Source organism: Eisenbergiella sp. OF01-20 (assembly GCF_003478085.1).
In the GTDB taxonomy this organism is placed as follows: domain Bacteria; phylum Bacillota; class Clostridia; order Lachnospirales; family Lachnospiraceae; genus Eisenbergiella.
In genome coordinates this window covers 115,343-173,013 of record NZ_QUES01000002.1, presented here as the reverse complement: position 1 = coordinate 173,013, position 57,671 = coordinate 115,343, and the positions used below count along the sequence as shown (strand labels likewise).

At 42.5% G+C, this 57,671-nt stretch carries 45 protein-coding genes (2 of these 45 running past the window's edge); 43 read left to right on the top strand and 2 right to left on the bottom strand.

The genetic code is table 11. The features are described 5' to 3' along the window. The 11 genes from DXA36_RS33965 to DXA36_RS04315 all read left to right on the top strand — a co-directional run. Nucleotides 1-612: the 3' end of a WecB/TagA/CpsF family glycosyltransferase gene (locus DXA36_RS33965; RefSeq protein ID WP_330424976.1), read on the top strand. It extends 1,284 nt beyond the left edge of the window; the window shows 612 of its 1,896 coding nt (coding positions 1,285-1,896); its start codon lies off the left edge, out of view; it ends in the stop codon at nt 610-612. A 29-nt stretch (nt 613-641) separates the two neighbouring features. Then, nucleotides 642-1,844 carry a glycosyltransferase gene (locus tag DXA36_RS04365; RefSeq protein WP_118677113.1) on the top strand — a complete coding sequence of 401 codons (1,203 nt, stop codon included), beginning with the start codon at nt 642-644 and terminating at the stop codon, nt 1,842-1,844. Beyond that, on the top strand, nt 1,837-4,128 hold the full coding sequence (locus tag DXA36_RS04360; protein ID WP_147366543.1) for a hypothetical protein: 2,292 nt from the start codon (nt 1,837-1,839) through the stop codon (nt 4,126-4,128). Before DXA36_RS04365 ends, DXA36_RS04360 begins: the two co-directional genes overlap by 8 nt. Then, complete coding sequence (locus DXA36_RS04355) at nt 4,112-5,605, top strand: hypothetical protein (protein WP_118676695.1); 1,494 nt, start codon at nt 4,112-4,114, stop codon at nt 5,603-5,605. Before DXA36_RS04360 ends, DXA36_RS04355 begins: the two co-directional genes overlap by 17 nt. A gap of 2 nt (nt 5,606-5,607) precedes the next feature. Next, the gene (locus DXA36_RS04350) at nt 5,608-7,236 is read left to right on the top strand and encodes a hypothetical protein (protein WP_118676693.1); all 1,629 of its coding nucleotides are present in this window, start codon (nt 5,608-5,610) and stop codon (nt 7,234-7,236) included. A 1,429-nt stretch (nt 7,237-8,665) separates the two neighbouring features. Beyond that, nucleotides 8,666-9,802: a transposase gene (locus DXA36_RS04345; protein ID WP_182478925.1), complete on the top strand. Its 1,137-nt coding sequence runs from the start codon at nt 8,666-8,668 to the stop codon at nt 9,800-9,802. 261 nt (nt 9,803-10,063) lie between these two features. Beyond that, on the top strand, nt 10,064-10,765 hold the full coding sequence (locus DXA36_RS04335; protein WP_118677109.1) for a glycosyltransferase family 2 protein: 702 nt from the start codon (nt 10,064-10,066) through the stop codon (nt 10,763-10,765). Nucleotides 10,766-10,767: 2 nt separating this feature from the next. Beyond that, entirely contained in the window at nt 10,768-11,154 is a 387-nt protein-coding gene (locus tag DXA36_RS04330; protein ID WP_182478924.1) for a DUF2304 domain-containing protein, read from the top strand. A 3-nt stretch (nt 11,155-11,157) separates the two neighbouring features. Next, on the top strand, nt 11,158-12,936 hold the full coding sequence (locus DXA36_RS04325; RefSeq protein WP_118676687.1) for a glycosyltransferase: 1,779 nt from the start codon (nt 11,158-11,160) through the stop codon (nt 12,934-12,936). A 60-nt stretch (nt 12,937-12,996) separates the two neighbouring features. After that, nucleotides 12,997-13,908, top strand: a complete 912-nt coding sequence (locus tag DXA36_RS04320; protein WP_147366542.1) for a glycosyltransferase — start codon at nt 12,997-12,999, stop codon at nt 13,906-13,908. A 23-nt stretch (nt 13,909-13,931) separates the two neighbouring features. After that, nucleotides 13,932-15,332: a hypothetical protein gene (locus DXA36_RS04315; RefSeq protein WP_118676683.1), complete on the top strand. Its 1,401-nt coding sequence runs from the start codon at nt 13,932-13,934 to the stop codon at nt 15,330-15,332. A 369-nt stretch (nt 15,333-15,701) separates the two neighbouring features. On the opposite strand, the gene DXA36_RS33460 is transcribed toward DXA36_RS04315, so the two are convergent. Next, entirely contained in the window at nt 15,702-15,935 is a 234-nt protein-coding gene (locus tag DXA36_RS33460) for a hypothetical protein (RefSeq protein WP_243114563.1), read from the bottom strand. A 137-nt stretch (nt 15,936-16,072) separates the two neighbouring features. Further along, on the bottom strand, nt 16,073-16,399 hold the full coding sequence (locus DXA36_RS32685) for a helix-turn-helix domain-containing protein (RefSeq protein WP_147366541.1): 327 nt from the start codon (nt 16,397-16,399) through the stop codon (nt 16,073-16,075). A 500-nt stretch (nt 16,400-16,899) separates the two neighbouring features. Here DXA36_RS32685 and DXA36_RS04300 point away from each other — a divergent pair, with 500 nt between their 5' ends. From DXA36_RS04300 to DXA36_RS04140, 32 genes are all read left to right on the top strand, one after another. Continuing rightward, nucleotides 16,900-18,423, top strand: a complete 1,524-nt coding sequence (locus DXA36_RS04300) for an IS66 family transposase (protein WP_118676679.1) — start codon at nt 16,900-16,902, stop codon at nt 18,421-18,423. 148 nt (nt 18,424-18,571) lie between these two features. Beyond that, a complete protein-coding gene (locus DXA36_RS04295; protein ID WP_118676677.1) occupies nt 18,572-19,645 on the top strand; it encodes a Gfo/Idh/MocA family protein in 1,074 nt (357 codons plus the stop codon). Nucleotides 19,646-19,800: 155 nt separating this feature from the next. Beyond that, a complete protein-coding gene (locus DXA36_RS04290; RefSeq protein ID WP_118676675.1) occupies nt 19,801-20,919 on the top strand; it encodes a transglutaminase-like domain-containing protein in 1,119 nt (372 codons plus the stop codon). 89 nt (nt 20,920-21,008) lie between these two features. Next, nucleotides 21,009-21,434, top strand: coding sequence for a hypothetical protein (locus DXA36_RS04285; protein WP_147366540.1), 426 nt, complete (start codon nt 21,009-21,011; stop codon nt 21,432-21,434). A gap of 959 nt (nt 21,435-22,393) precedes the next feature. Next, nucleotides 22,394-22,603, top strand: a complete 210-nt coding sequence (locus DXA36_RS04275) for a hypothetical protein (protein WP_118676669.1) — start codon at nt 22,394-22,396, stop codon at nt 22,601-22,603. Nucleotides 22,604-23,262: 659 nt separating this feature from the next. Next, nucleotides 23,263-23,670 carry a hypothetical protein gene (locus DXA36_RS04270; RefSeq protein WP_147366539.1) on the top strand — a complete coding sequence of 136 codons (408 nt, stop codon included), beginning with the start codon at nt 23,263-23,265 and terminating at the stop codon, nt 23,668-23,670. Between the two features lie 114 nt (nt 23,671-23,784). Continuing rightward, nucleotides 23,785-24,069, top strand: a complete 285-nt coding sequence (locus DXA36_RS04265; RefSeq protein WP_118676665.1) for a hypothetical protein — start codon at nt 23,785-23,787, stop codon at nt 24,067-24,069. After that, on the top strand, nt 24,042-24,521 hold the full coding sequence (locus DXA36_RS04260; protein ID WP_118676663.1) for a hypothetical protein: 480 nt from the start codon (nt 24,042-24,044) through the stop codon (nt 24,519-24,521). The genes DXA36_RS04265 and DXA36_RS04260 overlap by 28 nt, the downstream gene beginning before the upstream one ends. 613 nt (nt 24,522-25,134) lie before the next feature. Next, the gene (locus DXA36_RS04255) at nt 25,135-25,755 is read left to right on the top strand and encodes a hypothetical protein (protein WP_118676661.1); all 621 of its coding nucleotides are present in this window, start codon (nt 25,135-25,137) and stop codon (nt 25,753-25,755) included. A gap of 63 nt (nt 25,756-25,818) precedes the next feature. Then, nucleotides 25,819-26,061 carry an isochorismatase family protein gene (locus DXA36_RS34375; protein WP_118676659.1) on the top strand — a complete coding sequence of 81 codons (243 nt, stop codon included), beginning with the start codon at nt 25,819-25,821 and terminating at the stop codon, nt 26,059-26,061. Nucleotides 26,062-26,092: 31 nt separating this feature from the next. Then, entirely contained in the window at nt 26,093-29,173 is a 3,081-nt protein-coding gene (locus DXA36_RS04245; RefSeq protein ID WP_118676657.1) for a D-glucuronyl C5-epimerase family protein, read from the top strand. A gap of 103 nt (nt 29,174-29,276) precedes the next feature. Then, nucleotides 29,277-31,178, top strand: a complete 1,902-nt coding sequence (gene asnB, locus DXA36_RS04240; RefSeq protein WP_118676655.1) for an asparagine synthase (glutamine-hydrolyzing) — start codon at nt 29,277-29,279, stop codon at nt 31,176-31,178. 18 nt (nt 31,179-31,196) lie between these two features. Further along, nucleotides 31,197-31,994 carry an ABC transporter permease gene (locus DXA36_RS04235; RefSeq protein WP_118676653.1) on the top strand — a complete coding sequence of 266 codons (798 nt, stop codon included), beginning with the start codon at nt 31,197-31,199 and terminating at the stop codon, nt 31,992-31,994. After that, nucleotides 31,987-33,837: an ABC transporter ATP-binding protein gene (locus tag DXA36_RS04230; protein ID WP_118676651.1), complete on the top strand. Its 1,851-nt coding sequence runs from the start codon at nt 31,987-31,989 to the stop codon at nt 33,835-33,837. Before DXA36_RS04235 ends, DXA36_RS04230 begins: the two co-directional genes overlap by 8 nt. Next, nucleotides 33,819-36,131: a D-glucuronyl C5-epimerase family protein gene (locus DXA36_RS04225; RefSeq protein WP_182478923.1), complete on the top strand. Its 2,313-nt coding sequence runs from the start codon at nt 33,819-33,821 to the stop codon at nt 36,129-36,131. Before DXA36_RS04230 ends, DXA36_RS04225 begins: the two co-directional genes overlap by 19 nt. 33 nt (nt 36,132-36,164) lie before the next feature. Beyond that, entirely contained in the window at nt 36,165-38,438 is a 2,274-nt protein-coding gene (locus DXA36_RS04220; RefSeq protein ID WP_243114571.1) for a class I SAM-dependent methyltransferase, read from the top strand. Continuing rightward, nucleotides 38,438-40,162, top strand: a complete 1,725-nt coding sequence (locus DXA36_RS04215) for a glycosyltransferase (protein ID WP_118676645.1) — start codon at nt 38,438-38,440, stop codon at nt 40,160-40,162. Before DXA36_RS04220 ends, DXA36_RS04215 begins: the two co-directional genes overlap by 1 nt. Then, on the top strand, nt 40,159-41,262 hold the full coding sequence (gene wecB / locus DXA36_RS04210; RefSeq protein WP_118676643.1) for a non-hydrolyzing UDP-N-acetylglucosamine 2-epimerase: 1,104 nt from the start codon (nt 40,159-40,161) through the stop codon (nt 41,260-41,262). Before DXA36_RS04215 ends, wecB begins: the two co-directional genes overlap by 4 nt. A gap of 8 nt (nt 41,263-41,270) precedes the next feature. After that, nucleotides 41,271-42,008 carry a hypothetical protein gene (locus tag DXA36_RS04205; protein ID WP_118676641.1) on the top strand — a complete coding sequence of 246 codons (738 nt, stop codon included), beginning with the start codon at nt 41,271-41,273 and terminating at the stop codon, nt 42,006-42,008. Beyond that, nucleotides 42,009-42,425 carry a MaoC family dehydratase gene (locus DXA36_RS04200; protein WP_118676639.1) on the top strand — a complete coding sequence of 139 codons (417 nt, stop codon included), beginning with the start codon at nt 42,009-42,011 and terminating at the stop codon, nt 42,423-42,425. It abuts the gene before it with no gap. After that, the gene (locus tag DXA36_RS04195; protein WP_118676637.1) at nt 42,422-43,315 is read left to right on the top strand and encodes a DapH/DapD/GlmU-related protein; all 894 of its coding nucleotides are present in this window, start codon (nt 42,422-42,424) and stop codon (nt 43,313-43,315) included. The genes DXA36_RS04200 and DXA36_RS04195 overlap by 4 nt, the downstream gene beginning before the upstream one ends. A gap of 28 nt (nt 43,316-43,343) precedes the next feature. After that, nucleotides 43,344-44,471: a DegT/DnrJ/EryC1/StrS family aminotransferase gene (locus DXA36_RS04190; RefSeq protein ID WP_118676635.1), complete on the top strand. Its 1,128-nt coding sequence runs from the start codon at nt 43,344-43,346 to the stop codon at nt 44,469-44,471. A gap of 81 nt (nt 44,472-44,552) precedes the next feature. Beyond that, the gene (locus DXA36_RS04185; RefSeq protein ID WP_118676633.1) at nt 44,553-45,119 is read left to right on the top strand and encodes an acyltransferase; all 567 of its coding nucleotides are present in this window, start codon (nt 44,553-44,555) and stop codon (nt 45,117-45,119) included. Next, nucleotides 45,107-46,987, top strand: a complete 1,881-nt coding sequence (asnB, locus tag DXA36_RS04180) for an asparagine synthase (glutamine-hydrolyzing) (RefSeq protein ID WP_182478922.1) — start codon at nt 45,107-45,109, stop codon at nt 46,985-46,987. Before DXA36_RS04185 ends, asnB (DXA36_RS04180) begins: the two co-directional genes overlap by 13 nt. Before the next feature lie 21 nt (nt 46,988-47,008). Continuing rightward, nucleotides 47,009-48,325, top strand: coding sequence for a nucleotide sugar dehydrogenase (locus DXA36_RS04175; RefSeq protein WP_118676629.1), 1,317 nt, complete (start codon nt 47,009-47,011; stop codon nt 48,323-48,325). A gap of 1,190 nt (nt 48,326-49,515) precedes the next feature. Further along, nucleotides 49,516-50,313, top strand: a complete 798-nt coding sequence (locus tag DXA36_RS04170; protein ID WP_118676627.1) for a hypothetical protein — start codon at nt 49,516-49,518, stop codon at nt 50,311-50,313. Between the two features lie 231 nt (nt 50,314-50,544). Beyond that, a complete protein-coding gene (locus DXA36_RS04165; RefSeq protein WP_118676625.1) occupies nt 50,545-51,546 on the top strand; it encodes a radical SAM protein in 1,002 nt (333 codons plus the stop codon). 52 nt (nt 51,547-51,598) lie between these two features. Then, complete coding sequence (locus DXA36_RS04160; RefSeq protein WP_118676623.1) at nt 51,599-53,350, top strand: ABC transporter ATP-binding protein; 1,752 nt, start codon at nt 51,599-51,601, stop codon at nt 53,348-53,350. After that, nucleotides 53,334-54,500, top strand: coding sequence for a glycosyltransferase family 4 protein (locus tag DXA36_RS04155; RefSeq protein WP_182478921.1), 1,167 nt, complete (start codon nt 53,334-53,336; stop codon nt 54,498-54,500). The genes DXA36_RS04160 and DXA36_RS04155 overlap by 17 nt, the downstream gene beginning before the upstream one ends. Nucleotides 54,501-54,510: 10 nt before the next feature. Then, entirely contained in the window at nt 54,511-55,566 is a 1,056-nt protein-coding gene (locus tag DXA36_RS04150; protein WP_118676620.1) for a glycosyltransferase, read from the top strand. Next, a complete protein-coding gene (locus DXA36_RS04145; protein WP_118676618.1) occupies nt 55,563-56,450 on the top strand; it encodes a glycosyltransferase family 2 protein in 888 nt (295 codons plus the stop codon). Before DXA36_RS04150 ends, DXA36_RS04145 begins: the two co-directional genes overlap by 4 nt. A 35-nt stretch (nt 56,451-56,485) precedes the next feature. Then, a protein-coding gene (locus tag DXA36_RS04140) for a hypothetical protein (protein WP_118676616.1) crosses the window boundary here: on the top strand, nt 56,486-57,671 show its 5' portion. Its footprint extends 329 nt past the window's final position; 1,186 of the gene's 1,515 nt are visible here — the first part of the coding sequence; the start codon lies at nt 56,486-56,488; its stop codon lies off the right edge, out of view.

The following is a 57,671-nucleotide window of genomic DNA, read 5'->3' as shown; positions in this document are numbered from 1 at the left end:
CAACGTGAAACCGTATTTATTCCAAATGGTATAAACAGACCAGATATTATTATGGCAGATGAGATTGAACAGTTATATGGACTCCATAAGGATGATTATATTTTATTCGTGGCAAGAATTGTGCCGGAAAAAGGTCTCCATTATCTGATTGAAGCGTTTAAACAGCTTAGCACGGATAAACGTCTTGTAATTGCCGGGGGAAATAGCCATTCACAGGAATATATGAATGAAATAGAAGAACTGGTATCCACGGATTCCAGGATTTTAATGACAGGTTTTGTATCAGGAAAAGTCCTTGAAGAATTATATTCCAATGCATACATGTTTGTACTTCCGAGTGATGTAGAAGGAATGGCTGTCAGTCTGCTGGAGGCAATGAGCTATGGAAATTGTTGTGTAATTAGTGATATTGATGAGAATACAGAAGTAGTAGGGCAAAATGCAATAGCCTTTCAAAAGAGTAATGTGGAAGAATTGAAAAAGGTGATGCAGGATTTGGTTGATGATGTGGCTAAAAGAGATTATTATAAAAGCACAAGCCGTGATTATATTTGCAGTAAATATGATTGGGATAAAGTAGTAGAACAGACCCTGAAATTGTATGTGCGGTGAATCCATTAAGTATTATGTGGGGTAAGAGAATGAGGATATTGATAATAAATAAATTTTTACATCCTAATGGAGGATCCGAAACTTACGTTTTTAAAATCGGTGAACAATTAATAAAAATGGGACATGAAGTACAATATTTTGGTATGGATCATGTGGGACGAATTGTTGGAAATCGTATAGATAGTTATACATCAGATATGGATTTTCATACTCGAAAAGCAGACAAGCTTTTATACCCTTTAAAAATCATATATTCTTCTGAAGCAAGAAGAAAACTTCGGTCTGTCCTGGAGGATTTTTCGCCAGATGTGGTTCACCTGAATAATTTTAATTTCCAGTTAACGCCTTCGATTATCTATGAAGTACGTGATTATGAGAGAAAATATCACAAAAAAATAAAGATCGTTTATACAGCACATGACTATCAGTTGATCTGCCCTAATCATTTGTTGCTGCGTCCATTAGAAAATGAAGTTTGTGAAAGGTGTATTCAGAGGAATCCTTTTGAATGTACTAAAGGACGTTGTATACATGGTTCCAGGGTAAAGAGCTTTCTTGGAAGTATAGAAGGATGGATTTATCGAAAAAATCATGTATATAGAAAAATTGATAAGATAATTTGCCCAAGCAATTTTATGGAAAAAAAGCTTTCCGAATCTGCAGACTTGCGTGGAAAGCTTCTTACAATGCATAATTTTGTAGATAGACAAGAAACAAATAAATATGGAAAAGAAGAGTATGTTTTGTACTTTGGAAGATATAGTCGTGAAAAAGGAGTAGCGACATTGCTGGAGGTCTGCAGGGAGATTCCTGATATTCCATTTGTATTTGCAGGCGGAGGGCCTCTGGAAAAGGAAGTAAGTGGAATAGATAATATAGAAAACAGGGGATTCCAGACTGGAGAAAGTCTATATAAAACTATCTCCCAAGCGGCATTTACTATATTTCCTTCGGAATGGTATGAGAATTGTCCATTCAGTGTAATGGAGACACAGATGTATGGCACTCCCGTTCTGGCGGCGGATATGGGGGGGACGAAGGAACTGGTGCTGGATGGAACCAGTGGAGAAATGTTTCAAGCTGGTAATAAGGAGCAATTGAAAGAAAAGATTATAAAACTCTGGAATGATGAGGAGCTGCTAAAGAAGTATACGGAAGGATGTATGCGGGTGGAGTTTGATTCTGCAGAGGAGTATTGTGAAAAATTGATGGGGGTTTATGGGGATGATTAAGGGAATAAAGTTCCAGAAAAAATACTGGTTTATTATTTTTTTAGTAGAAATATTAATTTTACTTGTTGGTAGTTGGGGATATGGTAGAAAAGAACATATCAGCCTTAGCTTTACACAAGATGATCTTTCATATGATAATGGAGAAAGCGGCGCATATTTAGATACAACCAGTAGCAGGGCGTATATTGCCAGTGAAGAATTTGTTTTGCCCAAGGGCATGTATACCGTTTCTATCGATTATGAATATTCTGATCCGGTAATTTTTTCACTCTCTTATATTGATGGGAGATACGATAGTAATGCCAGCGCAGATATTCCCGCAAGAATTACTAATAACAGCACTTGTATTTTTAGGGTTAGTCACAGTAACCGGCCGATGCAGGTACGCGGCAGATTACGTGGGGATGCAAGTGAAGGATGTTATCTGCTTATAAAGAATATAAGAATAACAGATTCCCCTGTAGCAGTACGTAATTTTGTCATCCATTTATTTTTTGTTCTATGTATTATAAATATTATAGTATTCCTGGCATTATATAGAAATAAAATCAGGATAGATGAAGAGAACGGCAGGATATTTCGGGCGCTTATAGTTCTTACTTTTATTGTAAGTATTCCATTGATGGTGGATTACCTTCTTTCAGGGCATGATCTGCCATTTCATTTAATGCGTATAGAAGGGCTTAAGGCAGGGCTGCTTAGCAGAGTTTTTCCCGTTAGGATTCAGCCGGATTGGCTGAATGGACACGGATATGCTGCATCTGTTTTTTATGGGGATGTATTTTTGTATATCCCGGCTATACTAAGAATTTTTGGGATAACAGTCCAGAACGTTTATAAACTTTATGTTTTGTTGGTAAATATAGCAACTATATTTATTTCTTACTATTGTTTCTCAAAGATGAGTACGAAAAAATGTGGGCTAATCTGTGCGGCGTTATATTCATTAAATATTTATCGGCTTACCTGCCTTTATATAAGAGCGGCAGTAGGTGAATATACAGCTATGGTTTTTCTTCCGGTTGTATTATACGGACTATGGAAAGTGTATACACTTCCTGAAGATAATAAAGAGCATAAACAAAGTTGGGTTACAATTGCTGCAGGTTATACAGGTATTATATTATCACATATGATTTCCTGTGAATTGGTGGCTTTATTTACCGTGCTTACATGTTTGCTCCTATGGAAATCAACATTTTCGAAGAAAAACTTCTGGGTATTATTTAAAGCCGTTGTCGCTATTGTATTATTGAATTTGTGGTTTATTGTCCCTGTAATGGATTATTTAAGCAGTGCTGTTTATGTGATTAATGACCCTGATATGTATACTCCGTACAGACTGGATGAACGTGCAGCGTATCCATCACAGTTGTTTATGAATATATATGGGGTGACAGGGTCAATGCAGTATTCGGCCGGTACACAGAATGAAATGCCAATGACATTGGGAAGTTCATATTTGTTATTATTTGTTGCATGGTTTATTTGGGGAACGGAGAGAACGACAGAAAAAGATACCAACAAAAAAGAGGTTTGGTTATGTATCTTATTGGGGATTTTCAGTTTGGTATTTGCTACATACCTGTTTCCATATACAGCCCTGGCAAATATATTCCCAATATTAGAATTCCCGGAAAGAAGCCTGCAGTATCCATGGCGCTTCCTGAGTGTGGCGGCTTTGTTTTTTACGTGGCTTGCCTGCTTGTTTTTTAGAAATAAAAGGATTGAATTAAAAAAGAAATATGCTGTTGCAGTAATTGTTGTGTTAGTTGCAGTTTGGCAGGGAATTTCATTCATGAGCCAAATCTTAAATGAAAAAAGCCCATATCGCATATACCAGGAAGGAAACTTTACTACTTGTGAAGTCATGAATGGGGAATATTTGCCAATTGATAGTGATATAGAAGATTATGTAAATAAATTAACATATGATGTATCAAAAATCAAAGTTGATTTTTGGAACAGGTATTATAATAGTATAGAACTGAAATTGACCAATATGGCGCAGGAGATACAACAGATTGAAATACCTATCTTATACTATAAAGGGTATAAAGCCGAAATAAACGGCGGCGGGCAGCTTGGAATTAATGCAGGTACCTCAGGCAGAATTAGTATGAATATTCCAGCAGGATTTAATGATACTGTTTTAATAAGCTTTAAGGAACCATGGTATTGGAGGTGTTCAGAAATAGTTTCTTTTATGGCTTATATGTTCCTGATATGGACAATTATTTTTAAATGGAGAGAAAGCAGGGGTAATTATGATAGGAAAAATTAGAAAGGCTATTGATAATAAATTTATTTATTATCCAATAATAATGGTTATATATATTATCGTTTTTGTTTTTTGGGGGGATAATGCCGTTTTACTTTGGAAAGACAGTTCCGCATATCTCGCGTTTGATAATAGAGTGGGAATCATGCCAATATATCCCTTATTGCTTCACATAAATAAAATCATATTTGGCGAAGGGCTTTTTCTTTATTTTATAGTGGCAGAACAGACTGTTTTTACAATGGGATGCGTGTTTTGCTTTACGGAATACATTAGGAAAAGATTTACGTTGAGTTACTTTTGTACCTATCCGCTAATTATTATTTCCATTTCTATGCCTTTTACAGTTAATTATCCGCTTTCTATATCTAATCATGATATTATGACGGAGGCTTTAGCATATCCTTTCTTTTATATTTACATGGTTATTTTTTTAAAAGCTATTTTTGATAAAAGATACAAAGATTTTATATTCTTGATTTTAGCATCTACAGGGCTTGCATTACTTAGGACACAGCTTCAGCTTATTATTGTATTTAATGCTGCCGCATTTTTTTATGTCGCTTGGATGCATGGAAGAAAGTACAGCCTGAAAAAACAAATGCTTCGTGTTATTGGTATCATTGTAGGCTGTATCATTATTATAGGTATAGGAGAAGTAGGAATATTAGGTGCAAATTTCCTAGGACAGAAAGCAGTAGTTGCTTTGAATTCTGTGCCAAATATTGTTTCTGAGACTGATACAGAAAATAATGTAGCAGAAAAGAGCAATGTAGTAAGTCAGGAAACGGGCGTGGGCAATGTTACAAAACAATATGGCCACCTTATTATCGATAAGGCTATTTATGAAATTAATGAAGAAGACTATCTGCTGTTTGATGATAATGAAATGAAGAAATTATGTATTGCTATTTTTGAAGAAGCAGATGCTAGAAAAAGCAGATATGTATATGCGCAGGAGGGGCTATGGAAGTGGAAAGATATTATGGAGGGTATTGCCAGTGGAACTTCTATTGCAATTAGTGGCTGGACACAATATTATGATGACAATCCGAATACTTACCTAACATATGAATCTGTAAATGATATTGCGTTTGTATTGCTGAAGGAACATTTTGGCAGAGTGTTTTATCATACATTATGTATGATGCCGCAAGGGTTTATATGCACTGTATTTTTTCAAAAAGAACAAATTTATATGTTGTGTCACATAATTATGATATTTATATATTTGAGTGCCTTTGCACTGGTGATATGGGCTTATCGTGTAAGGGAAATCCCGAATATATATGCGGAATTTCTACTTGGATGTATTGTCATTAATATATTATTTGTAATAATTTTAAGCACACTATTCTTTTCGATGCAAAGATATTTAATATACTGTTTTGGCATTTTCTATGTCGCATATTATCTTATGTTACTGCGTGTTTATACTCATTATGCGGACAGAAAAAGCAGGATGGGAAAGGTTTTGTGAGTATGAAATCTGAAAAAAGAAAAATGTTATTTTCCCTTAGTACAGAAGAACTATTTTTTTATATTTGTGTGGCAATCATGATGGGAGCTAAAGGGTTAGGACTGACTGAAGGGCAAAAAAATTTTACGTTATGTATGATAGCAGCGGCAGTATCATGGTGTATTAAGATGTGTCTGACTAGCTATACACTAAAAGAGTGGTTAATACTTAGTTTGTCAATGATAATAGGTAGTATTATATATTTGCGTACAGGAGAAAAAGCCGCATTGGCCGCAGTAATGTTTGTAGTTGGGATGAAAAATATATCTCTGGGGCGTTTGATGAAGGTGTGTTTAGGAGTCTGGGGGATTACATTCCTGACTGCAATAGCGATGGGACTATTAGGTATACAGGAGGGGGTCATAGTTGTACATGAAAAGCTGGGGCTAGGCCCCATTATTCGTTATTCACTCGGCTTCACTCATCCTAATGTACTGCATGTTTCCTATTTTATTTTGGTTATGCTTATAATTTATGTAATGCGGCCGCAGGGAAAGAGACTTTATTGGTTAATATTTTTTTTATTATTAGGCAATCTGTATATTTTTCTGTATTCAATCAGTTATACTGGCATCATTATTGTAGGTATTTATTTATTTATGTGTTTATATTTTGATTTACGAAAAAAATGTGGTAATTTGGAAAAGATTATATTACATTGTGTTTTTCTATTCAGTGTTGCTTTTCCTATTATGGGACCTTTTGTGTTAAAAGGAAAAGCTTTTATTTTTTTTAATAAACTTTTGTCAACAAGATTTGAATTGGTCTATAATATTTTCCGTGAAAATCAATTGTCATTATTTGGAACCAGGATGCGCATAAGCATAAATCCGGGTACCCATCTGACCTTGGACAGTTCTTTTGCATACTTATTGATGAATTACGGAATTGTTGCATTTATCTTTTTTGTAACATTATATTTTCTGGTTGTACATTACTGTATATCACATAATCGCTTACAGGAAACGGCTATTCTTTTAAGTGTTGCGGTGGCCGGAATTACAGAACAGTTTTTGTTTAATTTATCGTTTAAAAATATTACATTATTTATTATGGGTAGTATTTTGTTTGAATATATCTTAAATTCGACAACAGAATATAAATGGAATAGAGGATACAAAATTATAAAAAAAGAAGATAGGATAATTAATATTCAGTTACTTGATTGCTTATATAGTTACTTTAACTCATGCAAAGAAATTGTGAGTGCTAAATGGAGATATTTACTTTCAGGAGGAGTTATTTTTGCAGTGGCGTTATTAGTCATCTATGGAATTTCCTATAAAACGATGGATTATATCATAGTAGAAAAATATAGTACTGATTATAGAGGAGAAGATGAATTTATAATAGGCAAAGATACAATTTTGCCTGACGATAACTACATTAGTGTAGGTGATGTTTCTATTGGGAATGGTGCATATAAATTTTATGGTAATATTCTTGTTATAGAAAACGTAAGGAATGTAATAAGTATTTTTGTTTGGGGAATTTCCAGTGGTATAGCTATGACTATTGTACTGATAAAGAACAGAACGCAAAAAAGGGGATGCATTATTACGGAACACCAGAGAAACTATACAAACAGATAGAAAACCGCCGTTTTTATCTGTTTCCTGGCAAATATGGAAAAGAAACAAGGACAGGTCTAGCGTTTTATCTGTTTTGAGAAATGTATTTACAACATCATTGCAGAGGAGGGGAACACAGAACAACAATTTTTACATCACACAGTCTGATTGACTTTGCATTGGCAGTACAGGCTATACGCGGTCATTGAGCAGTGTAAAATAACCTCCATGGGAACCTGAATTATTCTTTCTCAGAGGGTGGCACAGCCCGTCATGAAAAGGGATATTTGCTCCATCCGTCTGCATCTTTGGCAGAAATTAGAGGACTATTTGGCTTTGTTGTTAAACACACTTGATGATGAAGCCATTCAGATATGTTTGAAATCTACCGTGATCTACAAAAAATAAAGATTTTTACCAACTAATAAGCTTTCTTATTAGTTTTAAGACTTTTTTGAAGAAAACAGAGACCTTAATTGGTGGCGAACCAGCTTAACTATAGCTTTAATTCAAAATTGATGCATTTATTCAAAACGAAAATCGATCACTTTTTACGATCTCGTTATTCCAGTTTTTTCTACTCCATTAGATACAAAAGCCCCTATTCCTTTTTTCTCTCCCGAGAGTAAAGGAAAAAGGCTTCAGCACAGTATCTGCCGGAAAATACATAAAGTGGACCGTAAGGATGCACTTTACGCTATAGAATCATAGGAAATGGAAGAAATCTTTGATTCCACGATGGAGAAGACTTATCAGATTGCAATAATATGAAGTGGTACAATCGTAGGATATACAGCGGCAGCAATTGATGGAGTTGAACTGTCAGAAGTATAAAAAATTCCAATAGAACTTGTTTAAGCGGGAAGACATTCTCTGGAGGGAAGAAAAGCTACCATCACTGTGTAGCATGTGCCATCATTGGAGAATCTGCCTATCTGGTTCTGCGTCAGGAAATGTTGCGTCCAAGAGATGAGAATGAAAAGGATGAAGGGGAACGGAACGGCAGGAAACACATGGTTGGTAAAGAAGTTGGGAAATAACCATGATCGTTTTTGTGATATAATCGTAGCCGATGCGCTATACCTGAGTGCGCTGTTCATAAATAGAGTGCCAGCTTTGACGATTAAAAAATTAAAATAAAAAAAACTCCCACTTTACGTGGGATTACGAGATAATAAAACTGACCAAAGAATTATTTTTTCGCAACCACATAAAGATAGGATGTTTTTATCATGAAAACAAAAGCAAAGATCACCAGAAAAGATACGCGGAACACCTGGCCCAGTTTCATCTGGCATGTGATCTGGTAAAGGTGATCCATCACTATTTCCCCGGACTCCGGTCCCTGTTAAAGAGACTGGAGGATCCTCGCGACCACAGATATATCACTTACGAGAGTCATGTCTTACTGATGAAACACATCCTCTCTTCTATATTTTATATCAGCAGCATGAGAAAAACAAGCCGGGAATTCAATTCGGATACCGTGATCGAAAATATCGGATACCTGTGTGGAAGGCCGGAGCTCCCGGAGCTGCCCTACTGGGAGACGATAAATGACTATCTTAAGAGGTTGGACCCCGGCCAGCTGCAAGGTGTAGTCTGCGGCCTGGTGCGCCGTTTGCTGTGGAGCCGTGTGTTTGAAGACTCCCGTATAAGGGGAAGATACTGGCAGGTGATTGTGGATGGAACCCAGCTGGAAAGCAGCCGGAGGGAATTGGATCCTAAGAGTCTGTACCGTATCCATAGAAAAGGTACCCCGGAGGAATACCGGGAATACTATTACTATGTATTGGAGGCAAAACTCGTACTCCGGAACGATATCCTTGTGAGCATCATGACAGAGTTTGTAGAAAACGAAGGCAGTGAGGATGAAAAACAGGACTGTGAGCGGAAAGCCTGCCGTCGGCTGCTAAAAAAGCTGCATGGGGAATTCCCACGCCTGCCAGTATGTCTGAGCGCAGACAGTCTTTATGCCTGTGAACCATTTTTTGAGGAGTGCCGCGGATATGGGTACCATTATATCCTGCGCTTTAAAGAAGGGAGTATCCCGTATGTTGCAGACGAATTTGGGACACTGCGGAACAGGGAAGGGAACCTGCAGAAAGAGGAAACGGAAGATATGACGCTCTGGAGTGACTATGTAAACGGGATAGATTATGAGGGGCATCTGGTAAACCTGTTGGAATACAGAGAAGAAAAGAAAAAGGAAAACGGGAAAGGGAAAGAAAAGAGATTCTTGTTCCTCACCGATCTGGCGGTAACGAAAAAGAACGTGAGGGCGACGGCAGAAGCCGGCAGCCGGAGATGGAAAATAGAAAACGAAGGATTTAATACCCAGAAGAACTATGGATACTGTCTGGAACATATGTACAGCAGGGTGTACCAGGGAATAAAAAACCATTACTACCTGATCCAGATCGGGCATATGATAGCGCAGGTGATGGAGGCATGGGAAAGCCTGTGGAAAAAGGTGAGGCAGAGCCGGGAGCAGAAGCACCGCAGGATACTGGAATCATGGAAGCAGGATAAGTTAAAAGAAACTATGCAGGAAAAAGAACAAGGGTTCCAGATACGTTTTGGATAAGGGTGCAGGCCGAAGGGAGGTGAGCTGGGAACCGGTAGAACAACAGGATAGTAAGGGAAAATCCCAGGGGGATTGTGTGCCTTTATACAACCGAAAAGGAGAGAAGGCATTGAAAATGCAGGATGAAACTGGGATTATTCCACTAAAAATAAATTTACTCGTCAGAGCTGCCTCAAGTTCCGTCAGGGTTGAAAAGTTAGCGTAAGTATGGTATAGTTACCATGATTATAGACAGACATGACAGAATGGGGATATGTGGAAATGAAGCCCTTGATTATTATACCGGCATTTAATGAAGCCGAAAATCTGAAGCCGCTGGCGGACGATATTATTCGGAATTTTCCGCAGTATGATTATGTGATTATCAATGACGGTTCCACGGACAACACCAGGAAAATATGTAAGGATAATCACTACAATGTGCTGGATCTGCCTGTCAATCTGGGATTGGCGGGAGCGGTGAAGAGCGGGATGAAGTATGCTAACTTTTACCATTATGACACTGTGATTCAGATAGATGGTGATGGACAGCACGATCCTGCCTATATTGCAGATATGCTGTCCTGTGCGCAGAAAACGGGGGCTGATATTGTGATCGGTTCCCGTTTTAAAACGAAAAGGAAACCGGTGACGATGCGTATGATAGGCAGCCAGATTCTGACCTTAGCCATCAAGTTCACCACCGGAGGGAAATATATCGGAGACGTGACCAGCGGCATGCGGCTTTTCAACAAGCGGATGATCAAAAAATTTGCTTACGACATGCACTACAGTCCTGAGCCGGACACTCTGGCATACCTGCTCAACTGCGGTGTAAAAATAGAAGAAGTGCAGGTGGAAATGCGGGAACGTTTATCAGGAGAGAGTTATTTGATTGGGATGATGTCTGCGCGTTATATGCTGCATATGCTGTTTTCCATCTTTTTGTTTCAATGGGTAAGACAGAGGATGAAGGAGGTTTAACAATGTCATCGTTACTCCAAAAACTGATTATTGCAGGCGCTTTTTGTGCTGTTGTCTATATCCTTCACCGCCTGCGCAGGCTGCGGGTTAGGATGGAGGATACCATTTTTTGGCTCTGTTTTTGTGCTGTTTTAATCATACTTGCCATGATACCCGATATGGCTTATTTTTTCTCCCGTCTGCTGGGGATCCATTCGCCGGTGAATCTGATTTTTTTGTTGATCATCGCACTGTTGCTGGAGAAACTGTTTACGCTTTCCATGCAGGTATCTCTTTTGGAAGAGAAGATTACAGTGCTGACTGCGGAAGTGGCATTGCGGTGCAAGGACATTGAACAGAATCAGGAGAAAGAAATGGAAAAAGATGCGCAGGGAGAGCCGGGAAAATAGCCTATGCAAAAAGTTTCGATCATCATGACAACTTATAACTGCGCTGAACAGCTTAAAAAAACGTTGAACAGCGTAATCATGCAGGATTACCGGCCGCTGGAGATCGTTGTCAAAGACGGTGTCTCCAAGGACGGTACAGTGGAAGTAATCAGATCCTATGCTAAAAAGCCGGGAATCGATCTAGTATGGGAATCCAGTCCGGACGGCGGAATTTTTGATGCCATGAATCAAGGCTTTGCCATGTCTTCCGGTAGCTATCTCCTTTTTTTTAATGAAATTTTTCTGACCTCTCGTGCCATTTCGACCATGGTGCGTGTGCTGGAACGGACAGATTGCTGTGGCGTTCACTCTGATCTGGTGTATCGGGAAGGTGAAAAAATTCGCCGGTACTGGCGCATGGGAGAAGGAAGAATTGGAGAGGGTTGGATGCCGGGTCACCCGACTTTGCTTCTGAAAAGGGAGGTTTATGAGAAATACGGTCTTTACCGCACTGATTATCAATGTTCGGCGGATTATGAATTTATGGTTCGGGTATTCTGTAATGGGAAAGAAAAACTGGCTTACTTGCCGGAGACGCAGGTTGGTATGTTTTACGGCGGCACCAGCACTGCCGGAATGAAAGGTTACCTGCTTTCTCTGACGGAAGCTCACAGAGCACTGAAAGAAAATCATGTGAAGCATGCGTTTCGAACGGATGTGAAAAGGACGCTTCGCGTGTTGAGGCAGTTTCGGGAAGTGGACGGCTATTCCCCGGAATGGCAGCCGGTATGTTGTGCGGAGAAAATGGTTTCGGTGATCATACCGGTCTTTAACGGAAAAAAATATCTTCAAAAGTGTCTCGACAGCATATATGCCCAGTCTTACCGGGAACTGGAACTTTTGGTGATCGATGACGGTTCCTGCGACGATTCCTTCTCTTTTGTCATAGAGTATGAAGAGGCGCGACCAAAACAGGAGCGACGGGTACGGCTTTTTAAACAGGAGAATCAGGGTATCGCCTCTGCCAGAAACGCAGGTATCCGGTATGTGCAAGGCAGTTACTTGCTGTTTGTGGATCAGGATGATTTTCTGGAGCCGGATTTCGTGTACACTTTGGTGCGGGAGGCAGAAGAAAAAGAGGCCGATATTGTAGTATCCGGTTATTTCCGCACAGGGATGGACGGCAGGATACATAAGAAAGTAGTGCTGAAGGACACGGAATGGTGTAAGTTTATGAACATTGCGCCTTGGGGAAAGCTGTACCGGTATGAGTTTATCCGCAGGAATGAACTGGCCTTTCTGGATGTGCTCAAAGGAGAGGACAGCTATTTTAATGTGACGGCCTACAGCAGGACGGATCAGATCCGAACGCTCTCTTATGTTGGCTATCATTGGAGAGATAATGCGGAGTCACTGAGCAACACAAATCATGCTGCGATTTTAGAGGGCAACAGCGTGTTACCGTTGTTTGAAGCGCTTTTGCCGGCGTTGACACGACAGGATAAAATATCAGAGGATATTCTGGAATATTATTTCGTAAAATCAGTGGTTTATGAACTGCTGTACGTGGCCAGGGGTGAAAAACGGGAATCGCTCATGCGGCTATACGGCCAACTGTTTCAGTGGCTGGATGAACATTTCCCTTCGAATCGCAAAAACCGAAATATCGGTTTCTTTCGTCCAGAGGGGGAAAGATGGACCACCAGATATGCGGTAACGATCTTTTGCATGCTGAGAAAGGTGGGATTGGCGGGTGTGTTTTTGCGGATATACCGCTTGCTTCCGGCAGGCCGTGGGTCGTAACAAATTGTGAAGTTACTTGACGGAAGCTCTTTGGAATGCGCGCAGCGGGAGAAGAGGGGGATGAAAACGGAAAACTCAAAAGTAAATATCCTGCTGTCCTCCTATAATGGAGCGGCTTATATTGGGCAGCAGATCGACAGTGTTTTGTCACAGAATTATCCATATCTGGAGCTTTATATCCGGGACGATGGCTCTGAAGATCATACCGTGGACTTGCTTAGACGAAACTATGCGAGCCAGACAGAGAGTATCCATATCGTGGAAGGAGAAAACGTTGGATTTGCCAGGAGCTTTTACAGACTGTTAAAGGAGGCGGAAGAAGGAGAATACTGGGCCTTCTGTGATCAGGATGATGTATGGTATCCGGACAAGATCGGCAAGGCGCTGAATTGGCTGGAACATCAGGAAAATGACCTGCCGCTGCTCTTCCACAGCGCTTATGAGACCTATACGCAGGATCTTGCTCAAAAAACAGGGACTGTTCTGCCGCCTGCCCAGCCGGTGGATTTCAGAAGGGCCATGACGGACTGTGTTTATCAGGGTTTTTCCATGGTGATCAACAGGCCGCTGCGGGAACAGCTTTTGCGCTGCAGGGAAGAAAACTTGGGAACTCATGACTGGATGGCGATGCTGATCGCCGTCGCGTTTGGTCGCCATCATTATGACAACATACCAGTCTCTATGCACAGAAGGCTGTCCGGCAGTCTGTCGGCCATGGATTTCAAAAGCCGTTTCCGTTGGTTTCTCAGGACTCTGACTGAGGAATCGGATACCAGAAAGATGTTGCGGGAATTTGAAAGAGTGTTTGGCGGCATGCTGCCGGAAGAAAAGGCTGGGATCCTGCGGCGTTTCACAAAGGAAGGATTTCATTGCAAAGACAGTCTGTGGAAAGCTTTTTATCCCGGAAGATGGCGTCCCTGCCTCTCGTCTGAGGCGGCGGTGCGACTGCTAATGCTGTTTGGAAGGATCTGAAACGGGAGAAGAAAGGATAACGTATGAAGGCCAATAAAAAAATTTTGATAGTTTCTCCTTTTTTTGCTCCGGAGAATTCGGTGGCGTCAGTCCGCTTCACCAAAATCGGCAAATATCTGGCTAAAATGGGATATACAGTGGATGTATTGTGCAGCAATATGATGGCAGAATTCATTGAGGACGAAACGCTGAAGCCGGATTTGAAGTGGTTTCACAGGATCATAAGACAACCTTTTCCGGCATTGTATTATCTGCCGCTTCGTTGTGCGATCCGGGAAGGAGCGGGAGCAAAAGATCGGGAGAGATGTAAAGACAGCAGTCCTCCGGTAAAAACAGGTGTTCTGATGAAGCTTTTGGGGAAAATATGGAAGTTGATTCGAAACGATACAACCATGAGCATATGGGTGGATGCTTGGGACAGGCTCCTGGCGGCTCAATACTATCGGACGCTGAAAAAGGAGAAGTTGCTGCCCTATGACGGGGTCATCACTACTTACAGTCCGCTGCTTTCCCATTATCTGGGCGAAAGGCTTAAAAGAAAAGGCCTTTGCCGTGTCTGGATAGCGGATTACAGGGATAATTTTTGGGCATTTGAAAAGAAGGAAAAAATGCCGGCTTATTTGTTTCGCAGCAACGCCAGGCTGGAAAAAAAAGCGGATTTTATTACAGTCGTTTCCGAAGGAGAGAAAAAGCAGCTGATCGCGGAATCTTTGAATCCGCCGGAGCTTCTGGCAAAAAAACTGCGAGTCGTTAGAAATGGCTTTGATCCGGAAGAAAGAGAGGCGCTTGGGAAAGAAAACGGAGGGAGCGTAGAAGCGGGAAAGCTGGTCTTTACCTATTGCGGGACACTGCAGCAGGTGGATGAACTCTGTAGCAGTGATCTTTCCGCTTTTTTTCGGGCGCTGGCGGAGTTGATAGAAGAAGGGAAGGTGGAGGCAGAAAGGCTGCTCTTTCAGTACGCCGGCCGTTCCTGTGAAAAAATGAAGGAAACAGCCACGCGTTATGGATTGCTGTCCATTGTGAAAGACTATGGGTATGTGGACCGGGCCGTCTCTTTAAGGCTGCAGCACAGCGGCGATATTACGTTGGTCTGTACCTGGAACAGGGAAAATCGTCAGGGTATTATCTCCGGCAAGTTTTATGAGGCGGCAGAGATGGGGAAGCCCCTGTTAGTGCTGGTGACCGGACCGCTGTCGCAAAGTGAAGTAAAGAGTATGGTGGAAGAATATCAACTGGGGTTCTGCTGGGAGGAAGCCGAGTTGGAGTATTTTTCCAAATTAAAGGAATGGATTTTGGCAAAATACCGGGAAAAAGAAAGAAAAGGAGTACTGGCATTTACGGGAGGACAGAAAAGTGAGGAACTGGGACATGACCGGCTGGCGGAGCAGTTTGCCTTCCTTTTGACAGGTAACCTTGAAGACTAGTACAGCATCGCACTAATAACTGAGTAATATCACACCGTCAAAGGTATCCCTTTATAAGTCTACTTAAATGGCTTAGCCATGACATTGTATTGCTCAATAAAACGCAGGATGCTTGTCTCCGACTCAGCTGTAGACTTATAGCTTTATTTTTAGCAGGTGGCGGTTCATCCATGAACAATGTTTGGGTGTAAACACAATACGTATCATGTGGTCAGACTGATGAAGGAATTGCGAACGACCTTCCAGGTTTTTAAGTATGCCGGACTTTCCCTTCCTGCCAAGGTCTTCTGATAAGCCATGCTGCTTGGAAATCCGTTCCTTTCAACCCATGCAAGGCTTCAATGAAATCATCTTCTGTACGTGTGGGGTTTAGATACGGCATTTCCATACGTTTTGTGGCAGCGTCAAAAAGCCAATCAGTCTCGTCGTTCCATGACGGATGTATTCAAATTCCCTCTGGGCTGCTTCCCTGGGTATTACCGGCTTGTTCAGATATTTGTGCTCCAATGCCTGGATACATGTCATCTCATCTACAGATATCGTGTGGCCGCCCGCTTTCCCCACGGCTTTCGCTTCATGGTAAACGGCACAGATTTCATTCACCTTTCCGCAAAAGTTTCCGGGGAATCCACAATCTCTTCCTTGACAACAGCATCTACAAGCAGGTTGAGGCTTCAGCTGCTGGCCTCGTACCCTGATTCTTCCGGATTACGGCAGGCAATCTCCAGGATTTTAATGACCTATTCATCCGTGTAATGAGGGGGCTGTACGGGACGCGGGCAATCATCAAGGATGAAACCACTTCTTCCAGATGGGAAGGTTCTTTTTCGGTAGCCTCCTGCAAAAAGGGGAAGGATTTTGAGAAAACGGCTCCGCCATTTGCTGACGGAACTTTGACCGAGAACTGCTTGAGCCGATATCTTCCCATTATTGAGGCCATCAGCCGCCAATAAGATTATTTTTGCACGCTGTACCTGGCGGGCTGGAAAGCTCCTGCTTTTGGCAAATTTAGAAAAGACACGGCGGATATCTTCGGGTATCTTAACAGGGGTGGCAACAAATGGCATATAGAGGTTCTCCTTGTGTTTTCTTTTAATTATGCCACTTATTATAAATATTTTCTATAAAAATATTGCTCAAAATAATGCAATGCTGTACTAGAAATCCTGGCGTTTTAAAGTTATAGTTCAGCTTATTACTAAACCAATTGCAAATAGTAACGAACTGTAATATTTTTTTAATATTTTTTAGTAACAGTTCAGACGGCCCCATAAAAACATGCTGAATTTTTTATTGCGGAAAACTGTACATCTTGTGGATAACAAGCCCTTACAAATAGGATATCTGGAGCATTGTGGATAACTGATTGCTTAAAGAATGTACCATGCTGTTTTTTCTTTGGCCGTTCCTTTTTATTCTGCTGTTTGCTATCAGTTATCCCCCTCTTACCTCTGGAAACGGTTTCTTTCCACCGTCAAAATGCTGCCCCCGTTCTTCCCTGGGATTCGCCTTTTGGGGTCTTTTCTGATATACTACGTGTATCGGTAATCCGGAAGGGGGTGTTTCTGTGGGTGGCAATTATGAAAAGGGCGTTTACAAGCAGCTGATGGAAGTCATGGAAAAATTAAATGCCATGGAATCCGAGCACTGCCGTGACCGCAAAGAGGTAAAGGAACTCACTTCTGAAGTGACGGGGCTGCGTAAAGAGAATGCCCATCTCCGGGAAGAGGTATCCCATCTGAAACAGAAAACCACTTCCCTGGAGGAAGAGAACACCGGTCTGAAAGCGGAACATCATCTCCTTCATGAGGATAATGAGCGCATGAAACGAATCCTGGACAATGACAGTTCCAATTCTTCCATCCCACCCTCCAAAGATCAGCCCGGAAAAGCCCCCAATACGTTTAACAGCAGAAAACCCACTAAAAAGAAACCGGGAGCCCAGCCGGGCCACAAAGGAAGCGGCTTGTCAAAGACGCAGGTGGAACAAAACATCCGGGAAGGGGCTTACCAGCATCGTATAGAGCAGCTGGGTACCCCGGGCAGGGTGTATATCACACGGTACCGTCTTGATCTGGAGGTCACCCCTGTTGCAACTGAAATCCGCATCTATGCGGACCAGAATGGGAAATTCCAGGTCCCGAATGAACTCAAAGCCGATGTTTCTTACGGAGGGACAGTCAAAGCGGTTGCCGCTTTTGTGTATAGCGAAGGAGTGGTTGCCAATGACCGTATCTGCACGTTTATTAACTCCCTTTCTGGAGACAAACTCCACCTTTCGACCGGGAGCGTATACGGATTCTGCCGGAAATTTGCCCAGTCCTGTTCCACCGCGCGGCCCGCGATTATACAGGAGCTTTTGAATGCGGATGTCATCTGTACCGACGCAACCCCAGTCAAAACAGATGGAAAGCAGACCCATATCCGGAACTTCAGCACAGAGTCCTGCGTGCTGTATTGCAGTTCGGAAAAGAAAGATCTGGAAACGCTGGGGAACTTTAAAATCCTAAAGGAATTCACAGGGGCCTTGATCCATGATCACGAAACCGCACTCTATCATTTCGGTACCAGGCATGGGGAATGCAACGTCCACCTGGAACGGTATCTGTTAAAAAACACCGAAGAAACCGGAAACCCATGGAGCCATAAGCTGAGTTGTTTTCTGGAAGGGATGAACCAGGCCCGGAAAAAGCGGATTCTTCAGGGGAACGAATGCTTTACCCCGTCAGAACTGGAGCGCTATGGTTTACGGTATGAGGAACTCCTTGCAGAGGGATTGGAGGAGAACAAACATACCAAAGGGCGGATAGCAAAAAAGGAAGAGAAGGCGTTACTAAAGCGGCTGAAGAAGTACAGGAAGAATCACCTGCTGTTCCTGTACGATTTCCGAATACCTTATAGCAATAACCGTTCGGAAAAAGACCTTCGGATCTGCAAAAACCGCCAGAAAATGGCAGGCGGATTCCGTACCGCAGCCGGACGCCAAATGTATTGCGACATCATGAGTTTGATAGAAACCATAAAACGTAGGGGATTAAATATTTTTCAAGGTATTATTGCCTTGATGAACGGTGTACCAGCCATAAGATGACTGGTTTATTAGCTGTGGGAATTCATGGGCTGTCTGAACTGTTACATTTTTTAATATTTTCAATAGGAAATTCAGGCAGATTCATTGAAATACACATTAATGTGGGGTATAATGCAAACTAAAACAAAAGAAATGAGAGGTATTTGAAATGAAATATGCTTTAATCGGTTGCGGAAGGATCTCCCCGAATCATATTATGGCAGTTAAAAATAACAGGTTGGAATTTACGGCGCTGTGCGATATCAATCCGGCGAATATTGAGGAAAAGATGGCAAAATTTGATATTCCGAACAGCGTTAATCAATACACAGACTATCACGAGATGCTGGAAAAGGAAAAACCGCAACTGGTGGCAATTGCTACGGAAAGCGGCAAGCATGCGGCGATTGCGCTGGACTGTATAGAAGCGGGCTGCAATCTGATCATCGAAAAGCCTATCGCCTTGTCGTTACACGATGCGGATGCGATTATTGCCAGGGCAAAAGAAAAAGGCGTTAAGGTATGCGCTTGTCATCAAAACAGATTCAACAAGTCGATCCAGAAGATCAGAGAAGCAGTGGATAAAGAACGGTTCGGTCAGTTGTTTTACGGAACCGCCCATATCAGATGGAACCGCGGCTACGAGTATTATTCCCGCGCGAAGTGGAGAGGTACCTGGGAGCAGGATGGCGGCGCGTTGATGAATCAGTGCATTCATAATATTGATCTTCTGCGTTGGATGATGGGAGACGAGATCGTGGAAGTGGTCGGTATGACAGACCGTCTGAATCACGATTATATTGCGGCGGAAGATCTGGGCATCGCTCTGATAAAATTTGCAAACGGCAGCTATGGCATTATTGAAGGCACAACCGATATTTATCCTCAGAATCTGGAAGAAACACTTTATCTGTTCGGCTCCAAAGGCACAGTGAAGGCGGGAGGCCATTCAGTCAATGTTATTGAAGAATGGCGGTTTGCCGATTTTCTGGATGATCCAGAGGAGGTAAAAGCCAAATTTCACGAGAATCCGCCCAATGTATACGGATTTGGTCATACACCTTTGTACGCCGATGTCATAGAAGCCATTGAAAAGGACCGGCCTCCCCTCGTGGATGCACTGGCCGGGAGAAGAGCGTTGGAACTGGTGCTTGCAATATATAAATCGGCGGCGGAGGAAAGAGTGGTGAAGTTTCCGTTGGTTGATTGTTCTACAATGGATTTTAAAGGTAGATTTATATAAAATTTTAGGAGAATCAGGAACACAGGATTTTTTGATAGTGTTATAATTAAATCGGAAAAGCGTAAGAGAAGCTGCTTTTTGTAGTTTCTCTTATTCTATATTTATTTCTAAAATTTTCTATTCACGGACTTTTATGGAGGAGATAGGAAAAAATTATGAAGATAAGATGCAGAAAAATCACAGTAGTATGTTTCACAGTTTTCTTATGGGTACAACTGATGGCCTGTACGGTTGGGAAAGGAACAGAGAACAGTAAGGTCGGAAGCACCCTGGCGACGGAGACAGAAATAAATGCTTCCACAGAGGAAACGAATACTTTCATGGAGGAGGCAGATATGCACATTTCCGCGGAGGAGACGGGTATAGATGCTTCCGGAGAAGGCGTTTTCCAGGCTAGAGAAATAAAGGGCTTCTTCCTGTGTCAGACATCGAAAGAACTTATGGAGCTGTACGCAGGAGAAAAGACAGGGAATCTTGCGACAGGTAATTCTTCAGAAAAAGGGCAGGGGATCGAAATCTGGTTTGCAAAGAAAGAGAAGATACAGAATATTGAACTGGAGTTTTATTCCAGGTTAAATTATGCACAGAATTTTAAAATAGAGTTTTATGACGGCGTAAAATGGAAAGAGTTGGTTAAAGAAGAGGAATTTAATCCGATGCTGGATTCTAGGTTTTGCCTGGAGGTGCTGGAAGAAGAAGTGAAAGTAGAAGGCATTCGTTTTCTGGCAGATACTTTTGCAGGGACAGATTATCTGCTCTTGAAAGGGATTCGTTTCAATGTGAAATCCGAAAAAGAGGGTGGAAAACTTTATGCTACAGCCCATGAAGTGGTCACGGAGATTCTGGAAAACTACGAAAATTATGAGATGACAGATTTTCAAAGATGCCTGTTTTTGATGGATTGGATTGATTCCAACGTAGAGCCAGGCGTGGTAGATACGGACCCCTATATAACGTTGAAAACAGGAATGGGCGCCTGCGGAAACAAAAGCGTGCTGATGGCGGCCCTGGCAAAGGAATGTGGTTTGGAATCGCGCTATATAAACTTTTATAATTGGCCTTATCCTGGTGGGGGACATTCCATGGTAGAAATTTATTATCAAGATCAGTGGCATTTGTTTGATCCGTATTACTGCGCTTATTATGTAAAGAATCCAGGGGAGCGCAATAACCGAGTTGATCCGGAGGTGGCCTCTTTTCAGGAATTACGCGATAATCCGCAGCTGGCGGATACCGGCGCGGTTGTGATGAACGTGACTGAAGAGTTTTTTTGACCTTGGAAAGAAATGGAGAGAGAGATAAAGCTGGGTACTATACCTCGCCTGCCTTATTTGCGGGGGCGGACCCTGCAGGCCCCATTGGAATGGACAAACCGATGTTGTTCAAGGCTGTGTTTGACTTTACAGATACCGATGATATCATGATAGGAGAAATGAATGACAGTTCTTCTGATTTGCAGGATATAGCGGGGCACATGCCGACAGGTTTGCAGTTTATCGGTTCTTCTTATTATAATGCGAATCATTGCTATGAACTGACCGGTCTGATACCCGGCGCAGAATATGAGGTTGAGATGAAAAGCCTGCCGGGCACAGTTAAGGAACTGCAGGTGGACATTTCTTATGAAAAGATGGAAGGAGAGATGGACAGCGCCGTATTCTCAGATGAGCAGCCGGTTTTGAAATTTCAGGTAAAGGCATTGGAACGTCAGGGAAAGATCCTGATCCGGCATTCCTATCTAAACGGAGAATACAGAGGACTGGATTATATCCGGATCAAAAGACTATAATAGGGTCTACGGCCTGCCTCCTTCCCTTTAAAAATGTCTTTCCAACTGTGAAGAAACGGTATTATAAGGGATTAGTTTAATTTCAAGGTTAATGCAACTTTATTAAAGTAAATGCGATCTGTTATCCCTATTTTGCAAAAAAATGTTGGTAGGACTGTTTTTTATATATTTATCGTGTGAAATAGCAGGACTCCACCATGAAAAGGCCTAAAAATGGGCGCAGAGTACTGGTAGTGTTTTTACCTGTTTTTTCTCAGAGTAAAGGCCCCCTGTATAGACGCATATTATTAGGTTGGATCCGAGGTATTATTGAGGTTTACTATGGAAAGCAGGCCTTAATGTTTGGTTTATCGGAAGGCTAGGAGGAATGCTATTTACCGGCTTTTCAATATTTCTGTATTTATCTCTTTAAAAGTGATGGAGTAAGGTACACTTTATTGGGAGGGATTATATGGCATCCCAATGCACGCTGCATATTCGTACCGTAAAGAAACGAAAACATTTCATAAGGATTTTATTCCCAAGACTTTCCCTGTTGTAAGATTTGATATGGTTCATGAACAGGGAGAAGTTTTTCTATATCAGGCCGTCAAAAGAAGTTCCTTTTGGAAAGACATACCGTATGAAATTATGGTTCCACTCGGCAGTTTTTTCTGTCCTGATAAAGACGTATCGCAGTAAAAGATATGTGTCCTGCGTTTTCCCTGCCGGTCGTAATCGAGCACCTCTGGGTTTGAGAACTTACTGTCGTTGTCTGTGACTATCAGGTGCATGATGGACAAGAAAATATCCGACAGGAGTTACCAATAGAGATGTTCAAAAATATCTAGGACCGACTGGAAATCGTTGGAACCCCAAAGAAAGGCGAGCATCAGCTCAGCTTTTACAAAGTGGATGGTGAGGGGGCTTTCCCACCCTTTTCCTTCTACAGAGTCCATCTGTGTAACGGGAAGGCCGGGATGTTCACTGCATTAATCGAGATAATCTTTGTAAGAGGACCCGTTGCGGCAGGCTTTGTCCATATTGAACTTCTTGGATTTTTTATATTTGCTGTACCTGGCTTTTTTGGGAAGGTCGATGTTTTTGGCACAGATATGGTTAAGGGACTGTCCACGGAAGATGAGATGAGAGACAATGTCAATCAGATGGCGTATTTCCTATCTGAATAAGAGATACCGGACATTGCCTCTGAAAGAACGTCAAGATAATTATTGTGAGCATAGGACGGATTATAAAACGTTTCTCCAAGGTGTAGCCTCGCTTGGCAAGATAGCAATTGTAGACATAGGAAGTTTTTTCCAGTTTGCCACTTCTTTCTACATTAAAAACTGAACAGATTGAGTTACATTTTTCGCGGAGGGAACAATGCTTTCTTTTATCAACAAGAAGTTGTAGGAGCAGTCCCTGCGGTAAAGGCATGTATTATAGGAATGCCCAAATCTGTCGGGTGTCTGTATTCTAAATGATTTCTGTTTTCACTGGAGATGAATAAGCAGTTCTTATTTACGGCGGCAATCAGTTTAAAGGAAGACTGTTGTGAAAGCAATAGTGAGATTGTGAATCTAGCTTCCAATTGTATTCCTAGACGCAATATAAGAATTATACAAAATTTGTTACATTAAATGTAACCTTATGCATTTTTAAAGCAAATGCAATTGGTAGCGTATATGGGGCTTTTACTTTGAAATTTTGCAAATTTATGGAATTTAATGGATTTGTAAGACAGCTTTGACAGCTAAAAATAATTCGTACAAACGCTCCTTATTGGGTGTATCCTTACGGTGAAAATAGTAAAATAAAAGAAAAGTTTATTCGCAAGGGGAAAAATGTGGGAAGAGAACAAGAGAGAATGAAACGCAAGCTGGAAACAAATCCTGTGATAGAATATAATCTGATTCAAAAGAAGTTTTGTCCCGATCTATTTAAACAGTTTTCGGAAACATCATCTCTAAGAGACCAGAGTTATATCCTATATAACAATAGAGTGATGCTCGAAACCGTTTATTATAAAGGAATCGCCGGGCTTTCCAGTGTAAGAGCTATGACCTATGAATTTAATAGTGGGCAGGTGACGGGGAATATTCTGGAATTCCTGGGAGAAGAAAGAAGCGAATTCCTTCCCCATGGAGTGACCGTAAATGAATATCTGGATAGGCTTGACTCAAATCAGATCCAAGGGATCCAACAGTCACTGGTATATGACCTGATTAGAAGAAGAACCTTTGATGAAGCATGATTTCAAAAGAGATGGCTTGTGATCGTAGATGCAACATAGACCTATTCAGGCAGCCGCCAGATAAATAAAAAATGTCTGGAAAGACATTTTTATGGAGGGACAGAAGAAGAAACAGTGAACTACCACTGTGATGTGCTGGAGGCGAAAATTTATTTTGGCGAGAAAGTGATCGTAAGCATAGGAAGTGAGTTTATTGAAAATAATGGGGAAGATGCACAACGGCAGAAAAACATGAGTCCAGAAGAGGTGAAACAGGACTGCGAAACAAAAGCATTTGAACGACTGGTGAAAAAAATAAAGGCGAAATATCCAAGACTGCCCATCACGTTACTGGTGGATTCCCTGTATGCATCAGAAAACGTTATGAATATATGCAGGGAAACCGGTGGGAATTTATAATCAGGTATAAAGTAGGGAGCATACCAAGCATACAGGAGGAATATGAGAATATCAGCGAAAAAGAAACAGCAGGCCATGTAGAATACATGAACGAAATAGATTATAATGGGAAGCCGATAAATGTGCTGAGATACTGGGAAGAGAAGAAAGGAAAGAAAAAAGTAGTAAAAACGGAATACCAGTGGCTGACCAGCATAAAGATTACCTCAAAGAGTGCAGAAAAAATATCAGCAACAGGAAGAAAACGATGGAAAATAGAAAAAGAGGGATTTAACCGTCAGAAGAATTGGCAGGGAGACATTACCCATGCATGCAGTTGGAATGATAATGCCTTAAAGAATCACTACCTGATGCTGCAGATATCGGACATGATCAAACAATTGTATGAATGGTTCTATTTAAAGAGAAATGAGATCATAAAAAGCCCAAAAAAATATCTTCTGAGTTGTTAGTAAGCTTTGGACGGCAACTAACAAGAGAAGATATATTTCAGAACGATATGCATAGCATATCTGGAAACTGAGTTAATTATAGCAAAGGATGTAGTTGATGGGAAGATAAAATTCAAATAAATCCATAAAAAAGGAAAAGAAGGAAATCTATAGCTATAGGATGTGGATAACTTTCCTGAAACAGGGCATGAAATCAGAAAAAAGTGGATAACAAGATTTTGTTGAGACTTTCCGAAAATTAGACCAGTATAATTAAATGAGCCTTTCGGCGCTGTTTGTAATATATGGTTTGTAATATATGCTTATTGACTGATTTTGTAAAATAAGATATAATTTAATATTAGTTATGCAATTGCCTATTGCTAAGCTGGTTTGGAAAGCGGCAGGGGGGATAGATATTGGGAGATAAAACAGGTTGCATTAAAAAAGGGAATTAGTTGTACTGCTCTCTTTTTTCTTATTTTTTATTTATTGTGTATCAAAGGACGGATTTGTTAAGGAGGAGCCTGATTGGCTAAATATTGAGTACGAGCAAAGCTATCCGGTCTTTTCTGGAAATCAGGAGATTTACAGGAATGAACTGAAAGAGATTGATAATCCGGCGCCTTTATTTTTGTGGGGGGAACCGGAAGAGGAATATCTCTATGACAAGCAATATGATGGCGGTGTGCTTCTGGCGGAGGAGAGTTCTGATATAACAGTGAAGGCCTGGGGGTATTCCTATAATGCCAGAGGGATCATTCAAACAGTCAACTATCTGGACGGCGCGGCGACAGCGATTGTGCTTGTACATCCCTGGGGTATTGACGATGAAAATGGTCTGAATTCGCCTGAACCCTGCGGAGCTGTTTTTATGGGGATGCCAGAGAATAATGCGGTATACAGAAAACATTTAAAAGAAACAACACTTCCCTTTATAGAATCGATGAGGGGAACAGTAGCCGAAATATTATATTCGTTGCCCGGGCACGAGGATGAAGTAAGAAAGCTGTTTTATAATTCTGTGACCGGGGAAGAACATCAGTTGGATCCCGAAAAAGGGATGCGGGAGTATCAGAGACTTTTGGAAGGTTATAAGGCTTCTGGAGCGGAACTCAAACAGGAGCTTGTATTGAACAGAGAGCCTTTAAAACAGCAATATTTAGTAGAATTTCCCGGTGCAGATTTGAGTCGTTATGAGGGAGAAGATTTTTGGAACATACTCTTTCTACTTTCCAGCGAAATCAATTATTGAGTGGAAGACAGGCTAATCTATGACAGTTATGAGGTACTCAGAGATCATCTGAGACGGTGAGGCATACGCAACATTCTTCTCTGCGGATATGCTACAGATGCTTGCCTGTTCTCCACTACGGCTGGATATGAAAATCTGCAGAAGGATTTTAATGTGTTTATTGTGGGAGACTGTACCATGGCGGTATTTCCAGCTCAGTGTAATTCTGAGACTGCAACAAAAGCAGCGCTATGCAAGGCTTCCCTGGATCATTTTATTACACAGACCAAAGATATTCAGGTAGAGAAAACACATATTATTCAATGAAGTAATATGATGCGGAGGAAACAAAAGTTATATGAACGGTAAATATTTACGATTTAAATTGTTCCCCTTTCTCTTTATTCTGCTAACGGCAGTTACCGGTTGCGGTACGCAGGATAAGCTCTGGAAGGATACGTCTGTTTTGGAACAGAGGATGCCTCTTCTGGTAGAAAAGGTGGATATACAGTTTACAGATATAAAAATCTCAACCGATGCAGAATCGGAACAAGCTACCTTTGAGAAGGTTGCCCAGGAAGTGCTGTGTGACGCGGGAGAAGTAGAGGGATATGAGGCTGATAAAGAACAATTTTGGGAAGGAATCGGATATTTAAAGGCTTCTCTTCAGAAAGAGGAGGTGGCGGAGAATGGCGCGTTGGGGCAGGTTATGGCGATACATGCCCTGTTAAAGGCATATGATGTGTCGTTGGATGCGTCTTGGTTGGAATTGGCCAAAACAGCGGCAGCAAGGCTTATCCTTCCCGTTTCGGAAGGGGGTCTGGCGGTCTGGGATAATGAGGAATGTTGGTTTGAAAGACAGCCCACCTCCAAATATCAAAGTAAAGATCTGCTTACGCAGCTGTACTGTTTGCATTTGCTAACACTGTTGGAGGAAAAAACAGAGGGTGGGGAATACCGGGAGACTATGGAAGCCGGACGACTGGCTCTTTCTAGACATTTTGAGCGATTTGACAGTGGATGGGGTATACGAAAGGATCTGACTTCTGTGGAGGCTGTCAGGATCCGGTTTGTGAATCCTTATGAGGAAATACCGATGCGGGAGCTTGTGGTGAAATCCCTTTCGGTAATGGATCCTCTAACAGGAGAAAAAATAGAGATAGAACCTGCGGACGCCGGTTGGGAAAACGCACAGGAGGACACTGCGGGGAGGGGGATTCTGGTAAACGAAGGAGGCAGCTTCCTTTTGAAAGTGCCAATCACTTGGCAGTCTCCTTTCCGCGAAGAGTGGTATGATTTGGAAATCGAATATTGGGATGTGGGGGGGGGGATAACCAATATTTCACTTCAAATGGAGAACTCCCTTTCCGCTGACGGCTATCAGGATCTGTCGGACAGTACATTGCTGTTTGAAGGAGAGGATAACTGGAAAAAATGGCGTGTGCCCATACGTCCGGAAGAAATGGGGGAAAAGATGTCATTGGACAACTTAAAATTTGCTTGTTTTCTACTGAAAGAAACACCTTTGCTGCAGGCGGATGAAAAACTCGTTCATTGGAGGGGGATCTGCGAGGAATATTTTCATATATGGTCGAAATCAGATCCTGAAATTGTATCGGCACAGCCGCCGGAGTATGGAGTTCAGACCTTCCCGCTTGACTGGCAGATCAAGGACGGTCTTCTGATGCAGCGTCTTGCCGGACCGGAGACGGTGATGGTGGATGGAAAATGGGATGGTATATCCAAATTGGGGGAGTTAATGTGTACGCCCTATCTGATTGCGGTACAGGCGAAGGGCCCCGTGCTACTGGAAGATAATCTTTGGGAGCGATATGGCATAACAGAGCCTACCTATGAGGGATATCTATGGGCCGACAGCAGGAATGTTCTTGCGCTTAAACAGGAGGATGCTTTAGAGTGGTTGAATGAGAATAAAATAGAAATTCAGGAGGGTAAAGCCTGTGTATGGACCTCCGATCAGGATAATACGTACAGTGATATTACGACAAAGGCTCCCTGGGCATCAGCTTTTTTTCAGAGACATATCATAGAGGCATATCTGGCAAATGATGATCAGGAGATGGCGGCTGTGGCGGCAAGAGCCTATGGGTATTCTTTTGAGGAGGGCGGTCTAAGTTCCCGGTATTGGAACGGGGGCAGCTGGTTCGAAGAGGTACCTAATGAGACGCATATCTTGAATGCGCATTTGGCAAGTATCGTGGCGCTCCATGAGACCTGGAAAGCGACGGGCGATACGGAAATAGAAAGGATCTATCGGGAAGGAATTGACAGTCTGATTAAGAATGTTTCCAGCTATGATGCAGGGTACTGGACGGTATATGACAGAAATCCGCAGAAAGAACTGCTATTTCAGCTGGATTGGCTGGAAGGGGAGGAATCGCCTTTATTCGACCAGGTTTTACTTGTCAATACGCAGACTAACACAGCTGCGGAAGTAAATATAGGGGAAAAAAATGATTTTGAGACATATCCGAGGATTTCTGGAACAGAGTGGACGGAAAATAAAGAAGTAGATGGCAGAAGTGTCAGAGCGATCACAAATGGTTATCTGATTCATCCGGAAGCATGTGAAGGAGGAACTCGTCAGAACAGTTATTTTACTATTGCGCTGCCGGAAAAAGAGTTTGAGGAGTTGTTTGACATGCCGATTCATAAGCTGGTGATCCGCTATAAAGACGTAGCGGCGGGTAAATTTGCCGTCCGACTGCGTTCTAAGAACGAAGGGAATGAGCTGGCGTTTGAACCGCTTATGCATGCGGTGATAGACTGTACGGGAGACGGGGAGTGGAAGACAAAGGAAATCCTGCTTTCTTCTGCAGATTTGGGTTGGTATATGGGATATGAGTATCATTCCTATCATGCCACAGAACTGGCAAAGATCGCCGAATATGAAAACAATTGGTATCTGCGGCAATATGCTAGAAAATGGCAATATGACTATCAGATGTGGCAACAGGAGAGGGCGGTGATCGACAGTACTCAGGTTCCGACATTCAGAGAAGTCAGCTCCGAGGTAACGGAAGCGAATGCGGAAGGCATTGCTCCGGGCTATGGGATAGAAAACTGTTTGGATGGAGACTGGACGGATGATTATACTGCGTTTGATTATGACGGCCTGCCGCAGAGCTTTACTTTAAACCTGAAAGAGCCTGTCAGCCTGTCTTATATTCATCTGCTCTGGGAAAGCGACAGTAATTACGCCGTAAACTACAGAATCGACGGGGTGCTGGCAGACGGAAAAACGGTCAGGCTTGCACAGGAGGAGAACAGAACGGGAAGGGATCAGCTGGTAAAGTGTGAAACGGACAGGCAAGTAACACAGGTTAAGGTCACAGTTATGGATATGAGTGCAGAGCAGCGGATCCTGTTAAGACTGATTCGATTATATTCGCAGGTGGATCCTGAGGCGGAAGTGTAGGATCCGACGCTGGAAACTGATAGAGTATCTGTGTGGCCCCTTCTTAAGAGAACTGTAGTATGTTAAGAGATGAAGGTTATCGTCGGGAAAAAGGAGAGAGAGTATGTGTTCGATCGCAGGAATGATAAATCTGAATGGAGACAGTATCAAAAATGCCCGCAGGCGGCTGGAGGTCATGAACCAACTGCAGGTGCACAGGGGGCCGGATGGCCATGGCATCTGGCTTTCCGAAAAAGAGGACGTGGGATTTGCTCATAACAGGCTGAGCATCATCGGTCTGGAAAATGGCAGCCAGCCTATGCAAGATGAAGGGGGCAACTGGATCTGCTTTAACGGTGAGATTTATAATTATATTGAATTACAAAAGGAGATCGGTTGCCCGAACCGTACGGGAAGCGATACGGAGGTGATTCTGTACGCTTATCGGAAATGGGGTGAAAAATGTGTGGAGCATCTGGAGGGGATGTTTGCCTTTGCGCTCTGGGATGCGGAAAAAAGAACGCTGTTCTGCGCCAGAGACTGTTTTGGCATCAAGCCTTTTTATTACACAGTTGTGGACGGTATTTTTTACTTTGCTTCGGAGATTAAGGCGCTTCTGCCTTTCGTGTCGGAGGTAGAAACGGATCTGGACAGCTTTCGGGATTACCTGACCTTTCAGTTCTGCCTGGAAGGCAAGACACTTTTTAAGGGGCTCCAGGAACTGAAACCTGCGCACTGTATAAAATCTGTGCGTAGCAGTTTGAAGGAAGATCGTTATTGGCAAGTATATTACAATCTTGACTTTGAGCATACCGAAAAGTATTTCCGGGAAGAACTAAAACAGAAAATGCTGGAATCTGTAAAATACCATATCCGCAGTGATGTTCCGGTGGGCGGCTACGTTAGTGGCGGTGTGGATTCCTCCATTGTATCAGCCATCGCCACGGATCTGTTGGATGGCGAATATATGGGCTTTACGGGTAGATATTCCAATGGCAGGGATTTTGACGAAAGTATGTATGCGGAGGAGGTGGCGAAGGACAGCGGTTTTCCCCTTCATATACTGGACATCAAGCCGAAGGATTTTATAGACAATATCGAGAAAGTGATATATTATCTGGATGAGCCTGTGGCAGGACCAGGTTCCTTTTCTCAGTACATGGTGTCGCAGCTGGCCAGCAAGCATCGGAAGGTGGTCCTGGGCGGCCAGGGTGGAGACGAGATTTTCGGAGGTTATACCAGATACCTGGTGGCCTATTTTGAACAATGCATCAAGGGGGCCATCGAAGGTACGATGGATCCGGATAAATTTATCGTGACCTATGAATCTATCATCCCCAACCTGGCGGCGCTGAGAAACTATAAGCCCATGCTTCGCAGTTTCTGGAGCAATGGGCTGTTTGAAGAGCCTGAAAAGAGATATTTTGCACTGATCAACCGCGCGCCAGAAATAGGAGACTGTGTCAGATGGGAGAAGCTGGGGGCCTATGATCCTTATGGGTCTTATGAAAAATTATTCCTGGCGGACAATGTGAATGACCGCTCTTACTTCGACCGTATGACGCATTTTGATTTTAAGACGCTTCTTCCCGCGCTCTTGCAGGTGGAGGACAGAATGAGCATGGCGCACGGTCTGGAGTCCAGAGTGCCGTTTTTGGATAAAAAAATAGTGGAATTCGCCGCTACAATTCCCGCTAATATTAAGTTTAAGAATGGAAATATGAAATATCTCCTCAGGGAAGGACTGCAAGAATACGTTCCGGAGCAGGTCATGCAGAGAAAGGATAAGATGGGCTTCCCAACGCCTTTCAATCAGTATGTGAAGCATGAAGCGCATGATTTTGTAATGGATATCCTGACCTCTCAAGCTGCCAAAGGCAGGGAACTGATAGACAATATAAGGGCGGTGGAGAAAATTGAAAAAGAGGGACAGTTCGGTAGAAATATCTGGGGTATGTTCTGTCTGGAGCTTTGGCAACGCAGTTTTCACGACAGGCAGGCGGAATTCAGAGCATTACTAAATTAAAGGAAATCAGGAGATAGAGTGAAAAAAATATTTGCGCCTTTTTTAAAGATTTTTAAGTATCGGTTGATTTTAAAGAACACAACCGTCAGTGAGATCCAGAAGAAATATGCAGGTTCTATGTTGGGAATGGTGTGGGCTTTTTTGTATCCGCTTTTGTTTTTGGCGGTATATGCCATGGTTTATGCATTTGTTTTCAAGGTGAATTATAATGATCTTTCCACCAGTGAGTATATTGCGGTGATTTTCTGCGGCTTGATCCCTTTCCTGGGGTTTTCAGAAAGTGTGTCTACGGGCGTGCCCTGTGTCACTTCTAATGCGTCTCTGATCAAGAATACGATGTTCCCTATCGAACTGGTTCCGGTGCGCACTGTATTTGCGGCGCAGATGACGCATATATGTGGCACGGTCATTCTTATAATCACCGTAATTGCTATAGGCCGTTTCAGTCTGTTCGCGTTGCTGTCTATCGTTGTCTGGGTTTTGCAGATCATGTTTGAGATCGGGCTGGTCTGGGTTCTGTCGAGCATCAATGTGATGGTGCGGGATTTGCAGAACGTGATCGCCCTTATTATTATCATGCTGATGATGTTAAGTCCCATCGCTTATCCGGTGGAGTCGATTCCCGCCATGTACAGCGGATTTTTAAAATTGAATCCCTTGTATTATTATATTGTAGCGAATCAGAAGTTGTTAATGTATCAGACCATGCCTGCTAAAGAGATCTGGATCCCTATGATATTGATGGGATTAGGTTTCTTTGTGATCGGTTACCAGTTTTTTATCAGAATGAAGAGGGTCTTTGTGGACAATGTGTGACGACGATATATTAGAGGTAAAAAACCTCGGTAAAATGTATAAACTGTATCAAAAAGCGAATGATAAAATCAGAGATGCCTTTGGCCTGAACTTCTGGAAGAAGAATTATTATAAGGAATTCTGGGCCTTAAGAGATGTCAATCTCCAGATCAAAAAAGGAGAGAGAGTTGGCCTGATTGGGCATAACGGCGCAGGGAAAAGCACTTTTCTGAAAATGGTGATCGGTAATTTAGAGCCTACGGAAGGAACAATCGAAATCAAAGGGAAGATTCAGGCGCTCATGGAATTGGGAACGGGATTCCATCCAGATTTTACTGGCAGAGAAAATATCAGGACCTCGCTGGCTTACAATGGACTGAACAGATCCCAGATTCGTGCAAGGGAAGAAGATATCATTGATTTTGCAGAGCTGGGTGACTATATCGATCAGCCTGTCAAAACCTATTCGGCCGGCATGTACGCTCGTCTTGCTTTTTCCACCGCAACGGCGATAGAGCCGGAGGTACTGGTGATAGACGAGGTGTTGGGAGCCGGAGACGCATATTTCTCGGGGAAATGTATAGAGAGAATGAAGAATCTCACTGGCAATTCGGAAACAACGGTATTATTTGTCAGCCACGATTTGGCTTCTGTGCAGGCACTGTGCGACCGGATCATCTGGATCGATAGAGGGCGGGTCCGCTATGATGGGGATCCGCTGACCGCGATCAAAAGATATTCCGATACTGTGCGGGAACAGCAGGAGAACAAACTAAAAATTAGAGATCAGAAAGTTCAGCAGAAACAGGCTATTATACTGGACAAGGAAGAGGAGCTGTATGCTTCGCTTCTGTTTCGTTTTTATTCGGACCAGCCTTACCAGGCCAAGATCAGAAAAATACAGTTGTTTACTGGAGACGAATTGCTGACGGAAATAGAAGTCGGTATGGCTATGGACAATGACAATAAAGATAAAAGCTATATCATAGATGAAAAAAAGCTGATGTGCTGGCACGACTCAGAGAAGGATGAGAAAGGTTATTTCAGAAGTATTGATAAAAACAGCGGGAACTATGGGCATGCGCCGTTTCAGCTGGGCATTACCAAGGCTAGAAAGGCAGAAAGTGATTTTACGCTGGTCGTAACAGGAGAATTGATCAAAGGTAGTCATTTCAATCTGGAACTGTTCGATCAGAATACCGGGCAGTATCAGTTGTTAAAGACCCTTGAAGATACTGCTCCTCTGGAAGTACAGCAGGTAAAATTTGGAATGGAGGAGCTGTTCAGACTGCTTCCGGCGAAGGAAAAAGAGCAGATGCAGAAGTCGGATCAGGAAGCCAAGGAGGAAGAGGTGCCTGCTGTGTCGGAAGCTGATGTGGAGTATCAGGATTCGTCTGACTGCTGGATCACTTCTGCGGCTGTATACGATACAGAAGGAAAAGGGAAAAAAGTGTTTCCCTTTGAAAAGCAGATATCCGGATTTTCCTTTGAAGTGGAGTTTTCTGAGGAAAAAACCTGCTTCTATTTTGCCTTTTTGATTTTTACCATACGGGGAGATATCGTGATTAGTCAGGTCCAGAAGGTGACTTCGAAGGGCGACAGGAAGTACCGGATTGACATTCCCATCGGGGATACCCGTTTTGGTACCGGTCTGTATACCGCAAGCTTTGGCGTATATGACGAACTGGATGTTATGGATGATAGTAAACCGCAGTCGGCGATCGCGCTGATCGACAGAGGATTATCGTTTGAAATTGAGCGGCCTCTGGAATACGGGCTGTCACTTGGAAGTGTGTTGCCGGTCTTACCAATAAAGGTCAGCGCGCAAAACGGAGGAAAATGTGGATGCAGTTCAGTGGTATAGCTTTTGATGAAGAAGGGATTATATCTTTTCGGGAAGAGGACAGGTTCTGTCATAACCCGTTTCTGGTGGCGTTGCAGGCTGTCATCGGGGAATATGTGCTCAATGACTATTATGGCAAAGAGGGTATGTTGATTCCCCGATATTTTTGCCTGGAGGATCTGGAGGATCCTACGCAGTGTCCAGTCTGCCGCAGGGCGATGGAATGGCTGATTGCCCGTGCCGTTTCAAAAGGAGACGCTTGTCTGTGGGCTTATGATTTTGATGGGGCTTATAACGGTACGCAGCTGACTGCACCATGGTACAGCGCTTACGGTCAGGCTTATGTCATATTGGCATTGTTGCAATGGAGCCGGTTCGATGAGCAATATCAGGAGCTTCTGGAAAAGGCGGTGAAGGGCCTGTTGCTTTCAGTTGGCAGCGGAGGTTGCATGCTGGAAATGGAAGACGGCGTCTGGTTTGAAGAAATTGTGGGCAGTGAATGCACTCATATTTTTAACGCCCATTTAATCAGCCTGATCGCACTGCTTCAGGTAAAGGAACGGCAGGGATATGAGTGGTTGGAAAATCCGGTGGATCGGGGGCTGCGTGCGTTTTACCAGCTTATGGATCGGATGGATACCGGGATTAACAGCGCCTATGACAGTAAAAAGAAATATGATTGTATGTGGCAGCTTGTTCCGGAGGATATGGGACGGCAGATCCGGATCCGCGCGCTTGCGGTTTCGGATGAAGAAGGAGAAAGAGAACTGGAGCTTTCCGGTATGGAGTGCTTTGAGGTGAAGGACAGATGGATCGCGGGAATTGACTGGGGCGTGTCGGATGAAGAGGGTTACCGGCCTATCCTGCAGGGAGAGATCCTGCATCCGGAAGCGGTGCCCGGAGGAGAAAGACAGAATACCTTTGCATATTTTAAAAATGTGACTTGCAGTGACGACTGTTTTACACTGCGGATAGATTATAAGACGGAACAGGATACGGCGCTGCTGTTATTCAAAAACTGCGCGGAGGCGGGATATCAGCCTTTGGGATATGTTTCCAGAGTAGAGCTGCCGGCGGAAAAGCAGACCGCCAGAGTCCGGATTCCTTTTAGCGCGATTGCGGAGCATGTGCCACAGATGTACCATAAATATCATATTCAGCTCCTGGAAGAATTGGATCGGCTGTTACCGGATTTCAAGGGACGTTATTTGATAGACAAATTCCGTAATTATCGTATGGAACAGCGTTTGAGAGAGTTTCAGCGGATGCAGGAACCGCCGATTCTGAAAGGGTTATCAGTCAGTGTGAATGAACAATGCGGGCTCTTTTGCAAGATGTGTGATTTGGGGATCCAAAACCGTAATTCTTCCATGTTCTATTATATGAAAAATGAACAGGAGAGAAAAGAGCTGGAATTGGATATGTTGGTGGATAGGTGTCGCGAAGCCCTGGGAGAGCTTGAAGTTGTACAAATCATCGGGACGGAGCCTACGCTCTGGCTCAAACTGCCCGAGGCAGTTGCCACCCTTACGCAGCTTGGACTTAAGGTGCTGGTGACAACTAATGGGATCAATTTGAAAAATATGTTGCGTCCACTGGTGGAAGCAGGACTATCCGAACTGGATATTAGTATAGATGGGCCTCACGATGTCCACGATGAGATCCGTGGGAAAAATGGATTGTTCCGGGAAATCATGCAGGTTTTGGAAGAAAACCGTGAACTGCTGGATAGCGCGATTCCCAATGGATTTCAGTTGAGGATCGGCGTAGCCATCACGCCTATGAATTATCGTCATCTGTCTGAACTGTTGGATGAAATAAAAGGTACTCCGGTTCGATCCGTATGGTGTACTCATATGAATTATATTACGGAAGAGACGGCGGCAAGGCATACGGCGGCAAATCCCCGCTATCCTATCGGAGCCTCCTGCACACACCCGGATATGGATCCAACGCTGGTAAACCCATGGCTTATGTATCGTAGTTTAGTGGATACGAAACGACTGGCTGCTAAAGAAGGGATCGAATTGATCTGTGTTCCGGCCCTGGAAGATTATGAGGATTACTGGGAATTTTATCACAGTGACCGGCTCACCGAAGGCTGTTCTCCTTTGTGCCGGGCCCCCTTCAGGACAATGCAGGTCAACAGCAACGGTAGCGTCTGCGTGATGTCCAGATGTTATCAGTTTGAGATCGGAAATATTTATCAAAATTCACTGCATGATATTTTTTATTCCCGGAGTATGATGGAATTCCGGGAATGTGTTAGTAGAGGACTGTGGGATCCCTGCAAACGTTGCTGTGCTATCATGTAACGATTCTGGAAGGGAGATAGATGTTTGAATAACGTGAAGATATATAGTGAAAAACAGATGAATCCTATCTTGAAGAATCTGTTTCGCGCCATAGTTCTCTTGGCAGACAGAAGCGCGGAGTTCGCGGGTTACGGACAGAAAGCTTGTTTTGAACTGGATGGGGAGAAAAGCGCTGTTTTTTATGGCGGGGAAGAAATTCGGTTTGCCTCTTTTCTGGATGCTATAGAGGTGCTTTCAGTGTCGGAAAAAATGGATGACTCCGATGTCCTTAAGGTAATTCTTGCCTTTATAAAAAGCCTGGCATTTCAGGAGAAGGCGACCGTTTCTGCAGAAGAGCTGCAGAGGATTTTGAATTTTACACGCAGCCGGCTCAGTACGTACCGTGTAGGTGGGATGCCGCAGGAGGAAGTGCTGCAGGATTTTTATAAAAAGTGGATGGCGTTATATCAGGATAATTATACCTTTCCCATTACCAGGGAAACGGTTATTAATGCGATTAACAGCGGAGAAACAAAGGAGTATATTAAAGCCTTTGACAGAATCGGCAGGATGGGAGAGGTGCCTTCCATCAAGCAGGCCATTGATACGCTGATTGAAAATATTCCTCATGATACGGAAAAAATACTGGATATGGGGGCCGGACCCGGGTATGTAGACGAGAGAATTCCTGAATATTATCAGGTCCTGGCTATGGACATCGATTCGGAGATCCTTAGACGCAATCAAAGGCCTTCCTGTTTGGGAGACGCGCTTCATATTCCGCTGGTGGATCAGGCGGTGGATCTGACTATTACCTGCGACATGTTGGAACATATTAAAGGTGACAGCCTGGATACTGTTGTGCGTGAACTGAAAAGAGTAAGCGCAAAATATATTTATATTCAGGTGCCTTACCAGGAAAATTTGTTGGCGGGTATGGCATATTGCCCTCAGTGCCAGTATGAATGGCATGTGAATTATCATAAGAATGTATTCGATGAGGAGCGTCTGCTCCCTCTGCTTGGAGAAGGATGGAAAGCGGTTAGGATCAATTATACCGGAGAAATTTCATATAGTGATAATCTGGAAACAGAATTCAGGTTTCTGGATAGTTATGGAATCTCCTGTAATATGGTGGAAGGATGGAAATGTCCGAAATGCGACGCGGAATCCGTAAAAAGGAATGCAAAAATCCTGGCAATGCTGCATCGTAACCTAGGCTCCCGCCGCAGCCGGTTTCCGCGCTACAGTGAAATAGGGGTGCTTTACTGCAAAGATGAGTATGCCGAAAGTTACCGGGCCCCTGAGCCGTCGGCCTGTCGGATAGAAATGCTTGACAGGAAAAAAATAGAGTTTCAGTTTGACTATGAAATAGGCGGCGCCTTTGGCATTTATGACAACAGGCCTGCGGTCTTTACGAGCTGCAGGCATCAAAGAACGGATGAAAAGCATTATGCTTTTGAGAAAGAGGAAGGTTCTGAAAAAGGATTTGTCGGTTTTGTTTTTCCAGAAGCGCTGCAGGCAGAAGAATCGCTGGTGATTGGCGGACAGACGAAGGAGCCTGCGGTATTAACCATATGCGGCAACACGCTTATAGGAGAAGAAATTAAACTGGACGAAACCGAGATCGGTGCCGGTGCTTTTCGTCTGGAATTGAAGGAACTGGCGGATTTCTGCGGCTGCCGCATTATAAAGCTTTACTTTGACAGCCGCCGGATAGAACTGGAATATGCTGGTTTTGAAGGAGGAGAGAGTCGGCAATACCGCAGAATCTGCTTTGACGATAATCAGACTATGTTTCATATCGTCAGGGACGGTGTGGTACGGAGTTATTATAAAGGAGAGAGAGCCTATATAGAAGCAGACAATGAAGGGGCTTTACGGGAAACACGTGAGCCCCTCTCTCCGAAGGAGGTTCTGGATTGTATGATGATACGTGAAAATCAGATTAACGATTTGCAAAAGCAGCTGGTCAGCAGCAGGGAAGCGGCTGCAGTAAAACAGGAGAAGATTCCGGAAAAGGACAGCATGCAGAAAAATCAAATCATTCTGAACGAATTGGTAGAAAGCTTTCTGGCAGAACAGGTGAAACAACAGGCGGATAATGACAACAGGCAGAAAGCACTTGAAAATCTACTGGTGGCTCAGTGCATACAGAATGGTTCGCAATGCATCAGCAAACCTAAAGGAAACTGGAAACGGAAAGCAAGGGCTTTATCGGACCGGGTATACATTACTCTTATAAAAACGCCGTTCTATGAACTATTGGTAAAGCTGGGAGCAAAAAAGTTGTATGCTAAAATACGTAATAGGAGGATTGGAAACTAGTGGGAGACAAAGAGGTTTGGCTGATCACGCATGATAATTATATAGACAGAAGGATCTTTTTCTTTGCCGATGTTTTTCAGGAAAACGGCTGCGAAGTGAAGCTGTTTCCTTCGACTTATTTTGAACTGAACACAGATCCAGATCCACTTTACGTTAGAAGACCAGTAAAACGTACCCTTGTAAAAGATTATAGCTTTGAAATAAACAGTCTGGAGGATCGTGCTATCCGGGAGACTATGGAACTGCTTATCGATAGACAGGAGGATTATCATCGTGTCAACGGTAAATATGCTAAACGCGTCAGGGAGTTGGGAATACGTACTCGCAATAGATTTGGCATTACTGTCAAAACAATAGAAGATACCTATATTATCATTATCAGCAAAAAAGAATATAGGCTGTTTTATTCGAACCTAACCGGAAAATATCAATATTCCCATATTGGAAATTATGCTCCTTACGAGGATGCGATCAGTAAGATTGTGAAAGATAATTCGGAAGAGATCAATAAGTGTTTCATAGTAAATGGCATAGAGGTCCGGGCAGAGTACAATGAGTGGGGAGAACTGATCTATAGAGCGCTGCGGCCAGGAGAAACCTGTATTTATGAATATAATTGTGAAGAAGAAAAGCTATACGAGGAAAAATTGCTGCAGCATCCGCGTCTATGCCTGGATGAAGTACTGGGACAGACCTTTGATTTCGTAGATTTCAAGGAACTTCTGTATGATTACAGTTGTATAATGGAGCGGATCAAAGAAGAGTTGAAAGTAAAAAAGCCGGACATCGTGTATGTGGCAGACCTACCGACGCTTCCGGTAGGGATAATATTAAAGAGATTGACAGGCTGCGAACTGATTGTAGACTGTCATGAGTGGTGGTTTCAGCAGACGATGCTGTGGGAGGGCTATCTGAAAAACAAGGTGGAACTGGCCGAACGTTACGAAAAGGAGTTTTATCCACAGTGTGATATCTGCATTACCGTAGGAGAACTGCTTGCACATGATATGACAGAGTATTATGGCAGAAAGTTTTATACCATCTATTCCTGCATGTGCGGAGAACTGAGCCTGAAGCAGAGTAAGAAATCGGATAGTTATTGGCAGGACCGGTTTGACCTGCCAGAAAAATGCCAAGTGGCTATTTTCCAGGGAGGCCTGACCACGCTCAGAAATCTGGATAATCTTGCCAGGGCGACCAGATACTTAAAAGATCATCAATACCTAGCGATCGTAGGGAGCGGAGGTTATTTGGAGGAATTCCAGACTATTCTGAAAAAAGAAGGAAAAGAGGACAGGGTCCGGTTTGTGGGCTGGGTGAAACAGACGGAGCTGAATCAGTACGCAGTCAATGCCGACGTGGGGATTATCCCTTATCATGCCACTAATAGTTATTATGCATATTCAGTGCCCAATAAACTTATGGAATACTGCGAAACACAGACGCCTATTTTCTATGATGAGACAATGAAAGAGATCGACCGGGTGGTAAGCAAAAAAGAAGTGGGAAGAAAAGCCGACCTGAGCGATCCGGAACGTTTCGGAAGGGGATTATCGGAAATGCTGGAGGACAGGGAATACCTGATGTGGGTCAGGGAAGCCTATGCAAGTCAGAATAATGAATTTGGTTTTGAGGTACAGAAAATAGAATTCCAGAAAATTTTAGAAGAACTTGATTCTGAAAAGAAGCAAAGGGAAAAAGCCGGGAAGGAAAGTTACATATGATTATGCATGTTGTGGGAAATAGGCCGCAGTTTATCAAACTTGCGCCTTTATCCAGAAAACTGAAAGAAGAGGGGTATGAGAGCATCGTCATTCATACCGGCCAGCATTACGATGACAATATGTCAGATATTTTTTTTGAGGAATTGGGCATTGAAAAACCTTTCAAAAATCTGAGTATCGGCAGCGGTACGCATGCGGAAACGACAGGAAGAGCCATGATAGAGCTGGAAAAGGTGATGGCACAAGAGAAGCCTGACCTGGTGCTCGTCTACGGTGATACGAATACAACGCTGGCTGCGGCTATCGCCGCCGCTAAGCTGGGAATTCCGATCGTGCATGTAGAAGCCGGGACAAGGACTTTTATGCGGAACAATCCGGAGGAAATCAACAGGAAGCTTGTGGATCATATTTCCTCTGTGCTCTGCTGTCCTGATGAAGAGTCTGTGGACAATCTTGTGAAAGAAGGGGTGACAGAGGGCGTTTACTTTACCGGGGATATCATGTATGATACTTTTAAGTACTGCCGAGCAAATGAAAAAATGGGGATCCTGGAAAAATATCATGTCAAACGAAAAGAATATGTGCTGATGACCTGGCATAGACAGGAGAATACTGGTTCACGTGAAAGAATGGACAGAATTCTTGATTTTGTTTCTGGCCTACAGTCAGTTATTTTATGTCCGATACATCCCAGGACAAGCAATATGCTAAAGCAGTTTGGCCTTATGGAAAAAGTGAAGTCCATTCCCAATCTTATTTTAACAGAACCTGTGGGATATATGGACATGGTAGCGCTGATGAATAACTGCGCCTATATCTTATGCGATTCCGGAGGACTTTCCAAAGAATCCTATTACGCGGGTGTGAAATGTATGTTTATGCTGAATTTCAGTCCCTGGCCGTATCTGGTGGAGGACGGAAATATCATTACCATTGATTTTGACGACAAAGAGGATATCTACCGTAAACAGATGGCGGCCAATTCGAATGGAACGCAGGAAATCGTAAACAGAAACCTGTATTATGGAAATGGAGATACGGCAGATAAGATTATTGGAATATTGCGGGAAAGAAAACTGATCGGCGCTCGGGCAGAATAGGAGGGAGCATGCAGTTTACTTACGAAGCGTATAGCCGTCTCATCGGTTTATTAAAAGAAAAGGGCTATGAGATCGCGGATTATCATAATTACAGAGATTTTTCCAAAGTAGCAATTCTAAGACATGATGTGGACATGAGTCTGGAAAAAGCGGCAAAGATGGCCGGGTTGGAAGAAAAAATGCAGGTGAGAGCTACCTACTATGTGTTGTTGTGTAGTGATTTTTATAATGTATATTCTAGAAAATCCCAGGAACTGATCGGTAAAATCCTGAAGTGTGGGCATGAAATCGGCCTTCATTTTGATGAAGAACGCTATGACGATAAGAAGCGGATGCCGGAATGGATTGACAGAGAAATTACGATTCTGGAAGAGTTTACGGGCGTCACGATAAAAAGTGTATCTATGCACCGGCCGTCCAAAGAGACACTGGCCGCAGATTATAAAATCCGGGGAGGGAATATCGTCAACAGCTATGGAAGCGAGTTCTTTAGAGATTTCAAATATGTTTCTGACTCCAGAAGGGACTGGAGAGAAGACGTGGAGAAGATCATAGAGGACGGAGAATTTCAAAGGCTTCATATTTTAACACACCCGATCTGGTATGAGAAAGAAGAATCCACAATGAAGAGCCAATTGGTCGCGTTCTGTCGTCTTGCCCAGACGGAAAGATACGATGCGCTGTCGGAGAATATTAGAGATCTGCAGGAAGTACTGTCAAAGGAAGAGATAAAGGAGGGATTCTGAATGAGAAAAATCGATTCCGTTGCGATAGGAGATCATTATGCACGGGAATTTACGGCAACGGATGAACTGGTGCGGGAAATCGCAAAGGTGTCCGGAGACTGCAATCCCATCCATCTGGACGAGGACTATGCATCCAAATCCGTATTCGGGCGGCGGATTGCTCATGGCCTTTTCTGCCTGAACGGCATATCCATGATCCTGGGCAATTATTTCCCGGGAGAAGGCACGATTCTGTACAAGCAGGAATTTTTCTATCGCAGACCGGTCTATATCGGAGATAACGTAATGATTACGGTGACGGTGGAGGAGAAAGACCCGGAGAAAGAAATACTAACTCTCGCCTGTGACTGTGTGAACCAGAAGGGGGAGACTGTCCTGAAAGGAAGTTCAAAGGTGAAATGGAGCGGTGAAATATGAAAAAAGTAAGGATTAGGGAGATTTTGGATTTCCTGAAGGAAAAAGGGGATTATCCGTTTGTGTTTACCGGCAGTCTTGAAGGAACGATCGAAGGTTTTTCCTCTCTGATTAATTATAAGGATAAAACCATGACTTGGATCAAATCGAATCAGGCGGTATATGACAAACGCCGGAGAATAGCCCTGTGTATCGTTCAGGAAGGGGTGTCTTTTGAGGCGGAGGCAATGATCGTCACTCCGGCCTCAAAAGCCGTTTTCTTTGCCCTGTTGGAAGAATTTTATGGGAATCAGGAAGACGGAAGCAGAATCGGTATCGGCACCTATATCGGAGAGCGAGTCCGGCTGGGCGAGAATGTGAGGATTGGAAATAATTGTTCGATTTCCGGGGAAATCTCTATCGGGGATCGTACCCGTATTGCCAATAACGTGGTGATTTCCAATCGTGTCACAATTGGCAGCGGTTGTGAGATCCAGTCACTTACGGTGATTGGAGAAGACGGCTACGGCTATTCGGAAGATGAAAACCATAAGAAAACGATGATAAGACATTATGGAGGAGTGCAGATCGGAAATGATGTTTTTATCGGTAGCCATGTCAATATTGCGAGGGGAACCATCGATGACACGGTGATAGGAGATGGTGTAAAAATAGCCCCTACGACTCATATCGGTCATAATAATAGGATTGGACGGGACGCCTCTGTGATTTGTTCTCAACTGTTTGGCAGCGTCAATATTGGAGAGAATGCTTATGTCACCTCTAGCGTTGTCAGAAATCAGTGTAAAATAGGCAACAATGCGGTAGTGGGAATGGGATCCGTAGTAACAAAGGACGTGGAGAACGGAATTACCGTGATCGGTGTGCCGGCCAAAAAGATGGAAAAAAGATAAAGTATGTAAAATAAGAAAGGAATCAAAAATGGAATTCAGAAGCTTAAAAGCACAGTACCGGGCACTTCAGTCGGAGATCGACGCTGCTATGGCAGAGGTAATCCACAACACGAATTTTATCTCCGGCGGCCAGGTACGGCAGCTGGAAGAAGAATTGGCAGAGAACGTGGGAGTGAAGCATTGCATTAGCTGCGCCAACGGAACGGACGCGCTGAGCCTGGCTTTGATTGCCTGGGGGATCGGCAGAAATGATGCCGTGTTTGTGCCTGATTTTACTTTCTTTTCCAGCGGGGAAGTGGTCTCCTTTGCGGGAGCCTCTCCGATCTTTGTGGATGTGGATCAGAATACCTATAATATTGATCCAGACAAGCTGGAAGCCGCTGTTTTGAGGGTGCAGCATGAAGGCCGTCTCAAACCGAAAGCGATCGTGGCGGTGGATCTGTTCGGCCAGCCAGCGGATTATCCGAAATTGAAAGAAATAGCGGCCAAGTACGGTTTGAAGCTTCTGGAGGACGGGGCACAGGGCTTTGGCGGTGCCATCAGAGATCAAAAGGCCTGTTCCTTTGGGGAGCTATCTACTACCAGCTTCTTTCCTGCCAAGCCGCTAGGTTGTTACGGCGACGGTGGAGCCGTTTTCACGGATGACGATGAGATGGCAGGGGTGTTGCATTCTCTGTGTGTGCACGGAAAAGGCAGCTTTAAATATGACAATATCAGGATCGGTATGAATTCCAGGCTGGATACCCTGCAGGCGGCGGTCCTGCTGGCCAAGCTTCCGACGTTCTGGCAGAAAGAACTGGAGGAGGTGAACCGGGTGGCCGGACTCTATACAAGGCGACTGCAGGGACTTGTGAAAACGCCGGTGATTCGGGAGGGCTTTTTTTCCAGCTGGGCGCAGTATACGGTCCAGGTGAAGGAGGAAAAGGAAAGGGACGCCTTGCAGAAATATCTGAAGGAGCAGGGGATCCCCAGCATGATCTATTATCCAAAGCCTATGCACAAACAGCTGGCCTTTGCACCCTATGAATGCGAAGAAGGGGAATTGGCTGTGACAGAGCGTTTGTGCCGCACCGTCCTGGCGCTTCCCATCCATCCCTATATGAGGGAAGAGGAAACAGAACAGGTGATAGAGGCTATACAGCATTTTTATGCCTGACAGGCGGCGGGACCGATGAAGTGTTGGTCTCGTCAGTTCGTTTAAAAATCCTTGCGGAAAGCAAAATGGAGTGCAAATGATATGAATCAATTTTATGTACATGAGAGCAGCTACGTAGATGAAGAGGTGCAGATTGGCGATGGCACTAAGATTTGGCATTTCTGCCATATTCAGAAAGGTGCTGTGATAGGCAGAAACTGTTCCTTTGGTCAGAATGTCAATGTGGCGGGGAATGTGAAGATCGGCGATGGCGTGAAAGTGCAGAACAACGTTTCTGTCTATGAAGGCGTGGAACTGGAGGACTATGTATTCTGCGGTCCCTCTATGGTCTTTACCAATGTGGGTACGCCCAGGAGTAAATATCCAAAAGGAAATACCGGCTATGCCAAAACCCTGATCCGCAGGGAGGCCAGTATCGGCGCCAACGTCACTGTTGTATGCGGGCATACGGTAGGCAGATGGGCGCTTATAGCGGCCGGCGCCGTGGTCACAAAGGACGTGCCGGATTATGCGCTGATGGCGGGAGTGCCGGCCAGAAGGATTGGCTGGGTCTGCCAGTGCGGTGAAAAACTGGGAGAAGAGTTGGCCTGTCCAGTATGTGGAAGGCGCTACAGGCAGGAAGGGGAGCGCCTGGAATGTGTGGAATAGCAGGCTGTCTGACTAGAATGGGAGAGGTGCCGAAGGAACGGTTTGAGGCGATGGTGGATATTGTTGCTCACCGCGGCCCAGACGACAGAGGCTGTTATTACGAGGAGCGGCTGGCCCTGGGGCACAGAAGGCTTTCTGTCATCGATTTAAGCAGAGAGGGCCGGCAGCCCTTTGTCTATCAGGACCGGTATGTGCTGGTCTATAACGGTGAGATCTATAATTACCGGGAACTGCGGGAGGAGCTTTGTGCCGGGGGCTATGTGTTTGGTACAGGGACCGATACGGAGGTGCTGGCGGCGCTGTATGACAGAGACGGCAGCAGCTGTGTCGGCAAGCTAAACGGTATGTGGGCTTTCTCAGTCTGGGATAAAGAGAAAAAGACCCTGTTTTGTTCTAGAGACCGTTTTGGCGTCAAGCCGTTTTATTATTGGCTGGATGAAGAAAAATTCCTGTTTGCCTCCGAGATCAAGCAGTTGTTTAAAATTTTGGAGGACAGGCCCAGGGCAAATCGGCAGCGGCTGTTGGAATTTTTGGTGGCAGGGGACATGGATTTTACGGAGGAGACTATGTTTGCCGGTGTGAAGCAGCTACCGCCGGGTCATAATCTGTTTTATGAAGCCGGAAATCATCGGGGGCGCCTGGAACGTTATTACGATTTGAGCAAAGCTTCAGGCGGCTATATGAGTTATGAAGAGGCCTGCAGTCTATTCGCAGAGGTGTTTCAGAGCGCGGTAGAAGCCAGACATGTGAGCGACGTTCCGGTGGGGTATTGCCTTTCCGGGGGGTTGGACAGTTCAGCTATCGTCTGCATGGCTGACCGGATCCGAAAAAGAGAAGGGACGGACTCTGTGGCCGCGGCTGTTTCCTCCTGTTTTGAGGACAAATGTTATGATGAAAGGGAATATATCCACGAAGTCATAAAAAAGACCGGCATCAAATCATTTCAGGTATTTCCAAAGGGAGAGGAACTCTTTGAAAAAGCGGATGAATTGATTTGGCATATGGATGAACCCTTCGGTTCCACCTCTGTCTTTGCGCAGTGGGAGGTATTCCGGTGCGCAAAGGAGCACGGACTGACTGTGATGCTGGATGGACAGGGCGCGGATGAACAGCTGGCCGGTTATTCCGGATTTTACAGCGTAATATTCGCCAACTGTCTGAAAAAGTTTCAGTTTGGAAGGCTGCGCCGTGAGGTCGGCCTGTATCTGTGCCTGCGGGCGGGCTCAGAAAAGCAGGTGTCTTCCGCAGAGGTGATAGCCTCCGCCATTCTGTCACTGCTTCTTCCCGGCCGTGCCAAAAACCGGGTCAAGCGGTGGAGCGGATATTATAAAAGGATTGGTGTTCCCTTCCCGGAACAGGTTCTGAAGCAGGTCTGGGACAACAGAACGGTATATCCTGTGGGGAACGACAGGGCATATATTCTGGACAGCATGCGCTGCGGTATGGCGTCGCTGTTGCACTTTGAAGACCGTAATTCCATGGCGCATTCCGTGGAGTCCAGAGTGCCCTTTCTGGATTACCGGCTGGCAGAGTTTTTGTATACCCTGCCCCTGAACTATAAACTGAGAGACGGCAGGACGAAAGCGGTGATGCGGGACGGCCTGCAGGGGATCCTGCCGGAAAAGATACGGAACCGCTACAGCAAGATGGGCTTTGTGACGCCTGAGGATCAGTGGATCAATGAACATTACAGCCAATACCGTGAGGAACTGCGAAGTGCCTGCGAAAGGCTGTCGCCCCTGGTGGAAACGGACCGGGTGATGAAATGGTTTGACGACAGAAAAGGAAATATGCCGCAGGGAGAATTTCTGGCCTGGAGGATTATCTGCGCCGGGAGATGGATGAAGGTTTTCAACGTGGCCCTTTAAAAGAATACAGGAGGATGAGAAATGGATCTTTATGAGAAGCTTCTGCAGAAGCAGGAAAAATTGTCGCTGGTGGGGCTGGGCTATGTGGGAATGCCCATTGCGGTTGCATTTGCCAGAAAAATCGATGTGATCGGTTTCGATCTGAACGCAGAGAAGATTGGTCTGTACAAAGCGGGCGTGGATCCCACAAACGAAGTTGGGGACGAGGTCATCCGTAGCACAGCGGTAGAGTTTACGGCGGATCCTGAACGGCTTCGGGAAGCGAAATTTCATATCGTGGCGGTGCCTACTCCGGTAAAAGAGGATCATACGCCGGATTTGACGCCGGTGGAAGGAGCCAGCCGTATTCTGGGGAAATACCTGACCAGGGGCTCAGTGGTGGTCTTTGAATCTACGGTATATCCCGGCGTGACGGAAGAGATTTGCGTGCCGATCTTGGAAAAGGAGTCCGGCATGAAATGCGGTGAGGATTTTAAAATTGGTTATTCTCCGGAAAGGATCAATCCGGGGGATAAGGTTCACCGGCTTGAGACTATTATCAAGATCGTCTCCGGTATGGATGAGGAAACGCTAGATATGGTGGCAAAGGTCTATGAGCTGGTAGTGGAGGCAGGAGTCTACCGGGCCGATTCCATCAAAGTAGCGGAAGCGGCCAAGGTTATCGAAAACAGTCAGCGCGACATTAACATTGCCTTTATGAATGAACTGTCTATTATTTTCCACAAGATGGGAATTGATACTAAGTCGGTTTTGGAAGCGGCAGGAACTAAATGGAATTTCCTGCAGTTTTATCCTGGACTGGTGGGAGGTCACTGCATCGGCGTGGATCCCTATTATCTTACCTATAAAGCGGAGAAACTGGGGTTTCACTCTCAGATCATTCTCTCAGGGCGGCGTATCAATGACGACATGGGCAAATATGTGGCGGAAAACGTGGTGAAAAGCCTCATCAAAGCCGGAGCGCTGGTCAGCAGTGCAAAGGTGGGCATTTTAGGATTCACCTTTAAAGAAAATTGTCCGGATACCAGAAATACGAAAATAATCGATATCATCAGAGAACTCAGGGAGTACGGCATAGAACCCATTATTGCAGACAGTACGGCTGACGCTTTGGAAGCCGGGCGCCTGTACGGTGTAACTCTGCAGGGAAAGGAAGCACTCTGCGGCTTGGATGCGTTGATCGTAGCGGTAGCCCATGATGAATTCCGTGGGATGACGAAGGATACCATAGACGCCATGTTCCGAACGGACTGCGGGAAAAAGGTGCTGGTGGATATCAAGGGAATTCTGGAACGCAAAGAGTTTTCTGTAGGTGAGTATCTTTACTGGAGACTTTAATACAGAAAAATATAGACAAGAGAGCCGGTTCAGCCCGGCTATTTTCTATGTGTGTCAGGCATGGCACTAATCTAGCTTGTGAAAATCTGGCCACGGGTATTTACCGCCAAGTGTAGCAGAGCGCAAATTGGTGTAAGTAATGGCATAAATGAAGGATGTGCATAGCAAAGTTATTGAGCCTATGAACATAAACTTGATAAGGCATTAGGTAAGGTTGCATAACAAACCGAAGCCCAAAAGGTAAATATAATGCAGAAGGTGTAAATCAAGAGGTTGTGGAACGAAAGATTAGTGTTTTACCCTGGGAGAGCTTAACTACATGCTGAAAAGCATGGTCGAAAAAAGTTTTTTAGGGGGAGTGTAGATAGGTGAAGCCATAATGTACGACTTGCAAGTCGCCGATTAGATTGTGTATTAAAACATTACTACTTCTATTTTATAGTATTCCTACCTCATTGTGGTTGGTAAGCGATGAATGGTACGGAACAAAGTGAAAAGGGCAGAAGCCACATCTGCCTGATTGCTAGTGAAAGGTGTATATGGTTAACATATGTGAATAGTTTCTAAAAAAAGCGAAAGGCGGCTTATCGTACCCAAAAACAAGAGCTCTTGGATACTATTAAATCCCTCTACCATAAGCATGGCGGAGTCGATGGTTACTGTATCATCAAGGTATATCTAAAGCAAAAGAATATTTATCTGAGCAGTCTGACAGGCCATAAATACATGAACCGGGCAATGTAGCTAAACCTAGTACAGCAACATTCAGCTAATAAACAATTCAGATAAAAGTAGCGGCCATTCACTTATGTTGAGTAGTCTAGCTACAGGACAAAATCAATAGTCAATAGTATCTGATTGTATTAAACCACAGATCAATAAAAATGAAAGGAATATGTTGTTTTTGCTTCTATAAACATTATACAAGGTAAAATGATGAATGGATCTATTAAAACTGATGCAAATACATATACTACAGTTGATTTGGCACGATTGTTCTTCTGCATCTGCATTGTGTTTCAGCATTCCGGATCATACCACTTACTACCCGGGGAATGGTATATCCTTCATTGCGTATTTCGTCTTGCTGTGCCGTTCTTTTTTGTCGCTTCAGGTTTCTTTTGGGGATTGAAAATTTATAGGGGGGGGGGGGGGAACTTAAAAAGTGTCTAATAGTTTATGAGAAAAGGTTGCTATTTCCGTATATTATATTCAGTACTATAAATATTTTATTAGCTTCAATAGAAATGGCGCTGAATGGAGAGCATATATTCAAGATAGTATTAAAAATCATTAGGTCTGTTATTTTTTATCCGTATGGTGCCCTCTGGTATGTATGGGCAAGCATGATTGCGGTTTTTTTACTATATTGGTTTATAAAAAAAGATAAAATTAGGTTAGCGATTATTAGCGGAGTGCTCTTATATGGTATGGGACTTTTAATGAACAGTTATTATTTTTTACTTAATGGGATTTGGCTTCAAAAAATAGTAGATTTATATCTTAAAATAACCACTTCTGCAAGAAATGGAGTATTTGTAGGATTTATTTTTATGGGACTTGGAATATGTCTTGCAAAGTATAAAGAAAAACTCCAAGAGAAAAAGAGCCAGATAATATGTCTGGTTGTGATGATGTTATCTTACATATTCCTTATAGGGGAAGTGATTTTTATTCGGGGAAAGCAAACTGCAGATGATCATTCTATGTTTTTAGCTTTTTTATTTTTAATTCCATCCATGGTAGGGGTTATGTTATGTTTCAATATACATATCAAGAAGGAATATGCGATATTATGCAGAAATTTTAGTGCGGGAATTTATTATCTGCATAGAGGTATGCTTTCAATTATAACAATTCTTTCTTTGGTTTGTAAATTTAAAGTAAACAGATTGGTATCCTTTGGAATAGTAATAATAATTAGCAGTTTTTTATGCTTATATGCTTATAAATCAAAGAAAGAGCCATTTTTTAGTCTTTTAAAATAAAAAGTGATTCGGTAGGTTGGAATATATTTTATAAAAAACGATAAAAGTTGCTTAACTAGATATATCAGTGTAAAAGATATTCGTGCTTAATGAAAGTAAGTTGTTATATTACTTGTCCAAAATTGAGGATTGATGGAATATTAAAGAGGTTATATAATAGTAATTGTGGATACTATAGTATTGAATGTTAAAATAATATGTAGCCAAAATGCTTACTCAGAAAGGAATAATATGGCAAAAAGGACACTATATGGTACTGTTATAATCACATATAGATGTAATGCACATTGTAATATGTGTGACTGTTTTCGTGATCCAACGAAACCGGAGGAAGAGATTACTCTTGATGTGATAAAAAAACTTCCCGAAATGGCATTTACGAATATAACAGGGGGGGAACCTTTTATACGAAAAGATATCTCTGATATAGTAAGAGAACTATATAAAAAAAGTGATAGGATTGTAGTATCAACTAATGGTTATTTTACTGACAGAATTATTGCTTTGTGTAAAGAATTTCCAAAGATTGGTATTAGAATAAGTATCGAAGGACTTCAGGTAACTAATGATAAGATCCGTGGTATTCCGGATGGATTTAACCGGGGTTACTCTACATTAAAAACATTGGTAGAAATGAAACATCCTGACGTTGGTTTTGGCATGACGGTTCAAGATATGAATTGTGAGGATTTAGTGCCTCTTTATAATATAGCCAACGATATGGGGATGGAGTTTGCAACGGCTACATTGCACAATTCTTTTTATTTTAGAAAAACAGATAATAAAATTGATGATAAATATAAAGTTGCATGTAATTTTGAAAAGTTGATTAATGAACTGTTAAAAAGTAAATCCCCTAAAAAGTGGTTCAGGGCCTATTTTAATCATGGTTTAGTTAATTATATTTATGGAAAGAAGAGACTTCTACCATGTGACATGTCTAAAAATGCTTTTTTTATAGATCCGTTTTGTGATGTGATTCCATGCAACGGAATGGCTGAAAAGGCAGTAATGGGGAATCTTAAAGAACAGTCATGGGATGAACTCTGGAATTCGGAAAAAGCGAGACAGGTGAGGGCGTGCACAAGAAAATGTGACAGAAATTGTTGGATGATAGGCAGTGCATCTCCTGCAATGCATAAATATATATGGGTACCTGCGTGGTGGGTTATTAAGCATAAATTATTTATGGGCAATAGATATAGTCTAAGTAAAAATTTTTTTAAACAGTAATTCTAAAGTGGTCATAATATATGTCGTGAAGAAATTCGGGTTGAGGATAAAAATGATAGAAAAGCTAAATTATATTTTTTCAAAATCAGATAAAATTAAAATATGTATATTAATAGCAGCTGTGATCATTGGTAGTTTTTTGGAACTTATGTCAGTATCCATGTTTTCTCCATTTATTGAGCTTATTATGTCTCCTGATGCTTTAAAGGAGAACAGTATGTTGGCATATATTTATAATCTGTTTTCTTTTGGAAGTGTCGAAATTTTCCTCATATCGATTGCATGCGGAATTATATTTATTTATATAGTGAAAAATATATATATTATAGTAGAAAGAAATTATATTTATCGTTTTTCCTATCGGATTCAACGTAATCTTTCTACAAACTTGTTGAAGGCCTATATGAAGAAACCGTATATATTTCATTTAAACAAGAATATCTCTATACTACAGAGAAGTATGCAGGAAGATACAGATCAATTTACAAAAGGACTCATTCATATAATGGAGATGGTTGCAGAAGTTTGTGTTTGCATAGCTATAGGGATTTATCTTTATATAGTAAGTAAATCCATAACTATTATTATTGTAGGACTGTTGATTTTATGTCTCGCACTCTTTTCCTTTATTTCAAAAAAATATTCCACTGAATGGGGACGTGAAGGACAAGAATATAAGTCTAAAATATACCAGTGGATGAATCAATCGCTGGGAGGTATTAAAGAAATAAAAGTATTGAACAGAGAAAAAAATTTTATCAGGCGGTATGATATGTTTTTTTCAAAATATGTTCGTGTATTGCGTTTGAGTAGACTTATAGGCGTAATCCCGAAATATATTATTGAAATGGTATGTATGACAGGGTTATTGTTGGCTATTATATTTAAAATATTATTTGGTCAGAAAGATCTCTTGGAATTTGTTCCTCAATTAGCGGTGTTTGCAGTTGCGGCTTTTCGGCTTCTTCCTTCTGTTAGTAAAATAAATGAGCATTTGTCTGCAGTGCTTTATGCCAAGCCTTCTGTGGAGTTGATTTATTATGATTTAATGGAAGTAGAGGGCCTGAATGAAAGGATGCCCATAATAGATGATAGTTGGAAACTCCAAAAAAAAATAGAAGTAAAAAATATATCTTATTCGTATCCGGACGGGGATTCAGATGTAATTAAGAATGCTAGCTTAACTATAGATAAAGGTAGTACAGTAGCATTCATAGGTTCTTCCGGGGCAGGAAAATCTACACTGGTAGATATTCTACTTGGCTTATTACAGCCTAAGTATGGGAAGATTTATGCGGATGATATGAATATATTTAAAAATCTACCTACATGGCAGAAGGAAATTGGATATATCCCTCAAACGATATATTTGTCAGATGATACGATAAAAAATAATGTGGCTTTTGGAGTAGAGGAGAATGAAATAGATGATGAGGCGGTTACGAATGCTTTGAAGCAATCACAGCTTTATGAGTTTGTTGAAGGATTGTTAGAGGGGGTAAATACTTTTGTAGGAGATAGGGGGGTTCGTTTATCCGGAGGGCAGAGACAGAGAATCGGTATTGCTAGAGCGCTTTACCATAATCCGGAAATTTTGGTACTTGATGAGGCAACTTCCGCTCTTGATAATGATACTGAGACTGCAGTAATGGAAGCCATAGATAGTCTGCAGGGCCAGAAGACAATATTGATTATTGCTCATAGACTTACAACGATCCGTAATGTGGATAGTATATTTGAAGTGTCAGGGGGAATGGTTATACAGAGGGACAAAAGGGATATTCTGGGTGAGCAGGATAGGTAAAAAGGGGTATATTATGCGGATTTTGTATATTGCACCAAGATATCATACGAATCAAATAGCAATCATTGATGGATGGATTAGGCACGGCGATACGGTAGGTTTTTTGTCACATTATGAAGGGTGTATAGAGGATTATTCATCTATCAAGCCCATTGTGGTTGGTTATAGTAGAGCATTCCTTTTTATAGAACGGTTTTATTTACGTATTAATAGGAAAAAAGAAAATGCAATAGATTTCCGTTTGAAATATGGATTTCCACCACTTATTAAACTTAATAAGTTAATAAAGCAATTTTCGCCTGACATGCTTATTACCCGCGAAAGGTCTATTTATTCTATTTTTGTGACATTGCTTTGCAAACTGCATAAATATCCGGTCATATTATATAACCAGAGCCCTTTATGGGGAGAAGTTGTTAAGGAAGATTTGTCCCATAAAATAATACGTAGTCTTACGCCTTCCTATCGAATTACGCCTGTATTCTGTTATGGGAAAAAAGTGGAACAGAAGAGAAAAGATGACAAGGCTTTTTATCTTCCATTTTTAATGGAACCCCATTTGGCTCCATCTAAGAAAAGTTATTTTGGTGATGGTTATATCCATGTTTTAGCTATTGGAAAGTATCAGGAAAGAAAAAACCATTTTATGCTAATTGAAGTAATTGAAGAGTTAGGTAAAAGATATCCTGTTCGTTTAGTGATTGCTGGGGAAGTATCAAATGAATTCCATAAGAGATATTATAATGAAATTAAACAATATATCTTAAGTCGCCATTTAGATACAATAGTGGAATTAAAAGTAAATTTATCTCGGAATGAGATTTTTAACCTTTATAAGCAGAGTGATTTATATGTATTAGCAAGTACTGCGGAACCGGCTTCAGTATCACACTTAGAAGCTATGTCTTTTTCGCTTCCGGTTATTTTAGGGGAAGATAATGGAACAGCCAATTATGTTGAAGAAGGAGTTAATGGTTTTATTTTTAGAGACAACGATAAAGAAGATTTGAAGATAAAAATAGAGAATTTGTTATTTGACCGTGAACAAATTCTGCGGATGGGTAAGGAAAGCTATCGGCTGGTGTGTGAAAAATATCAGTTTGTCTCTTATTATACTAAAATATTAGAAATATTAGAGCGAATGGATTAGGTGAAATGAAATGAAAATTGTATTTGTAATACCCAATATGACAGGCGGAGGAACAGAACGGGTTATATCATTGCTTGCAAATGAATATGTGAAACAAGGGATCAAAGTAGCTATAATGATGTTTGCAGGAGATGAGTGTGTATATAAATTAGAGCCAGAAGTTGAATTATTATGTGTGTCGGAACAATCCTTTGGAAATGTCCGAGTTCGTATTAAACGGCTTCTGAGAATGCGAAGATATTTTAAAGAAAATGCAGAATGTCAAATTTTTTCGTTTTGTGTGATGGGAACTGTATTTAGCAATCTTGCAGCTATAGGGCTTGATTGTCCGCTCTTAGTAGCGGAGAGAACGGATCCAAGAACTAGTGGTCATGATTTGCTTCGAAATCTTGCTTATATGAGGGCAAGGAAACTAGTAGTCCAGACAAAAGAATGCCTGAATTATCTACCCTCTTCATTCAGAAAGAAATCAGCTGTATTGCCAAATCCAGTGGATGAAGCTATTCCATTCCCTATAGAATATGAAAGAAAAAAAACGATAGTTTACTTGGGGCGTTTGGAGCCGGAAAAAAATCCGATGCTTCTTTTAGATGCATTTGCTCAGTTTTTGGAGGATTTTCCTGAATATCATCTTCATTATTATGGAAGTGGAAGTTTAGAAAAAAAATTGAGGGAATGTGCCAAGGAACTTGATATTATAAGTAAAGTTACATGGCATGGTTTCTGTATAGATGCAAAACAGAAAATTGTGGATGCTGGGATTTTTGTATTGCCATCTAATTATGAAGGGGTATCTAATGCTATGGTAGAAGCAATGGCGATGGGAATTCCAGTGATAGCTACTAATTGTCCAATTGGTGGTGCGGCCACCTATATAAGAAATGGTGAGAATGGTTTATTAGTACCGGTTAATGACGCAAAGGAAATGGTGGCCGCTATGAAAAAAATTGCTTCTAACTCTCTGCTAGCCAAAAGACTTTCTGACAATAGCAGAAAAATAAGAGAAGAATATCCGGCAAGAGTAATTGCGGATAGATTATTGGAAATAGCAGGGATAACGTTATGAAAAAGGTTACGGTATTGACCCCCACCTATAATCGTTCTCATACACTGTCATGTTTGTATAATAGCCTTAAGAGACAGAGTGTGATGGAATATGAATGGATGATTGTGGATGATGGAAGCAATGATGGGACAGAATGGCTAGTAGAGCAATGGAGAAATGAAGGCAGCGTGCCGATTACTTATTTGTATAAGGAGAATGGCGGGAAGCATACAGCGTTAAACGTAGGAATGGACAATATAAATACGGAATTAACTTTTATAGTTGACAGCGATGATTATCTGCCGGATAATGCAATAGAGCTAATATTGCGCTATCATGAAAAATATAAAGGTATATCAGGACTATGCGGATACAGCTTTCTCCGTTTTTACCCGGATGGAACGGTAAATGAGGCGTATTTTCCACAGGATGGGCTGGTCGATACGTATGTGAATGCGCGCATTAATGCCGGAATTGCCGGTGATAAAGCGGAGGTATTTTATACGGAGGTATTGAGAAAATTTCCTTTCCCTGTATACGAAGGGGAGCGTTTTGTGCCTGAGGATTTAATATGGGTACAGTTGTCCGGCCCATATAAGATGGTTCATATCAATCAGTGTGTATATATATCGGATTATCTGGAGGGCGGCCTGACCCGTTCGGGAAAAAGGATGAAGGTGAGAGCTCCGAAGGCTATGACAAAAAGGGCGGAAGTATACCTGAATGATGTTACAGTTAATGAAAAAACGAAGTATAAAATGATATTGCTTTATATTATTTATGGGCATTTTGCCAAGTACGACAGCAGGGAGCTGCTGTCACATTTGCATAAGAAAGGGAAATATGTAGCGGCATTTATTCCCGGAATGCTTTTATTTTTTATTTGGAATATGAAATATAAGTGAGTCTGACTTTATGAAATTAGAGAGGAAGAACTATAATGAGTGCAAAAGTGCAAAAAGTAGAAAAGCTGATGATTCTGGCAAGTATAATAATTTTTGTTTGGATTTTTATATATTATGCAGTTGTAAATCCTTTTATACCTTATGATTATGATGACTGGCGATATTTTGGTTTTTTTGAATCCGACCCTATACCCAGACTTAGCCAATGGAATGTAACCCGCATTTTACCCGAATATTTATTGCCTTTGTCCGGATATCTGTCAGCATATATCATATATCCATTGGTGGGAGATTATCTTGCTTCGGCCAGCATTGCTTTGGCGCTTCTGATGGCATTCTCTTTATCGATGCTGTTTATTGCTTCCTATCGGCTATTTTATGCATTAAATGAAAACAGTGTTGCATGTACATTAGTCAGTTCTATGATGATGCTATTATGCTTTGCTATATTTAAGCACGCCCCGGAGAATAATGTACATATGTTTTTTGCCAATTCTTATAATTTACATTTTTATTATATTTTACCCAATATATTAAATTCGATTATTGTATTACTTTTAACCAGGGAGATAGTTCTGCATAAGAGGCTTTCTATTAACTTATGGACTCCACTTATGGCTGGCGTATTATTTGTCGGTATATATTTATGTATGTTTTCTATGCTGTTTGCCGCCGGAATATTGTTGGCCTTTGCTGTTGCAGTGTTTCTAATCAGATTTTTTTCAGCTTTTCGGTTTGAGCAGAAATTGTCGCAAAAGATGAAATTATTCTTTATAGATTTAGTTACAAACTACAATATTGCACCTCTTATTATTGTGGGAATGGGAGCAGCGATGTTCCTTGAGCTCCAAAGCCGCCGTTCCAATGAGGATTGGGAAACAATCTATAAAGGTTCATTGCTCAGTTTTGAATTCCTTAAGAGATTTTTCATATCAGTCAAGGGGCTTATTGCACAGATCGGGATAATTAATAAATATGTCTTTTTAATAATCATAATTATTTCTTGTACGGCTATAGTTTGCCATATAAAACGAAGAAAGCAGCAAAGTCAAATCATGAGGTTAGCCTTGAAATGTTTAATTCCTTTAGCGTTTTTAACATTTTTTTATTCCATGGTCGCTGCCAAGGGAGGTACAGATCGTACCAGCTTAAATTATTGTATTTACGGTGTGTTCTTTTTCCTGGTTTTATTCGTGAGCTTGGCAAGCCTGTACCTGTTTA

What these genes read in the sequence shown, in the direction of transcription:
- DXA36_RS04160 (WP_118676623.1), top strand. Translation starts at nt 51,599, where the DNA reads ATGATAGAAAAGCTAAATTATATTTTTTCAAAATCAGATAAAATTAAA.
- DXA36_RS04245 (WP_118676657.1), top strand. Translation starts at nt 26,093, where the DNA reads ATGAACGGTAAATATTTACGATTTAAATTGTTCCCCTTTCTCTTTATT.
- DXA36_RS04275 (WP_118676669.1), top strand. Translation starts at nt 22,394, where the DNA reads ATGTTCACTGCATTAATCGAGATAATCTTTGTAAGAGGACCCGTTGCG.
- DXA36_RS04285 (WP_147366540.1), top strand. Translation starts at nt 21,009, where the DNA reads ATGGACAAACCGATGTTGTTCAAGGCTGTGTTTGACTTTACAGATACC.
- asnB (WP_118676655.1), top strand. Translation starts at nt 29,277, where the DNA reads ATGTGTTCGATCGCAGGAATGATAAATCTGAATGGAGACAGTATCAAA.
- DXA36_RS32685 (WP_147366541.1), bottom strand. Translation starts at nt 16,399, where the DNA reads ATGCCATTTGTTGCCACCCCTGTTAAGATACCCGAAGATATCCGCCGT.
- DXA36_RS04200 (WP_118676639.1), top strand. Translation starts at nt 42,009, where the DNA reads ATGAGAAAAATCGATTCCGTTGCGATAGGAGATCATTATGCACGGGAA.
- DXA36_RS04145 (WP_118676618.1), top strand. Translation starts at nt 55,563, where the DNA reads ATGAAAAAGGTTACGGTATTGACCCCCACCTATAATCGTTCTCATACA.
- asnB (WP_182478922.1), top strand. Translation starts at nt 45,107, where the DNA reads ATGTGTGGAATAGCAGGCTGTCTGACTAGAATGGGAGAGGTGCCGAAG.
- DXA36_RS04325 (WP_118676687.1), top strand. Translation starts at nt 11,158, where the DNA reads ATGCAAAAAGTTTCGATCATCATGACAACTTATAACTGCGCTGAACAG.
- DXA36_RS04230 (WP_118676651.1), top strand. Translation starts at nt 31,987, where the DNA reads ATGTGTGACGACGATATATTAGAGGTAAAAAACCTCGGTAAAATGTAT.
- DXA36_RS04225 (WP_182478923.1), top strand. Translation starts at nt 33,819, where the DNA reads ATGCAGTTCAGTGGTATAGCTTTTGATGAAGAAGGGATTATATCTTTT.
- DXA36_RS04350 (WP_118676693.1), top strand. Translation starts at nt 5,608, where the DNA reads ATGAAATCTGAAAAAAGAAAAATGTTATTTTCCCTTAGTACAGAAGAA.
- DXA36_RS04185 (WP_118676633.1), top strand. Translation starts at nt 44,553, where the DNA reads ATGAATCAATTTTATGTACATGAGAGCAGCTACGTAGATGAAGAGGTG.
- DXA36_RS04165 (WP_118676625.1), top strand. Translation starts at nt 50,545, where the DNA reads ATGGCAAAAAGGACACTATATGGTACTGTTATAATCACATATAGATGT.
- DXA36_RS04320 (WP_147366542.1), top strand. Translation starts at nt 12,997, where the DNA reads ATGAAAACGGAAAACTCAAAAGTAAATATCCTGCTGTCCTCCTATAAT.
- DXA36_RS04295 (WP_118676677.1), top strand. Translation starts at nt 18,572, where the DNA reads ATGAAATATGCTTTAATCGGTTGCGGAAGGATCTCCCCGAATCATATT.
- DXA36_RS04355 (WP_118676695.1), top strand. Translation starts at nt 4,112, where the DNA reads ATGATAGGAAAAATTAGAAAGGCTATTGATAATAAATTTATTTATTAT.
- DXA36_RS04205 (WP_118676641.1), top strand. Translation starts at nt 41,271, where the DNA reads ATGCAGTTTACTTACGAAGCGTATAGCCGTCTCATCGGTTTATTAAAA.
- DXA36_RS04190 (WP_118676635.1), top strand. Translation starts at nt 43,344, where the DNA reads ATGGAATTCAGAAGCTTAAAAGCACAGTACCGGGCACTTCAGTCGGAG.
- DXA36_RS04335 (WP_118677109.1), top strand. Translation starts at nt 10,064, where the DNA reads ATGAAGCCCTTGATTATTATACCGGCATTTAATGAAGCCGAAAATCTG.
- DXA36_RS04365 (WP_118677113.1), top strand. Translation starts at nt 642, where the DNA reads ATGAGGATATTGATAATAAATAAATTTTTACATCCTAATGGAGGATCC.
- DXA36_RS04330 (WP_182478924.1), top strand. Translation starts at nt 10,768, where the DNA reads ATGTCATCGTTACTCCAAAAACTGATTATTGCAGGCGCTTTTTGTGCT.
- DXA36_RS04195 (WP_118676637.1), top strand. Translation starts at nt 42,422, where the DNA reads ATGAAAAAAGTAAGGATTAGGGAGATTTTGGATTTCCTGAAGGAAAAA.
- DXA36_RS04315 (WP_118676683.1), top strand. Translation starts at nt 13,932, where the DNA reads ATGAAGGCCAATAAAAAAATTTTGATAGTTTCTCCTTTTTTTGCTCCG.
- DXA36_RS04150 (WP_118676620.1), top strand. Translation starts at nt 54,511, where the DNA reads ATGAAAATTGTATTTGTAATACCCAATATGACAGGCGGAGGAACAGAA.
- DXA36_RS04345 (WP_182478925.1), top strand. Translation starts at nt 8,666, where the DNA reads ATGAGAAAAACAAGCCGGGAATTCAATTCGGATACCGTGATCGAAAAT.
- DXA36_RS04175 (WP_118676629.1), top strand. Translation starts at nt 47,009, where the DNA reads ATGGATCTTTATGAGAAGCTTCTGCAGAAGCAGGAAAAATTGTCGCTG.
- wecB (WP_118676643.1), top strand. Translation starts at nt 40,159, where the DNA reads ATGATTATGCATGTTGTGGGAAATAGGCCGCAGTTTATCAAACTTGCG.
- DXA36_RS04260 (WP_118676663.1), top strand. Translation starts at nt 24,042, where the DNA reads ATGCAGGGAAACCGGTGGGAATTTATAATCAGGTATAAAGTAGGGAGC.
- DXA36_RS04290 (WP_118676675.1), top strand. Translation starts at nt 19,801, where the DNA reads ATGAAGATAAGATGCAGAAAAATCACAGTAGTATGTTTCACAGTTTTC.
- DXA36_RS04360 (WP_147366543.1), top strand. Translation starts at nt 1,837, where the DNA reads ATGATTAAGGGAATAAAGTTCCAGAAAAAATACTGGTTTATTATTTTT.